This is a genomic window from Capnocytophaga gingivalis ATCC 33624 (assembly GCF_000174755.1).
In the GTDB taxonomy this organism is placed as follows: domain Bacteria; phylum Bacteroidota; class Bacteroidia; order Flavobacteriales; family Flavobacteriaceae; genus Capnocytophaga; species Capnocytophaga gingivalis.
Window position 1 is genome coordinate 56607 of sequence record NZ_ACLQ01000008.1, and the last position, 48394, is coordinate 105000.

The window sequence follows — 48394 nt, forward strand, 5'->3', positions numbered from 1 at the left end:
CCATTTGTACGACTAAGTTCTTCAGATCTGTATTGAAGGGAGCCTGACCACCATAATAATTAGTATAATTATTGATATTTCCTTGTCCTGACTTGACCCTTGCCTCAAGGCTTAATGAAGGTAGTATAGGTGCCTCCACCCCCACAAGCCCTGCCACATCGAAGGTTCTTGGGGAAGGTACCTTGCTATCCTTCTTTACCAATAGGTCAGTGGTCAGTCCTGCATCTAAGTATAAAAATTCGAGCAAACGAAAATGGATGATATATCCCATAGAAAGGTAGCCTAAGGAATAGCGTCCTCCATATTGTGCATTGTAAGAGTCTTTGTAGTGTGAACCTTGCCCCGAATACATCAACTCTAACTTTCCACTAATGTTTCTATCGGTACGCACTCCCAGCACTGCTCCTACATAGAAGCTCGATACATAGGAAAAATCATTCTGTTGATAGAGGAAACCTCTGGAAAAAGTTGAGAGCGAAAGCCCTGCCTTGGCTCCTATACGTACATTGCTCTCTTGTGCGGTAACAGTACTCAAGGGGAGCAATGATAAAAGAAATACAAAGATTCTCATGCTAATTGGCTTTTACAAGTGGCAAAGATAACGATATAATATCAATAATAAAAGTAGTTTATAAAAAATCTTTCCCGAAAAAGAAAAAAAGACAGATATTTCGTACTTTTGCACTAAAAAATATCTATGTAGCATGGAGACAAAACAACGTACACAATACCTCATCATTATCCTCATCTCCCTCTCTCACTGTCTAAACGACTTATTGCAGGGAGTACTTCCTTCTATCTATCCTGCTCTTCAGAGTAAGTTTGCCCTCTCTATGGCGCAGATAGGGCTGATCACTTTTTGCTACCAGATAGCGGCTTCTATCCTCCAACCTATAGTGGGGGCTTATACAGATAAGCATCCTAAGCCTTACGCACAGGTAGTAGGGATGGCCTTCAGTGCCTTGGGGATAGGGTTGCTCTCTTGGGTAGATAGCTATACCCTTGTATTGTGTTCGGTGGTCTTTGTGGGAATAGGTTCTTCTATCTTCCATCCTGAGGCTTCCCGTATCTCTTTCTTAGCCTCTGGGGGCAAGCGCTCTTTTGCGCAAGCAGTTTTCCAATTGGGCGGCAATGCAGGCGCAGCATTGGCTCCTCTGCTGGTGATATGGATTATTTTTTCTAAAAAAGTAGTCGAAGGAAAGCTTGTAGAGGAGAGCCACTTAGAACGCCTACTATGGTTTGTTCTCTTCCCTATGATTGCCATTGTCATACTATTCTTTATAGGCACTTGGCGTAAGAAACTTCTCAAGCAGGCACAAACCGTCAAAAAGAAAGAGATACCCCTACCCGACCTTACTCATGCACAGGTTCGCAATTCGATGATTATCCTCATGTTCTTGGTCTTTTCAAAGAATTTCTATACTTCAAGCATCAATAACTACTTACAGTTCTATACGATCAAGACTTTTGGTTTTAGTGATACTCAAGCACAGCTCTACCTCTTCTACTACTTAGGTGCCGCAGCAGCAGGTACGCTCATTGGCGGGTTCTTCGGGGATCGGGTAGGGCGTAAGTTCATTATTTGGTTCTCCATTTTGGGAGCTGCTCCTTTTGCTCTATGGCTTCCCTATGCTGATGCCCAGACTACGGCTATTCTAATAGTGCTTATTGGCTTTATCATCTCCTCGGCCTTTGCCTCTATCTTGGTCTATGCCCAAGAGCTTCTCCCTAAGAAAATAGGAATGATTTCAGGTGTTTTCTATGGATTCGCCTTCGGTATGGGCGCTTTAGGCTCGGCTGTATTAGGCAAACTTATTGATATGACAAGTATCACCTTTGTCTACAAGGTCTGTTCTTTTCTCCCTCTGATGGGCTTAATTGCCTATTTCCTCCCCAATCTCAAAAAAGTAAAAATGAGGGAGTAGACTTATTAAAAAAGGTAACAAGTAGAACTACTTGTTACCTTTTTTCTCTTCACTGCTTACTGCGCTAAACTAATATCCAAAGAGTTCTTCCAAAGTAAGTTTCTTGAACTCTCCTATCTTCTGGAGTTCTTCTTTGGAAAGTTTCTTTTCAGAAGCCAATATCACATAAGTATAAGGCTTTTTGGAGAGATATTTGTCATGGAAGGCCTTCACTTGGCTCATGGTAATCTTGTCCAAATTCTGATAGATTTCCTTTCTGATATCTTTGGTAAGTCCCAATTCTTTCGCATTGAGATAATTATAGATGATATCATCTTGGCTGATACGCTCTGTTTGGATATCTTTCTTCAATTGTGCCTTGGCTAAGTCTAAGTTGGCTGGTAGCTCTGGCATAGTTGTTAGAAGATCATCCATAGTGGATACAGCTTCTTTAAGCTTATCTGCTTGAGCTCCTACATAAGCCAACATATAGTATTTTTCATCTTTCTTTCTTGGGGTTCTATACATACCATAAGTACTATAAGCCAAAGCTTTGCTCTCACGAATGGTCTGGAATACCAAAGACCCCATACTGCCACCAAAATAGTTGTTGAATACTTTGATTACTGTACTTTCTGCTGGATTGTAAGGAACAGTATTGCGAATCCAGCGTGTCTCGGCTTGTACCATCTCATAATCGGTGAAGAGCACCTGATTCTTAGTTTGCTCTACTTGTTTGAATACCTTGGCAGGAGCTACTTTAGCAAAGGTGGCAGGCACTTTGTGTAGGGAAGATAGCTTAGAGGTAAGCTCTCCCATGGTAGCAGGTCCATAGTAGATAACTATTTGTTCTACATCATTGAGCTTCTTGAGCCTTTCGACAAGCTCTTGGGAGGTTGTAGAAGCTATCTCTGCGTTAGAAAGGGCGTGATTGTACTTGTTCTTAGGTCCATAGAGTGCATAGCTGGTAAGGGCTTGCATGATTTGGTTTCTATTGGCCTTGACATCTGAACGATATTTCTGGATTCTTGCCTTAAGGGCTTCAAGAGCTTGATCATCAGCCTTTAGGTTTTGTATCAGATTCTCATAGAGGGTCACTGCTGCTTCAAAGTTTTCTTGCAATCCTTCTATAGTAACAAAGGTGTATTCATCAGCAGTATGTACCCTGAAGCTGGAAGCGATTTTGTAGAATTCCTTAGATATTTGCTCTGCGGATTTCTTATCTGTTCCTAAGAATTGTATATACTGTGCTGCAAGTCCCATCTTTAGATCATTGAGGGTACCTATTTTGTAGCGGAAGTTCAATCGGTATAGCTGATTTTCTTTGTTTTGTACATAATATACCTCTGCCTTACCCAATTTGGATCTCTGTAGGTCTTTGTTGTAATCCAAGAATACAGGAGCCACAGGAGTACTTGGCATCTGGTTAATCATCTTAACAAAAGCAGATTGTTTATCCGCATTGGTCTCTACAGGTGTGATGGTAGGCTTTTCTATTTTTTCTATATCAGTGCGTTCTCCTTTGTGTTTTAGCACAGCTACATAGTTGTTACCAAAATATTTGTTGGCAAAATCCATGATATCTTTCTTAGTCACCTTCGAAAGGTCATTCACATAGGCGACTTGATCGCGCCAATTGAGTTTTCCAGTAAAGGCATCCATAAGCATATAAGCTCTATCCCCATAAGATTCTGTCTGTTGTATCTTGTGTTTTTTGATATTATTTACTATCGAAGGAATAAGATCATCATCGAAATTTCCTTTCTTGAGGTTTTCGATCTCGTTAAGTACCAATTTCTTAACATCCTCCAAAGACTGTCCTTGCGAAGGAGAAGCTGAGATATACAATAGTCCATGGTCTACCAATAGGTAAGAGTAAGCACTTGCTTTAAGAAGTTTCTGCTTCTTCACCAAGTTCAAGTCAATAAGTCCAGCCTTTCCATTAGTGAGAATAGAACCTACCAAGTTGGCCAAAGCTGCATCCTTGTCTTGGTTGCTAGGCAAGCGGAAAGCGATGGTTACACTCTCCGCATCAGGTCCTACTACCTCTTTGATCACAGGGGAGGTAATGGCATCCTCTGGAGCGAAGGTGTACTCAGGTACGGACTTTTCTTTCATATAAGAAAAAGCCTTATCGATCTTGGCGATAGCATGGTCTGGATTGAAATCTCCGGAAAGAATCACCGCCATGTTATTAGGCACATAGTAAGTATTGAAATACTTGCGTATCTCTATGAGAGAAGGATTTTTCAGGTGTTCTACTGTACCTATGGTAGTCTGTTGCCCATAGTTATGCTTTTTGAAAAGATTGGCAAGGAGTGTTTCCAGTACCAAACTGCCATCATTGTCCAGCGAACGGTTTTTTTCCTCATATACAGCCTCCAATTCGGTATGGAAGATTCGCAATACAGGGTTGCGGAAACGCTCCGCTTGTACGGCTATGTATTTGTCAAGGGCATTGGCAGGTACATCATCGGTATAGACTGTCTGCTCGAAGGAGGTAAAGGCGTTAGTTCCTTGGGCTCCCATGGCGGACATCATCTTGTCATATTCATTGGCTATAGCATACTTGCTGGCGATCCCAGAGACTCTGTCTATTTCCTTGTAGATTTCCTTACGCTGGGCAGGATCTTTGGTCTTATTGTACTTCTCATAGAGCGCATCTATCTTATCAAGCTCTACTTTCTCTTTTGCCCAATCTAAAGAACCATATTTGTCGGTACCTTTAAAAAGCAAATGTTCTAAGTAGTGAGCCAATCCTGTATTGGTCGCCGGATCGGTCTTGCTCCCTGCTCTCACAGCTACATAGCACTGTACACGTGGCTCCTTATTAGTAGGACTGAGAATGACCGTAAGGCCGTTCTTGAGGGTGTAAAAACGGGCATTGGTAGGGTCATTCGTTACATAACGATACGTATACCCTCCACTCTGAGCCTCTTTCCACTGATAGTCCTGTGCATTCCCTGTCAGTGAAGTGGCTATTGCCGAGATTCCTAAAAATAAATTTCTTTTCAACATACGTAAAAAATTTGGAGCAACAAAATTAATATTTTTTTTGCTATCTACCAAAAATAAATTCATCTTTTTACTTATTTATGATTTTTTTTCAATATTCCCTATATTTCAAAAGTTTATATTACAATATTTTTCATAAAAAATATTATAGTAATATCATTTACAAAAATAAAATCTCGATTCTTTCGTTTTAACGCAGGAAATTAATTTTTTTTAAGAGCACCTCAAAAGTTTTAAAGAGATTTAACTTTTAAATATCCTTTTCTATAGGGTTTTATTCCATAAGAAATCGTACCTTTGCGTCCACAAAAAATTTTAAAAAGAATTACGTATGAAAAAAATGGTACTTTTCTTGTTAGGCGGATTGGTGATGACCTCTTGTGTCTCCAACAAAAAGTTCCGCGCAGTACAAGAACAACTAAAAACAACTGAAGACTTGCTTAATACAGCTACTATAAAGCTCAATAGCTGCCTTAAGGACAAGGAACTACTTCAGTCTAAAAATGAAATGTTGGCCAAAAACAACGAAGGACTCATGACCAACCTTGGCAACATGACCATACTTACTCAAAAAGGAGCTGACAACTTGGAACGCTCTTTGGAAAGTCTCAAAGAAAAAGATCTTACTATCAAAAACTTACGAGATGCTGTTACCCGTCGTGACTCTATCAACTTAGCTCTTGTTCAGAGCCTTAAAGGAGTTTTGGGCAACTTGGACGATGAGGATATCACTGTACAAGTGGACAAAGGGGTGGTATATGTATCTATCTCCGACAAAATGCTCTTTAGCAGTGGTAGCTACAATGTAACTCCTCGCGCTCGTGAGGTACTTGGCAAGGTCGCTAAGGTAGTGAACAACAAGCCTGATTTCGAGTTCATGGTAGAAGGACATACTGATAATGTGCCTATCAAAAATACTTGTATCAAAGACAATTGGGACTTGAGCGTACTTAGAGCTACTGCCGTAGTGCGTATCCTTCAGAATGATTTCGGGGTAACTGCCAGCCGTATGACTGCTGCTGGTCGTGGAGAATATGTCCCTGTAACTTCCAATGCTTCTGCTGACGGACGTGCACTAAACCGCCGTACTCGTATCGTGGTACTTCCTAAGCTCGACCAGTTCTACAACATGATCGAACAGGGCATGAAAGACCCTAAAATCAACTAATTGACAAGATGATTTAAGTTATACTTCAACTATAAAAAGAGGTTACTCTCCCTTGAGTAACCTCTTTTTTAATGATTAATGATTAATGAGCAATAACAACTGCTCACTGTTCACTCCTCACTGCTTACTGTTCACTCCTCTTAGCTGTGAGTTCTACTATCTTTAGGATCACGTCTATGGCCTTGAATAAGCTCGGAACAGGTAGGTATTCATACTTACCATGGAAGTTCACTCCTCCAGCAAAGATATTAGGACAAGGCAAGCCCTTGAAGCTCAACTGCGCTCCATCGGTACCTCCACGAATGGCTTGGATCACTGGTGTCACCCCTGCATCCTTCATCGCTTGCTCTGCTATCTCTACTATATGCATTACAGGCTCTATCTTCTCACGCATGTTGTAGTACTGATCTTCTACTTCTAACTCAAAGACAGCATCTTTGTGCTTCTGTTGGAAGTCTTTCACGATTGTGCTTAATAGTTCCTTACGGGCATTGAACTTATTGCGATCATGGTCACGGATAATCAGGTTGATATACACATTCTCTACATCTCCTTTGATATTCATCACGTGGAAGAATCCTTCTCTACCTTCTGTACGTTCTGGGATTTCATTCTCTGGAAGTGCTTCTATAAGCTTACTGGCGAGAAGTACAGCATTGACCATACGCCCTTTGGCAGTTCCTGGGTGCACACTCTTTCCCTTGATATGAATCTTAGCCCCTGCAGCATTGAAGCTCTCATACTCAAGCTCTCCTATATGACTACCATCCATAGTATATGCCCACTGGGCACCAAATTTTGGCACATCAAACTTATGGGGTCCCTTCCCGATCTCCTCATCAGGAGTGAAGGCTATTCGGATTTTCCCATGCTTAATCTCAGGATGTGCCAAAAGATATTCCATAGCCGATACGATCTCTGCCACCCCTGCCTTGTCATCAGCTCCTAAGAGAGAAAGCCCATCGGTAGTGATGATTGTCTGGCCTATGTATTTCTTTAAGTCTGGGAAGTAAGAGGAGGAAAGTACTATGTTTTCTTTTGCATTGAGCACTATATCTCCCCCATCGTAGTTATGTACAAACTGTGGATTTACATTCGCTCCAGAGAAGTCTGGTGAGGTGTCATAGTGAGCAATAAAGCCTATAGTAGGCACTGTATGCGATACATTAGAAGGCAAGGTAGCCATGATATAGCCATACTGATCAACCTCTACTTCCGAAAGGCCTATCTCTTTGAGCTCTTCTACCAAAAGGTGTACAATGTCCCATTGTTTCTGGGTACTGGGGGTCTCTGTCCCCTCTGGATCCGATTGTGAATCAACCTTCACATAGCGGATAAAACGGTCTATAATTTTTTTCTCTTCCATAGGTAAAATTTAATAGAGTTCATTTTTACTTATTTTTCAAAAACCAAATGTTTTTTGCTTCTTTCATCTCACTGAATGGATTCCTAAAACAACCTTTTATTCTCTTTGAGAATTTGCCCCACATTGTGATTCGAAGTCATATCCTACTGGCAATTTCTTATCAAAATCAAGTTCTATAGGCTGATCAGGATCTTTAGTAATATCATACAATTTAGCTTCTCTGACATTGTATTTTATCCAAGCTAAGACCATTGTTTTGCTCTCTCCTTCTGTAGGAGTATACACTCCTGCATAGATAGCATCTTTCTCTACCCTATCTTGCACCACATAACAGTCAGAAGACTTCACTATCAGTGTGATATTAGAAGATTGTACTATTTGGGTAAGTAGCTCATCACATGATAGGTTATCTGACACCTCTTCTGAAGGATTTTCGTAAGAAGATGTATCTTCTCTCCATTGAGAAAGAGGAATAATCTCCCCTGAAATAGGCTCCATAATACGAATATCCTCTTCATTACTCTTATTCACATAGAGCGTATAATAAGTCTCATAACGAATTGGGGAATTATATCCTATTTGTAGCTCATAGAAGTATTTGTTATCTATCAAAAGGCTGTCTGAAAGAATAGATACCCCATGCTTCCCATCTGAGAATTTATCAATATATTCATTTATTTTTTGCGTCAAGGGCAATGAAAGCACCTTCTCTTCAGCCTCTTGCAAAGTTATTATTTTATCTCTTTGATGATGACAAGCTACAATAAGTAACACAAACCACAATCCTATTACATAGCTCCCATATTTAGCTTTTCTCATTATTATATTTTTCGCAAAGATACGTTTTTATTTAAATAAATACAATCTCTAAACGCATTTATTTTCAGAAATTGGATACAAGTGGCAGAATGTCTTCTTTTTAAAATTAATCAAATATTATTAAGAAATGAATCATTATTTTTCGTAACTTTGCCACTTATTAATTCCTTGAAGAAAAAAATGAGAAACTTTGTAGAAGAATTACGCTGGCGTGGCATGATTCAGGATATCATGCCTGAGACTGAACAACACTTATTAGAAGGGCTTCGCGCCGCTTATGTGGGAATAGACCCTACAGCGGACTCTCTCCATATAGGACACCTGGTGGGGGTGATGATGCTCCGCCACTTCCAAAACTGTGGTCACAAGCCTTATGCCTTAGTAGGCGGGGCTACAGGTATGATCGGAGACCCTTCTGGGAAATCTACAGAACGAAACTTACTCACTGAGGAGGCTTTAGCTCACAATATAGCGGGTATCAAAAAACAATTAGCCAAATTCCTTGATTTTGAAAGTACCGCTTCCAACCGTGCTGAATTGGTAAACAACTATGACTGGATGAAGGGATTTTCTTTCCTCTCCTTTATCCGTGATATCGGTAAGCATATTACTGTGAATTATATGATGGCTAAAGATTCCGTAAAAAAACGCTTTGACCCCAACGAGAATACCGAGGGTATGTCCTTTACTGAATTTTCTTACCAACTCCTACAAGGCTTCGATTTCCTTCACTTATACCAAGAAAAAGGGGTAACTCTCCAGATGGGGGGCTCTGACCAATGGGGAAATATTACCACGGGTACGGAGCTAATCCGCCGCAAGGCTTCAGGAAAGGCTTATGCCCTTACTTGCCCTCTGATCACCAAGGCCGATGGTACCAAGTTCGGTAAGTCAGAAGGGGGCAATGTATGGCTCGACCCTGAGAAAACGTCTCCTTACAAGTTCTACCAATACTGGATCAATACTTCCGATGCTGATGCCCAGCGCTATATCAAGATTTTCACCATGCTCCCTAAGGAGGAAATAGAGACTCTTACCGCCGAGCACCTCCAAGCACCTCACCTGAGAATCTTGCAAAACAAATTGGCTGAGGAACTTACCCTTTTGGTACATGGAAAAGAGGAATGGGAAAAAGCCGTACAGGCCTCTGGGATTCTCTTTGGCAACTCTACCTCCGAGGATCTCAAGAAGCTCGATGCAAAGACTTTCCTTGAGGTGTTCGATGGAGTACCTCAGGCCGAGATAGCTCTCGATGACCTTAAAAATGGCTTGGATATGATCGCTGCACTCTCTGCCAAAACAGGATTTATCAAAAGTAATTCCGAAGCCCGACGTGCACTGGGGGAAAACTCTATCTCGGTGAACAAAGAAAAAGTGACTGAAGGCTACTGCCTGAGCGAAAAGGACTTGCTCAACCAGCGCTTTATCCTTCTTCAGCGTGGTAAAAAGAATTATTTCCTTATCATCGTAAAATAAAACTAAAGTAAAAACACAAAAAATCATTCAATAGTAACCATGAAAGAAATAGAACGTGTGGCTCAGCTCTTAGCCGATATCAATTTTGTATTGATCACTGGAGGGGCAAATACACGTAGAGTTCTTAGGAATGTGAATCGAATCGCTGGGGCTCTAAACTATCGCTGTGACATCTTCTACTCTTTTTCGGCTATCATTCTTACTCTGTATAACAATACCACAGGAGAAAAGGAAACCGTCGTTAAGAGTATTCCTCACCATGGGGTCAATTTCAATGCGATTTCGGATATCAGTATTCTCTCTTGGCGTATCCTGGAGAAGAAGCTCCCTATCAATGTCATAGAGCGTGAAGTAGCTTATATCAAGGGAAAATCACACTACAATATGTACCTGATGTGGTTCTTCGTCTCCTTGGCAGGAGGTTCCTTGGCATACATCTTCGGCGGGGATCATCACAATAGCTATTTGGAATTTGGTATGTCCTTCTTGGCTACCCTATTGGGATTGGCTGGCAGAAGAATCTTACAGCTGAGAAAGTTCAATATTTTTATCTGTTGGGCTTGGGCGGCTTTTATCTCTGTCTCTGTAGTGAATGGATTCCGCCTATTAGGGGTCGAAGAATACAAAAATGCACTGGCTTCCTGTGTGTTATGGCTGATCCCTGGCGTGCCGCTGATCAATGGCTTTATTGATCTACTCACCGGCTATGTAGTCGCGGGTATAGCCAAGCTCGCTTATGCGATGATGCTTATCTTTATGATTTCTATCGGGTTTTATCTCTCTTTATTTATCTTTGGTTATGAACTTCTTTGATGCTTTCGCCCTACTGGCCGAACGTATTTTTTGGTCTATGTGGGTCTCTATTGGTTTTGCGCTTTTGTTCAACACACCACGCCGCGCACTGTGGGCAACAGCACTATTGGGGGCTATCGGATGGAGCACTAAGTTTTTGCTTATCAAAACCTTGATTCCTGATCAGGTGGTCATTGCCTCTTTTGTAGGAGCTTGTGTAGTGGGCTTCTTGGGAATGTACTTTGCCCATAGGGTACACACTCCTCCTATGGTCTTTACTATTCCGGCTGTAATCAATATGATTCCTGGGAAATCGGGATATGAATTCATGATGGGACTGATCAAGATTGTAACGATCACCCATGAGCATAACCAAACCTTGGAAACCATTTTTGAAACGATCAAGCTTGCCCTCCAGACAGGCTTTATCACCTTAGGCTTAGCCTTCGGGGTGATCGCTCCGGTACTCTTGTTCAACACTTACTCGGTCAAGGACAAAGACCTTAATAAGTTTATTGCAAGAAAAATCAAGCGTATCTATAAGCGAGAGAGAAAAACACCTCATTAAAGTCCACTGTGTCTAAGAATTTCATTATTGAAGGTAGCTAAGCTTGCCAAGGACTTATTCTCTGGAACAAACGATTGATAGTAAAGGAAGATATCTTCTTTGTCAACGACTTTTATATAACTCTCTAAGGGAGAACAAGTGATTTGAGATCCTCTTTTAGGAATCTTTCACTAAAAAAGAGACTTCTTAAGTCCTCAGGATGAAGTGACCAATAAGAGATATTTTCGAAAAAATATCCTAACAATATACAAAACTACTATCCTGTGATGAATTAATAGATAAAAACAGTCCTTCCTTATGTAAAAATATTTTTTCCTCGAAACTACCCTTTATTTCGCTTTTTTTTAGTAACTTTGTCGCAACTTTTATTTTTAATTTAATTATATACAAATCGTATCCCTATGGAATTACAAGGTCGTATAAAACTCATTACTCCCATTCAGGAATATGGAGCAAATGGGTTCCGTAAAAGAGAACTTATTATCGTAACTGAGGAACAATATCCGCAGACTATTTCCCTTGAGTTTACTCAAGGCAATTGCGAATTGCTCAATGGATACCAACCTGGACAAGTAGTCAAGGTTACTTTCGATGTGCGTGGCCGTGAATGGACAAACCCTCAGGGGGAAACAAAATACTTCAACTCCTTAGTTGCTTGGCGTATTGTTAATGTAGAAGCTCAAGCTCAAGCACCTGTTCAGGCTTCTACTCAGGCGACCCCTCCCCCACCACCTCCTGCCCAAGCACCTCAAGGAGGAACTACTTTTACCGCTCAACCCGCAGTAGCACCTTCTGGAAATGACTTGGAGGACGATGGACTACCTTTCTAAATCTTTACTAACAATTGATATTAAAAAAATAGAACGAATGAAAGTACTCGTTATCAACGGCGGTAGCTCTTCCTTTAAGTATCAGCTTATCGAGATGGATACCGAAACTGTATTGGCTAAGGGTCTTGCCGAACGTATCGGCTTAGAACAAGGTAAAATCTCTCACGAATATTGGGAAAATGGTCAAAAAAATAAGGTGAGCAAGGAAATGCACTTCGACAATCACGAAGTAGCTTTCAAGGAAATGGCCGCTTATCTTACCGATGAAAAAATTGGGGTGATCCACTCCATCAGTGAGGTAAAGTATATAGGACACAGGGTCGTTCACGGAGGAAAATTCACGGCTCCTGAGCGTGTAACTCCTCAGGTTATGGAGGAACTTCGCAAGATGATTCCTTTGGCTCCGCTGCATAACCCTGCAAGTATCATAGGAATCGAAGCGGCTCAAAAGATTTTCCCTAAGGAAACTGAAAACTTTGTGGTCTTCGATACGGCTTTCCACCAGACTATGCCCGAAAAGGCCTTCCGCTATGCCATCCCTAACCACTTCTATACCGAGGACAAAATCCGTCGCTATGGCTTCCATGGAATCAGCCATAAGTATGTGGACGAGCGTACCCGACGCCACTTCAACAACCCTCATCTGAAAAACATTACACTTCACTTAGGAAATGGGGCAAGTATGGCAGCTGTCGATGCTCAAGGACATTGTATCGATACTTCTATGGGATTCGGACCCAACGAAGGACTCCTTATGGGAAGCCGCTGTGGAGATATCGATAGTGCTGTAGTGTTCTTCTTAGGCAAAAAAGGACTCTCCAATGACGAGATTGCCGAAATCTTCAATCACGAAAGTGGTATGAAGGGAATCACTGGCAGCTCCGATGCCCGCGATGTCGAGGCTTTAGCTGAAAAAGGAGATCCTAATGGTATCCTCTGCTTGGATATGTATGCCTATCGTGTGAAAAAATATATTGGTGCTTATGCGGCTGCACTCAATGGGGTAGATACACTTATCTTTACTGCTGGATTAGGAGAAAATGCCTCTATCATTCGCCAGTTGGTTTGCGAAGATTTGGAATACTTAGGTGTGAAAATCGATGCTGAAAAGAACAAATCTCTTAATCACCCAAGTGATATCGTGGAAATTCAAGCCCCTGATAGTAAAGTGAAAATCGTTATCGTAGCTACCAATGAAGAAATTCAGATAGCTCGTGATGTATTGTCGCTTGTATAATTGTATAATCTTGTAATTTTTTATCTTATGAAAAAAATCCTTTTTACTTTTTCCCTACTCGTGTGCCTTCTTTTGGCCTCTTGTTCTGGAAATTCTCCTAAAGTAGTTGCTGAAAAATTCTTAAAAGCAATCAATAAAGCCGATTTCAAAGAGGCTAAAAAGTATTGTGATAAAGAAACTGCTGAGTTCATTGGGGTTTTGGAAGGATTCTCCAAAGGAGAAAAAGCAAAACCTGAAGATATCAAATCCTTTACCATTACCAAAGTAGAGGAAGATGGTGACAAGGCTAAGGTATACTACAAGTCCGAAGGTTCTGATAAGGAGGAATCTCTTGACCTAAAAAAAGTAGATGGCAAATGGCTTGTTTCTATCAACAAGGAACAGGGCAATAAAGAGCATGGTGCTCCTGGAGAAGAAGGCGATGACCACGCTCATCCGGATGATGCTGATATGGGTGATGAACCTCACGAACATGAGGGCGAGCCTGCTCAGGATTCCATCCCTGCTATGTAAAAAATTCTATTTTTAATTGATTTAAAATCCCAAAATGAATCGAAGAATACGCCTATTTTTCCTTTGTTTTGGGATTTTGTTTCTTTTCCTTTGGGGAGGATTTCGCCTTTTCTTCTGGGTGGATACCCTACAAGAGAAAAAACAGGTAACTCGCAATAGCTCTATTATACGCCTTACCCCCGAGCAGCTCGCTCTGCTTGAGGAAGGGGATATTATCTTACGCCGCGGCTATGGCTTCTTCAGCGATATTATCTCCCAAAAACTGAATGATTCTCTTTTTGATGTCACTCATTCGGCTATTCTCTATCGGGAAAACAACAAATGGCGGGTGATTCATTCACTCTCTTCGGACGTAAGCCCTATCGATGGCATGCAGTCCCAGTCTCTACACGATTTCCTAAGACACTCCATGCCTGAAAAGTTATTGGTGGTACGCCCCAAAAAGATTACTCCTGAGCAGGGAAAAGAGATTGTTAGCAGGGCTAAGTATTATCTTTCTCTAAAGATACCTTTTGATCATATCGGCACTATCGATGAGCCTTCCAAGCTCTATTGCAGTGAGCTTATCTACCAAATTCTCGACCATGACCTCCATCTTGTCTCCTTTCCTACTGAGTACAAAAAGAGAAAAGAGGCCTTCTATACCATGCGAACACTCTACGACCCTCAGTACTTCGAGATTATTATCAATACCTACCCAAAATAAAAAAGGCGCTCCTTGTGAAGTGCCTTTTTTCAATTTTAAAAATTAAATTTATGACTAAAAAACTTACTGTTATTTTAATCTTTGGAGTTCTATTTCCAAATTCTTTACATTGGATTCTGCATCGATGAGCTTAGACTTGCTCTTTAGCAGTTTGGTTCGCAACTTCAGTTCTTTCTCTGCAGAGAGGTTTCCTCTGGAAAGTTCTGTTTTTAGCTTCAGATCTTGCTTGTCATAATCTGCTTGCGCTTTGTTTTTCTTTATTTGAGCTTTAGCCAATTTATCTTGTACCTTTAGCTTCTTTGTTTCTCGTTTTTGAGCTGCTTTAGCATCTTTTTCTGCTTGTTTGAGCTGTTTTTCTTTGAGTTTCTGCTCTTTTTCTAATTGTTTTTGTTGCTTTTTCTGCAACTTTTCAGCTTCTTTCTGCTGTTTTTCGGCTTGTTTCTGTTGTCTCTCGGCTTCTTTTTGTTGTCTTTCCTTGAGTTTTAGTTCTCTTTCTGCTAATTTTCTATTAGCGGCTTCTTGTTTAATGGCAAACTCTTTTGCTTCCAAAGCTTCTTTTTGTGCTTCCAAGTTTGTCTTCATCTCATTTATTGCTTGTTCATTGCTGACATTAGTCTTTAGGGTGTCTATCACCTGTGCTGAAGCAAAAGAACTTGCAGTAATCAGTAGAATAAATGCTATTTTCTTCATAATTAATCTTTCTTATTTTAATTCGGTGCAAAGATATTTTTCTTTCCTCTCATTTCAAAATTTTAGTCCTTTTATTAAGAATAAAATATGTTTTTTAACAATATTTACACTCTTAATCGAAACAATAACTTAACTCCCCACCTAATCATTGATCCTCAATCGTTAATCATCGAGTATTGAAATTAACAGGTTTTTTGGCCTCTAATATCAAAAAAAAGTCTATTTTTGCACACTAAAATTATTATAATGGAAACTATTTTAATCAAGGCAGGACAGCTGGTACTGAGCTTATCTATCTTAGTGATACTGCATGAGTTAGGTCACTTTATTCCTGCCAAGTTATTCAAGACCAAGGTGGAGAAGTTTTTCTTGTTCTTCGATATCAAGTTTGCTCTATTCAAGAAAAAGATAGGCGAAACTGTTTATGGAATAGGTTGGCTTCCCTTAGGGGGATATGTCAAAATCGCGGGTATGATTGATGAAAGTATGGACAAGGAACAGATGGCACAGCCTGCCCAACCTTGGGAATTCCGTAGCAAACCTGCTTGGCAGCGCCTGATTATCATGATCGGAGGGGTTGTGGTAAACTTACTTTTAGGATTCTTCATCTATTCTATGATTTTCAGTGTATGGGGCAAGGATATCTTTACTTCTAAGGATGTCCCTCATGGATATGAGGTAAGCGAAACACTGAAATCTTATGGCTTCACCGATGGGGATATTCCTCTGAAAGTCAATGGAAAAGACTTGGAAAATACTTTTGCTATCAACAAAATGATTCTCACCCGCCATGTGGAGAATATCACTGTGCAAAAACCTGATGGACACGTGGTTACCATTGCTGTACCTGATAGCTTAGGCATGCAGATATTCCGCAATGACCGCTCACCTATTCCTTTCTACAAGCGCCGTACTACTGAGATTGATTCAGTTATGGCCGGGTCTGCCGCTCAAAAGGCAGGTCTTCTCAAGGGAGATCGTTTGGTAAGTATCAACGGACATCCAATCGAGTTCTTCGACCAAGTAAAAGGACATCTTACCGAAGGGGAAAACACTATTGAGGTGCTCAGAGCAGGACAGACACAAAGTGTCTCCATCACTCCTGACAAAGGTATCTTAGGGGTCTTTGCAGCCCACTTCTATGATACAGGAAGCACTCATAGGAGTTATTCTTTCTCTGAAGCTATCTCCGAAGGGGTGAGCTTTGGCTATTGGACGCTCAGGGACTACATCACTCAGTTCAAGTATATCTTTACCAAGAAGGGAGCTTCTCAAGTAGGCGGATTGGGATCCATGGCAGGACTTTTCTCTCCTCAGTGGGATTGGTTGCATTTCTGGGAAATCACAGCCTTGCTTTCCATTATCTTGGCTTTCATGAATATACTCCCTATTCCTGCTCTCGACGGAGGCCATATTGTCTTCCTTCTTTATGAAATGGTCACAGGCCGCAAGCCCAGCGAGAAAGTATTAGAATATGCCCAGATGGTAGGAATTATTATCGTTTTTGCTTTGCTTATCTATGCCAATGGAAATGATATCTATCGTTGGCTCACTGGCGGGAAATAATCCCTCAGCGAGAGGTTAAGAGAATAATCCCAAAGGAGGCTATCAGTAGCAGCCATAACAATAGTTCTTTGAGCCACACTCGGCGTATACGCTCTATAAGCACCATCAGCGAAAGTGCAGTAGGAAAGGTCAGATATACCATTCCTACTGCATTTTTATTAGGAAAAAGAATTATCCCTAAGAGCCCCACCAGTACCACTCCTACAAAAAATCTAGAGATGTAGCGCTTATAGGAACCCCAAAATATCCATGAAGTAAGGGTAAGATTCAGTATTATAATGGTATAGAGAGGAAGATAGGATGGGTGTACAAAGGCTTCATAGGAAAAGTCGGGGATAAAGTAATAACGTTCTACAAGTGCCGCTACTTTTCCCATAGGTAGGGCTATAGCTAAGGACAAAATACCCAATAGTACAAAAGTAACTAAGGGTATGAGCATGTTCCTCAGCCTTTTACTGGGGTAGATAAGGATATGTGCCCACAGCAAAAGTAGCCAAAGAAGGCTGGGAAGGAAAAAGTAACTCCCTACAAAAATAAGCACGGATGAGTTGAAGAAGATTTCCCTTCCATCGGTATTGTTCCTCAGGTATATAATCAGGGAAGAAAGTAGCAGTAAGCAGGTATTGGCAAGCATCACACTGCTATCTTGGTACACCTTAGGAAAGAAGAAAATCAAAAGCACCCACAAAAAGGGAACTAAGAGATTGCCCTCACTCAGCTGGTTCTTCCTTACCAAAAGGTTGATGGTGGAAAGATTCACCAGTAGGAGGAAGCTCATAAGTAAGGTTTCTAATAGGGTAGTAGGGCTTATCTCAAGGGAAAGTATCCCATAGCGACATAGTAACAATTGCAATACTCCCATACCATATATGGCAAAGAAGCGTGCAGTCTTGGTGGTATTGAGTAGGTTGTATAGCATTTAGTTCGATATCGTTAGCAAATCTCCTTGTACCACTACCTGATAGTTCAGCATAGGGTAGTTAGTATTTTTCTCTTTATCTGTGTCTGCTTTCTTCTGTGGATATCCGTTAAGTAGGTTGTACTTCACTCCTGTACATGGGCATAGCATAAAGAGGTTGTCACTCTCAAGGGTCATCTGACTACATTCGGCCAAGGCTTGGGAGGGACAGGCTCTGTCCCATGCTAAGAAATTGTTGCCTATATTGGCCACTACTATGCCTCTGAGCCCTACATTGTCTACCAATACAGCAGTTCCTGGGATTCTAAGACGGTTGTATTCTGCCAAGCGAAGATTGATAGTTCGGGAGAACTTAGCCTCTTGCAGGTAGGGATTGCGCTGACGATCTTCTTTCCTACAACTTACCAAAAGAAAGGTGAGGAGCAGAAGTATTGGGAGTATTTTCCTTTGCATAGTATTTATTTCCAATGGGTTGTTTCCATAATACGTCGTATATCTCTCTTGAGATAGAGTGCCGCCGGATAGATCGAGTCATAGTTGGGGCGTACCTTGAAGTAGATAGACCCTGTGATAAAGTGATTCACACTATCGGTAATATAGAACTGAGATTGGGAGGCTGCATTGCCATCTACCTCGTAGAACATACCGTATACCTTGTCTTTTTCGTTCAAATAGGGTTGTTCTACTATATTTGTTGCCTTGATCGTATGTTCGTAGGTGAAGTTCTGGGCATCCTTGAGCAGTTTGGTAAGGTTGTCCTTCACTGGCTTATAGGTGATATATATGGTGGCTTTCATCTGGGGATAGTCCAGATTCATACTGCACCCTTTCTGAAGATTGAGGAAGGAAAGATGGTTCTTCTCAAAAGAAAAAGGACAAGACTCTTTTATAGTGTCATAAGTAGGTTCAGGGTACTCCAAGCGAAGAAAGGCTTTTGGCTTAGGCTGTATATCGCCTGAACAACTTATCACAAGTAGCAATACACTGCTTATCAGTATCCTATATATCATCTGATGGTAACTTTTAGTTGTTTGATTCGCTTTTTATCTATATCTTCTATGGTGAAAATATAATGTTTGTATGGGATTTCTTGCTTTTTCTCAGGAAAAGATTCTATCAGTTCCAGTAGGAATCCAGCTATGGTCTCACTCTCTCCTCTGACCTTCTCAAAGTCTTCTTGATCAGTCTCTTCTACCGAAAGCACTCTATAGAAGTCTTTCAAAGAGGTCTTCCCATCAAAGAGGAAATTGCGATCGTCTATCTTGGTATAGAAGGTATCTTCCATATCGTACTCATCACTGATCTCTCCTACAATTTCTTCTATGATATCCTCAAGTGTCACAACTCCTAAGGTTCCTCCATACTCATCTACCACTATAGCTAAGTGGATTTTTCGCTGCTGAAACTCAGTCAATAGGTCATCCAATTTCTTATTCTCTGGCACAAAGAAGGCTTTTCTCTTGATTTTTCGCCAATCGAAATCCTCTTCATCCAGATACGGTAGTAAGTCCTTAGCGTAGATAATTCCCGTGATTTTATCTATATTTTCTTGATATACTGGCACTCGTGAATATCCATTCTCTTGGATAAAGGTCAGTACCTCTCTGTAGGTCATTGATTCTTCTATCGCTGAAATATCTATACGTGGGTGCATCACCGCTCGTATATCGGTATTCCCAAAGGAAACAATCCCTGAGAGTATTTTATGCTCCTCTTGGGTGGTGTCCTCCTGTGAGGTAAGTTCTAAGGCCTGTGAGAGTTGCCCTACCGAAATGGAGGAACTCTTATGTAAGCGATTATTGACAAAGGTAGTGAATAAGGTCATGATACCACTGATGGGGGTGAAGAGGGTATCCAAGACTTTGATGATAGGGGCTACCTTACGAGCAAAAATCCTATTGTTGCGATTGGCATAGATCTTAGGCAAAATCTCACCACATAGCAGTATGACAAAGGTAAGTATCCCTACCTCGAAGATGGCTCTGACCCATTCGTTCATCCCTCCAAAGAGAAATTCTCCCAAGGGAGCAAAGACAAGTACTATAGATATATTTACTAAGTTATTCGCTATCAGTATAGTAGCCAGCAGCTTTTGGGGTTTTCTCAGCAGCTGCACTATGGTCTTTTGCCCCTTTTCCTCTTCTTCTTCCAGTTCTGTATTGGACAAGGAGAAAAGTGCTGTCTCTGACCCTGATATAAGGGCAGAACAGCCTAATAAAAAGATAAATATAAATGCCCTAATGATCAAATCTGCTGTGGGCGAAGCTAATAATTGACTTATCGACGAGTCTGTATCCAAAATAATGAATTTAGTTATACAATAAGGACTTCCCTTGTCCTCTTATTTTTAGAAGGGAGCGCCTCCTGTCTCCGTAGGAGCTGCCTCTGCTGCTGCAGTAGGCTCTGCCTGAGCTGCCGTGGCTGTAGTTGTAATAGGAGTGGCTTGTCCTTCTGTACTTCTCTTGGGAGAGAGAAAGTTAATATCCAAAGCTACTACCTCGGTAACATAACGGGTGACACCATCCTGCCCTTGGTACTGGCGGGTACGCAAGCGCCCTTCTACATAGAGTAGATCGCCCTTCTTGGCATATTTCTCCACACGCTCGGCCATCTTATTATAGAATACTACATTGTGCCATTGGGTATTCTCTACCTTTGCTTGAGTGGTTTTATCCGTATAGGATTCATCCGTAGCCAAGGATACCTGACCTGTACATGAATCTTTGTCAAAATAGGTAAGTTTTACATCACTGCCCAACCTGCCTATTAGCATTACTTTATTAAGTGTTCCGTTCATATCCTATATTTTTCTTCAAAGATACGTTTTATTTTTCAAATCTTCTCTTTTTTTAAGAATTTTATCAGTAGCGCTGGCATAGGATAGTGTACAAGTTCTCTTATAGGAAGACCGTCCGACAATACTTCTGCTACCTCTACCTCCCAAAAACAGGTGTGTAAGTGCTGATGTGTGAGCTTGTGTAGAAACTCTGTGGCATATTTCTTTATATATGTCGTGTGAGGGTATTGTGCTCTTATGGTTTCTATCACTTGAGCCTCTGTTGTATTCTCTTTTACTTCTATAAGGGGAAACTCATAGAGTCCTTGCCATATATCTTTCGCCTCCCGCTTGTGCAGCTGGGTATTGCCTTGGGAATCTTTTAGGACACAATAGTGAAAATACCTATGAATAGGTTTTATCTTGGCTATCTTTACCGGTCGCTGTGTTACTTTCTTTCTATGATAGGCCAAGCACTTGGCACTAAGAATACAGCTCTCACAATCAGGAGATTGGGGCTTGCATTGTAGGGCTCCAAAGTCCATAATGGCTTGATTGTACTCTCCTGCTCGCTCTTTGTCCAGAAGCTCTTGCGCGAGTTCTTTAAAATATTTTGCTCCTTCAGTGGTATTGATAGGAGTATCTATATCGAATATTCGGCTGAGTACTCTATACACATTACCATCTACCACGGCCTTGGGCTCATTATAGCATATAGAGGCTATAGCGCTTGCTGTATACTCTCCTACTCCCTTGAGCTTGAGTAGGGTTTCATAGGTGCTGGGAAAGACTCCTTGTAGCTCTTCTGTTATATACTGGGCTGCACGCTGTAGGTTCTTGGCTCTGGAATAGTATCCCAAGCCCTGCCATACCTTTAGCACTTGAGCTTCAGGGGCCTGAGCAAGGGCTTCTACGGTGGGGAACTGCTCCACAAACCTTTGGTAGTAGGGCAATCCCTGAGCTACTCGGGTCTGTTGTAGTATGACTTCCGACAGCCATATGTAATAGGGGTTACCTGCCCCTCTCCAGGGCAGCTCTCGCTTATGGGCAGCATACCAGGTGAGCAGAAGCACTGCTATTTCTGTTGTTTGTTCTTTCATCAAGGGGAACTATACCTCTGCTATGATGTCTATCCCTCCTTTGACTTTCTGACCAAGGGTAACCTTGATTTTCGCCGATAGAGGTAGGTAGATGTCTACTCGGGAGCCAAACTTGATAAAACCAGCATCTTCCCCTTGTACTGCTTGATCTCCTTCTTTGGCATAGTTGACTATACGCTTAGCCAAAGCGCCTGCTATCTGTCGATAGAGTACCTTACCGAATTGGGTATTTTCTACCACTACTGTAGTGCGCTCGTTCTCCTCAGAGGCTTTAGGGTGCCATGCTACTAAGTATTTCCCAGGATGATACTTACTATAGACTACCTCTCCACTCATCGGATAGCGGGTTACATGTACATTCAGGGGCGACATGAATACGGAAACCATCCTACGCTTGTCCTTGAAGTATTCATTCTCTTCTACTTCTTCTATCACTACCACCTTCCCATCTACCGAGGAGATGATATGGTTAGGATTGATAGGTGTCTCTCGCTTAGGATTCCTGAAAAATTGTAAAATTAGTATATAGAAGGCTAAGACAACCAGCATTAGTGTTACCCTAAGCCACTCTATTGTGACAAACTGATCTATAAGTATAAGGAATAAAGCCACCATAGCTGTACTCCCAAAGATAATTTTTACACCTTCTTTGTGTGGTTTATAAAACATTTTATTTTAAGGGTTTAAGGATTTTGGAATTTAAGGATTTGAGAGTTGAAGGGGTAAAAGGGTAAAGATCCCTCACTGGTCACACACTCGCTTCACCACATACCCAAGCTCATTCACTTGGCTAGATTCTTCACTCTTCATTCTTCAGTCTAATAAGGTGCCACGACAAATGCAGCTGGATAGGTATTCTTTACTTTGGTTAGCGCTTTTTCCGCTTCCAAGCGGGTGCGAAATAGCCCCATACGAACTTTGTAGTTCGGAGTTTCAAATACTAAGAAACTTGGATAGGGAAACTTAGAGGTAGCACGTTTCACATGTTCATTCGCCTCTGTTACATTTCCGTTATACACCTGTATCTGATAGGTCTTCTCCTGGCGGCTGAACTCTTTTTTCACCTCCATAAGATCTTTGATTTGCTGACTCTGATTGATCTTTAGCTGTTGGGCAACTCCTTGGAAACTACCCAAAAATCCTCCCATTAAAAATAGTAAATAAAGCTTTTTCATCTTCTCTAAATATTTAGGGGCAAATATACAACTTTTTTATGGAATAGTGGTTTTTATCAAATATTTTTGTTTTTAACAGCTTTTCTCCTCTTCTTTTAAAAAAATATTTGGTAGTTTATTTTTTATGTTTATCTTTGCCCCCATAAAAATACATCTTACATTAGATAGACTTTCCTCTACCCCAAAGGGCATTTGCTCTTTGGGATTTTTATTGCTGCCCCCTCTTTCTTCCTACTAAAAAATCATTTCAAAAAGAAATTGTTTTATTCGCAAATTATCCTTACTTTTGCCCTATCTTAGTAAAGCACATGAACAATACCAAATACATCTTCGTAACTGGGGGCGTAACCTCTTCCTTAGGCAAGGGGATCATCGCTGCTTCTCTGGCCAAACTCTTACAAGCTAAAGGCTATAGAGTAACTATTCAAAAGTTGGATCCTTATATCAATATTGACCCTGGCACACTCAATCCTTACGAACATGGGGAGTGTTATGTCACTGAAGATGGCGCCGAAACGGATCTTGACTTAGGCCATTACGAACGTTTCCTCAATGTCTTCACCTCTCAGGCTAACAATGTGACCACTGGTCGTATCTACCAAAGTGTCATCGAAAAGGAACGCCGTGGGGAGTTCCTTGGCAAAACAGTGCAAGTGATCCCTCATATTACCAACGAAATCAAGGACCGTATACAACTTCTTGGTAAGAGTGGCCAATATGATATTGTCATCACTGAAATAGGAGGAACTGTAGGGGATATCGAATCGCTCCCGTATATCGAGGCTGTACGCCAACTCCAGTGGGAACTGGGGGATAACAATGCGATTGTAGTTCACCTGACCCTCGTACCTTATCTCGCTGCCGCTGGAGAGCTCAAGACCAAGCCTACTCAGCACAGTGTCAAAACACTCATGGAGAGTGGTCTGAAAGCCGATGTCCTAGTGTGCCGTACCGATAGGGACTTACCAGACGATCTCAGACAAAAGCTCGCCCTATTCTGCAATGTGAAAAAGGAGGCCGTCATCCAGTCTATTGATGTACCTACAATCTATGATGTCCCTAATCTTATGCTTTTAGAAGGGCTTGATAAGGTGGTTCTCAAAAAGTTAGCCCTCCCTGATACTCAAGCTCCTGAGCTGACCCAATGGAATACTTTCCTCCAACGACATAAGAATCCAAAACACAGGGTGCGTATAGGGCTCGTAGGCAAGTATGTGGAACTGCCCGATGCTTATAAGTCTATCTTGGAGGCTTTTATCCATGCAGGGGCTGAGAATGAGGTCAAGGTAGAAGTGATCATGATTCACTCTGAATATCTGGACGAAACCAACTTGGTTGATAAGCTCAGCACTCTTGATGGGGTCTTGGTAGCTCCTGGTTTTGGCGAACGTGGACTCGAAGGGAAGATCAAGGCTATCCAGTATGTCCGTGAGCACAATATTCCTTTCTTAGGGATTTGCTTGGGTATGCAGATGGCAGTTATTGAGTTTGCACGCCATGTGGCAGGCTTCGAGAATGCACATACAGCCGAGGTCAATCCCAAGGCTATCTACAAGGTTATCGACCTGATGGAGGCACAAAAACACATCACCCAGAAGGGGGGCACCATGCGCCTTGGGGCTTGGGATTGTGAGCTCTTGGAGGGCAGCCGTGTATATGAGGCTTACAAAAGTAAACACATCAGTGAGCGCCACCGCCATCGTTATGAGTTCAATAGCGAATACCGCAAGCCCTTGGAAGAAGCTGGACTGCTCTGCTCTGGTACCAATCCTGAGACAGGCTTAGTGGAAGTAGTCGAAGTACCTACACATCGCTGGTTTGTAGGGGTACAGTACCATCCTGAATACAAGAGTACTGTCGCTCACCCTCATCCGCTCTTTGTAGCCTTTGTACAAGCAGCTTTACAATACAAATTAGAAAAATAGTTTGATACCCAAACAGAAATCTTTAGTCAATCAAAAATGGTTCGCAAAAAATTGACATGAGCCTAAGGGCAAAGTCAGCGGGATGGTGCGGCTGAGTATGTGAGGGATTCGCCCTTCAAAATCACCCTCCTCTTTCTTAAGATATGGGATTGACTATAAATATTGTACACAAGAAAAAATAATCATTTATAGTAAAAGAAGTTTTTCTATAACAATTTTATTTTGTACCTTTGCCAAATTATAAATATACAAATTTCAGAAAATTAATTTATGGAAGAAAAACGCAATAATACTTTTTCTCTTATTGGATTCGCGCTGATGTTTGTTGTACTGATATACTACATGTACAACCAGAAACCACCTCAGCAAACTACCGAATCGACAAATAACACTACCCAACAGTCCTCCTCTCAGCAGGTGGCTACTCCTGCATCCACTACCCTACCTACCGATTCCTTAGGGCTAAGTAAGTATAAGGAGACTCTTGGGGCTTTTGGCTTCTCTGCCGCGCTCCCTTCTGCCAAAGAAGGAGCCTTTACCGAAATCGAGAACAATCTTATCAAGCTTCAGGTAAGCAACAAAGGGGGACAGATTACCAATCTTTTAGTCAAAAATCAGAAAACTTACAATGGTAAACCTGTTGAACTGATCAAGGATGGGAATGCTTCATTCTCTCTAAAGTTTACCACCAATGATAATCGTACACTGGAGACTAAGGATCTCTTCTTCTCTCCTACTCTCTCTGGAAACACGCTTTCCATGAAGCTACACGTATCTGATAATCAATATTTAGAATACGTATACACCCTCCGTCCCGATGAGTATATGGTGGATTTCTCTATTCGTAGTGTAGGGCTCTCTCAGGTATTCAATACTGGAGTTACTCCTGAGCTCTTGTGGAAGCTCAAGGCTCGCCGTATGGAAAAGAGTGTAACCTATGAGGACAGATATGTACAGGCAGTAGTGCAGTATGAGGACAATCGCGATGATAAGCTTAGTGCAGGGGGAGAAGATTCTGAGGAGTTCAAGAGTATCAAATGGGTCGATTTCAAACAACACCTCTTCAGCTCTTTCCTGATCTCCGATAAGCCTTTGGCCTCTGGAAAGATTTCTTCCAAAAACTTAGCAACTTCTGAAGGAGACAATGTACAAGCTACCAAGGCTTTCGCTGCGGAGTTCCCCATTGCTTTTACCTCTGGAGAGCTCAGCGAATCACTTCACTTCTTCTACGGACCTTCTGATTATCATATCTTTAAAAAATATGACAAAGAGTATGGACTTACCAAGGCTATTCCTTTAGGATGGGGTATTTTTGGCTGGATCAACAAATGGTTCGTAATTCCTGTCTTTGACCTGCTCTCCTCCTTTATGGCTGTTGGAGTAGCAATCATCGTGCTAACTATTATCGTGCGTATCCTCCTCTCTCCTATTCAGTATAAGTCCTATCTCTCTCAAGCTAAAATGAAAGTACTTCGCCCTGAGATTGAGGAAATTAATAACAAATACAAGGGATCTGAGAATGCTATGAAGCGCCAACAGGAGACCATGGCACTCTACAGCAAGGCGGGTGTCAATCCTCTCAGTGGCTGTATTCCTGCTCTACTCCAGATGCCGGTCTTTTTCGCACTCTTTAGCTTTTTCCCTACAGCTTTCATGCTCCGACAAAAATCTTTTATGTGGGCTGAAGACCTCTCCTCTTACGATGCTGTGGCTCAGCTACCTTTTTCTATTCCTTTCTATGGAAATCACGTGAGCTTGTTCCCTATATTAGCTTCTGTGACTATGCTAATCTACATGCTCATGACTACAGGACAAATGCAGCAAACCAAGCAGGAGGGTATGCCGGATATGAGGTTCATGATGTACCTCTCTCCTATTATGATGTTGTTCTTCTTCAATAATTATGCCAGCGGCTTGAGCTTGTATTACTTTATATCCAACCTCATTACCATATTTATTATGTTGGCAATCAAGTATTGGATTATCGATGAAAAACGCATCCATGCCAAGATTCAGGAGAACAAACAAAAACCGCGTAAGGAAAGCAAGTTCCAGCGCAAAATGCGAGAGATGATGGAACAGGCCGAAGCTCAACGCAATGCTCAAAATAAAAAGAAATAACCCTTAAGGTCAGCTGTCAGTTCCCACTGACGACTGACCTTTTTGCTATATCTCTTAGAACGAATAACAACCATTTTTAAATAGCAACGATATGAATATTATCTTAGACGTACATGCAAGACAAATCCTCGATTCAAGAGGTAATCCTACCATCGAGGTAGATGTAATCACCGATAGCGGTGCTCGTGGCCGTGCTGCAGTACCTTCTGGCGCTTCCACTGGCGAATATGAAGCCGTAGAACTTCGTGATGGAGGCAAAGAGTATTTAGGTAAAGGAGTCCTCAAAGCTGTAGAAAATGTCAATGACATCATCGCTGAGGAAATTATTGGTATGAATGTTTTCGACCAAAATCTCATCGACAAGGTGCTCATTGAGCTCGATGGCACTCCCAACAAATCTCGCTTGGGTGCCAATGCGATCCTTGGGGTATCTCTTGCCGTAGCCAAAGCGGCCGCTGAGTCTTTAGGGCTTCCTCTCTATCGCTATGTCGGCGGGGTAAGTGCCAATACGCTCCCTGTCCCTATGATGAATATTATCAACGGGGGCTCTCACTCCGATGCGCCTATCGCTTTCCAAGAATTCATGATTATGCCTATCAAAGCAGAATCTTTCTCTCAAGCACTACAGATGGGCTCTGAAATCTTCCACAACCTCAAAAAAGTTCTCCACGATCGCGGACTTAGCACTGCTGTGGGGGACGAAGGAGGATTCGCTCCTACCTTCGAAGGTACTGAAGATGCCATCGAAACCATCAAAAAAGCTGTAGAAAAAGCTGGATACAAGTTTGGTGAAGAGGTGAAAATCGCTCTTGACTGCGCTTCCTCTGAGTTCTACGACAATGGAGTATATGACTATACCAAGTTCGAAGGGGCTAAGGGTAAAAAACGTACCTCTGCTGAGCAGGTGGCTTACCTTACCGAATTGGTCAACAAGTATCCTATTATTTCCATCGAAGATGGTATGGACGAAAATGACTGGGACGGTTGGAAACTCCTTACCGAAGCCATTGGCGATCGTGTACAGCTCGTAGGGGATGACCTCTTCGTAACCAATGTAGAACGTTTGGAAAGAGGTATCGCTCAGGGAGTAGCCAACTCTATCCTTATCAAGGTTAACCAGATAGGTACCCTTACTGAAACCATCGCCGCTGTGGATATGGCACACCGTGCTGGATATACCTCTATTATGTCTCACCGCTCTGGCGAAACTGAAGACAACACCATTGCTGACCTCGCTGTAGCGCTCAATACACGCCAGATCAAAACAGGTTCGGCTTCTCGTTCTGACCGTATGGCCAAGTACAACCAACTGCTCCGCATCGAGGAAGAATTGGATGAAGTAGCCTACTACCCTCAGGAAAAAGCCTTCCGTGTAAAAAATTAATCTTACTTACATCGCTAAGAAAATAAGTATATTTTTTTAGTCTGTTCAAAATTTTTCAGCAAAAACTTTTTCAAAGTCTTGTTCTTTGGAAAAGTTTTTGTATATTTGCGCGTCACTGACCTCTGTTCTCTGTTCACCGTTCACTGACCTCTGTTCACTGACCTCTATTACCTAAAAAGACATGAAATTAGATATTTTAGCATTTGGAGCACATCCCGACGATGTAGAACTCGGCTGTGCAGGCACTCTCGCCAAAGAAATTAGTTTAGGAAAAACTGTTGGTATTATCGACCTTACCCAAGGGGAACTTGGTACTCGTGGTAGTGCCGAACTCCGCCGCCAAGAAGCTCAGGAGGCCGCTCGCCTACTTGAGGTCAAAGTGCGCGAAAACCTATGCTTCGCCGATGGTTTCTTTGTCAATGACAAAGAGCACCAGATAGAGGTGATTAAGAAAATCCGAAAGTACCGCCCCGAAATTGTCATCTGTAACCCTTTCGATGATAGGCATATCGACCACGGCAAGGGAGGAAAGCTCGTCAGTGATGCTTGTTTCCTCAGTGGCTTGCGCCGTATCGAAACCACCGATGAGGACGGTTCTCCTCAACAGGCTTGGCGCCCTAAGGTGGTCTATCACTATATCCAATGGAAGGACTTACGCCCCGATTTCGTGGTCGATATCACTGGCTTCTTAGGCAAAAAGTTAGAGGCTGTCCTCGCTTATCGTTCTCAATTCTTGGACGAGGATACCAAGGAACCACAAACTCTTATCAATAGCCAAAACTTCCGCGATAGCATCACCTACCGCGCTCAGGATTTGGGCAGACTTATCAATAAGGAATACGCCGAAGGCTTCAATGTCGAACGCTATATCGCTGTCAAAAACCTCAGTGACCTTATATAATCTCCCTCATTATTTATTGTTTATTTACTCATGATAGACAATGGTAAGTCTCAAATATATCATTATTATAGGACTCATTCCCTACTTAATAAGTTTCTTCATAATAAAGAAATTTGCAAATAAGCACCGTTGGGAGTATTTTCTTATATTAGGTTGGTTCCTTTTACAGAGTATATCCTCTTTAGATCTCTATTTTATACATGAAAATTTTGGGATGGATGGTATTACTCAGTTTAGTGACTTTGAAATTTATATAGTATATAGCTTTAAGATTCTATTTTTAGAACCCATTCACCATATTTTATTTTTAGTAGCTTTGGGGTCACTTGCCATAAAACATTTTAAGAGACTTAGTGATTAACTTTTCTAAGGAGCTTCTGTTATATCAAATTCGTGATAGATAATGACTAACTGAATGAATATAAATAAAAACATTTATAATTTATTGCCTATTATTGTTTTCCTATACCTGCTTCGGACAAGTGCTTACAAGGGCATCTCCTTACTTCCTCACGGGGAGGTGAAGTCCGTGCGCACTACGATTGATTATAGAGAAATTTCTTATTACTAATTTTTATGAAGCTTATCTACTTATTCTTATTCATAGGTTCCCTCGCTTGGGGGCAGAATGAAAGACGCCAACAAGTCTATCAGCTACAGGGCAATGTAAAATCCCTGACAATCACTCAGAGCAAACTCGAAAAAGCTGCTGAGGCGCTTTTGTTTGATCCCTTAGATGATGACCAGTTCCTCCTCTTTGACAAAAAGGGACGTATCACCGAATTGGATACTTATTTCCGGGGAAGACAGCCTAAAACAATTCAAACATGGACTTATGATGACAAAAATCATGTCTCCAAGGAAGTCCTTGAGCTTGTCCCTGAAAAACTTACTCAAACCACTTCCTATACCTATGATGATAAGCAGAAAAAAGCCTCTGCTACCATTACCTCTACGGGTTTTCCTAACAAAAAATCTAAAATGGTAATATCTTTAGGCGACAATCTCCTTCCCTCTGAGATCTTAGCGTACAATTTCGAAGGAAAATTGGAAGGAAAAAGAGTGCTCAAACATTCCAAAAATGGATTCCTCGCTCAGTCTCTTTCTTATGATGATAAAAACAAACTTGTTCATAGCATTTCCTATGAGTATGATGATAAAAATAGATTCACAAAGATAGACAATAGGGTGAATAGGACTTATGAATTACATTTCTCTACCAAATACTTATATGAAAAGGGGCTTTTCCCTACCAAATATATAGTTACATCAGGCAAAGAACCTTCTCAAACTTTTACGCTCAAGTACAAGCTCGACAGCAAAGGCAATTGGATCGAAAAAACGTATTTCCTTGATGGAGAAGCTGCCGCAACTATCGAAAGAGAAATTACTTACTACTAAAAGTGATCTCTATGAATCATTTATTTATTATTTTTTTCTTTCTTTGTACCTTATCATGGGGACAAGAAGATGTTCGCCTTTCCTGTCAGGTAAAAGGTAATGTAAAATCTATTGATATTACTAAAGAGGAATCTGATGAGATTGAAGGAGATTTCTTGGTCGATTCTTTTGACTATAATATGTCTATCATCTTGGACAAAAAAGGACGAGTCATCAAGCTCACTTCCTATAGTGAAAAGGGGAAGCCCTCCGATATCAAAGAAACTACCTATGATAATAAAAATAGAGTTGTTAAAGAAACTGTGCTTTTCCTCCCCGAAAAAATAACCCGAAAAATCTCTTATTCCTATAATGACAAGGAAAAAAAAGGTACTGCTATTGCCCATTCTTCCCACAAGAGTGATAGACGAACTAGAAGAGAGATAACCCTCAACGACGAAGGGCTCCCCATTAGAGTAATCTTTTTTGACTCCGATGGAGAGGCCTTCAAAGAAATTTCTTATGAGTATAACAAAAACCAGAAACTTGCTAAATCTACTATATACGAAGACGGTGAACTCGAACGACAGGTCTCCTATAAGTATGACGACAAAGGGAGAATCATAGAAGCGAAGCATTATTATATCGCTTTTCCCAAGGGAGATATTACTTACAAATATGTCTATAAAGACGAGATTTACCCTATAGAACACACTGCCATCATAGGAGATGATGATCCCGAAACACTTACATTTAAGTACAAGTTCGACAGCAAAGGCAACTGGATCGAAAAAACGTATTTCCTTGACGAAGAAGCTGTGGCTATTATCAAAAGAAAAATAACTTATTACTAAAATACTGCATGATGAAGTCCTTATATCTTTTTCTAATTACATTATACTCCTTTTCTTCCTTCGCACAGGATGACAATATGCTTCCCTACTTACGATTAAAGGGAAAAATCGAATCTGTACGTATCATTCCTTATGAAATAAAAGAAAATGAGGACAAATCGATTGAAAAAAATACCAGCATTGGTTTTCTATATGACAAAAATACTTTTATAAGATTCAACAAAGCTGGTAAAGTAATCGAAAAAATAGATTATAATAATAAAAATGAAGTCACAAGACACAGAAAACTCTCTTATGATAACAAAAATAGATGTACAAACGAAAAAATATATAACGACAAAGGCGAAATGACTCAAGAAATCTTTATCACGTATGATGATAAGAAGAACGAAAGCCGAGAAACCGACCATCGTCGTACTACCATTTGTCAATTGGACGATCACGATAACCCCGTTAACTGTATGACCTATAACAACGAAGGAAAACTAATCGAAAAGTGTTGGACAACTTATGATAAGGATAATAAAGTGTTAGAAAAGGTGTATAGAACGCCTGACAATGAAAAAAAATATGTCTTTCACAACGAATATAATGCTGATGGCTATCATACAAAAATTACAAAGGATGACTATGTAGATTTCGTAGACAATATGAAGGTGATTTATTTCTATAAAGACGAAAAATTACCTTACCAACAGTCTATGTCCGCCAATGGAACCCTTCCCGCTTATTCTGAGCTTTCCTATCAGTATGATAAAAAAGGAAATTGGATACAAAAAGAAGTACGTTACAATGGCAAATTAGTATTTTTAGTAGAAGCACAAATCAACTATTTCAATTAAAAAAAATCTTATTCTGTCATTTGAAACTATTAATCATTGAACATTAATTATTAATCATTAAAAAATTGATCATTTATCACAACCCTCATTGCAGCAAAAGTCGAGAATGCTTGGCTTTCTTAAAAGAAGAAGATGAACAACCTATTGAGATCATTGACTATCTCAAAAATCCTCCTTCTGTAGCTCAGATAAAAGAATTATTACACAAATTAGGCATCCCACCTATCGATTTGGTGCGCAAGAAAGAAGTTATTTGGAAAGAAGTAGGCAGTGATTCCCTCACTGATACACAAATCATCGAGCTACTGCACCAATATCCTAAGCTCATAGAGCGTCCTATCCTCATCCAAGGGGATAAGGCCATCATAGCTCGCCCCCTAAGTGTGGCGCAAGAATGGCTCAAACTACAGAAAAAATAATAAAAATCATTCTTTTAATTAATTTCATATGAAGAGAATTTTTCTTGTAGCTTCCCTTTTATGGGCTGGCTACACTGCCTCCGCTCAGGTTTATGTATCTGTCACTGGAGGATACGCCTGGGGAGTGCCCTCTACCAAAATAGGCGAGGAAAGTATCAACGGCAAGGAAAGTGTACGCTTTGGTACTTTTGGAGAAGGAATCAATAGCCAACTGAGAGTCGGCTATTTTTTCAACAAAACTTGGGGAATCGATATCAGCGCTGGGTATCTCTATGGGGAAGACCAACTCGTAAAGCGTGAGATAAGCCAAAAGAACATTGCCAATACCCCTCTTACTGCCACTATCGATGGAGAGGTAAAGGGGCGTGGACGTGCCTTCGGGGCGGCTCTTTCGGTAATCTACAACTTTACAGACAACTTCTACGGACGTTTTGGAGTCCTTACCAAAATTGGCGGAAAGACTGAGGCCATTGCCCACTCCTACACCACTACCAATCAGGACATCCCTGTTGCTGCTCTGGCTCGCCTGGGACTTTCTCTCCCTGGACTCTCTGGACTACCTACCTCTGCTGTGATCAAGCAAGGTGCTACCATTGAGACTTCTTACACTGAAGATTACAAAGGGAAAATGCCTTTTGGTACTATCGCCGCTTTCGGGTATAAGTACAATGTGACTGAAAAGCTCGCTATCTTTGCCGAATTGGAATATATGAATATCGCTGTAAAGCGTGACTATTCTGAGCTGAGAGAGTTTAACCAAACCCTCAAAGCTACTATCAGTGTAGCTGGACAAAACAGAAATGTAGAGGTACCACTCAAGTCCTTGGACGGATTCTCCAACGGATCTTACAACGATGTACTCCGCGGTCAGGTATACCACCAACGCACCGACTATGTCGAAGAAGCTACCAAGGAAGAACTTGCCAACAATTCCGCTAAAAAACTTACTGAAAAAGCCTCTTATTCTTCTTTAGGAGTCAATTTTGGTGTAAAAATTTCTTTCTAATCATAAAGGGGCGAATGGTATTCGCCCCTTTTTATCTCCTTGCTCTTATTTCTTACGCCATTTCCGCTCTATCGCTTGGTAGTCTATATGGATTGCAGGAGGCTGCATCTCCAATTCGTTTGAGGAAAAGGCTCTTAGTAGAATATCTTCTATCCAAAAATCTTCTTCTACTTCCTCCGGATTATAGGTACTCTTGAGGGACAAATCATAAAACCAAGCAGTATTATTATACCAAAAAGCACGCCACCCACTCCTGAGATTCTTCACCAAGTTGTACGCCGACTCTCCTGTCTGCCTATAGATAAGCTTGATAAGTATCCGTCCCTGCGAACGGGAAAGTTTCTTTAGCTCTTCGGTAAAGCGCGCCTCAGCATCTTCCTGTACTCGCTTGGTATATTTCTTCCGCTGGCGGTTGTTCGGCAGCGAATCCAATACTTTCTCTATTCGGTAGAGCTTATCTGCTGCCAACTTAGCATAGGGGTACACTCGCTTGACTCTGTAGCGCAATAGCTCATATTTCTTCCGATCTTCTTCATTCCTGAACACAGGCTGACTCCCAAAGAAAAGCACTTCCTCCAGATCATACACCGTCTCTGTTGGAGCTATACTATCCCTCTTAGCGATTGTGTCTTGTTGTTGCCCCCACACCACAGGCAGTGGCAAGGAAAACAGTAGTAAAAAAAAACGCTTTCGCATATCTTTTTCTTTAGTTATGCAAAAATACAACTTTTATCACACTTCTTCTTTTATAAAAATGTTAAATTCCAATAGTACATTTCTTACAGTGTGTTGGTGCGAACTTGTAGCTCCGACGCTGGCGAGAATTTGCAGCCCGTACCGCTCCAACTCGAGTTTGTACCCCTCCCCTACCAGTGTGTTTCTTGCCGTTCATCCTTCCTGAACATCTTTTTTTATAATTATTTGATTTTTAAATATTTAAAAAACATTCTTTTATTTAAAAAATCCCAACTCATTTATATTCAAAAAATTGTTGATATTTATTTTGTTTTTTTGTATTTTTGCAAAAATTTCCAAGCCTGTGGATATAGCGCCCAATATAAGTTATGTGCTTATGACCCAAGAGGGAACTTATTTGGTAGAATACTTGATTGGTGAAGTTGTCTTTACTTCAAGTATTAGCCGCGCTATGATCTTTTCCGATGTGAATATCGCTCTGAAATTCAAAACTTTACTATATGACCGCTTCAAAATTAAGGTGAGTGTGAATACTTATATTTACTGACATGCCTTTCCCTAAAGTGGTTCTTTTTCAAGAGAGTACGGCTTGCTTTAAATCGTTTCCAAATGTTCTATCAAAATACCAACAAAGAGCCTAAAAAAAATACAGATGCGGGGGTGCTCCTCCTCAGAATTGTCATAGGGGGTATTCTCCTCTTCCATGGATTCTCTAAGCTCCATGATATCAGCTTTGTAGAAATACAGCTAACCAACAATGGGTTACCTACCATCTGGGCGTATGGCACCTATCTGGGAGAACTCTTAGCGCCCATTTTGGTAATTCTGGGCTACAGAACTCGCTTCTTCTCTATGCTTATTGCTATCAATTGCCTTACGGCTATCTTCTTGGTACACCGTAGCGAGGCCTTCGTAATCGATCCTTCTACGGGAGCTTGGGCTATTGAGAACCTTGCCCTCTTCATTGGGGGGGCTATTACGCTTTGCCTCACTGGTGGCGGAAAGTACGCCCTCTCTTACAAAAGTAGCTGGGACTAAGTCTCTAACTACTATTTTTTTTATTATTTTATATTTTTTTGTCCTCCGAACCTATCATCATGAATTACGCTGCTGCGCTCTCCGATCCTATCTTTCATCTTATCTCCCAAATCGCCCACGAAAACAACCAAGAGTGTTTTGTCGTTGGGGGCTTCGTCAGGGATCTACTCCTTAGTCGTGGTCAGGCCAAGGATATTGATATTGTTACCTTAGGCAGTGGTATCTCTCTGGCTGAAAAAGTCGCCGCAGAGCTTCCTAACAATCCTAAAATCTCAGTCTTCAAGAATTTCGGTACTGCTATGATCAAGACTGAGAATATCGATATCGAATTTGTCGGAGCTCGCAAGGAAAGCTATCGAGAGGACTCGCGTAAACCTATCGTTGAGGATGGTTCTCTCTCGGATGACCAAAACCGTCGTGACTTCACTATCAATGCCTTGGCGCTCTCTCTCTCTAAGGACTCTTTTGGGGAGCTTATAGACCCTTTCCATGGGGTCGATGATCTACAAAACGGCCTTATTCGCACACCTTTAGAGCCTAATGTAACTTACTCCGATGACCCCTTGCGTATGCTTAGGGCTATTCGTTTTGCGACTCAACTGAATTTTGTCATTGAGGAAAAATCCCTACAAGCTATTGCGGATAACAAGGAGCGCCTTAAGATTATCTCCAACGAGCGTATCGCGGAGGAACTCAACAAAATCCTTGCCTCCCCTACTCCTTCTGTAGGCTTTAAGCTCCTTTTCCAGACGGGCTTACTCTCCCTAATCCTTCCCGAATTGGTTGCCCTACAAGGGGTCGACGAAAAGGAGGGACAGCGACATAAGGACAACTTTTGGCATACGCTGGAGGTGGTGGACAATATCTCCAAACATACTGATGACCTTTGGCTTCGCTGGGCTGCCCTTTTGCATGACATAGGCAAAGCGCCTACCAAGCGATTTGATAAGAAAATAGGATGGACTTTCCACGGACATGAGTTCCTCGGAGGGAAAATGGTAGTAAAGATATTCCAGCGCTTGCGCCTCCCTCAGAATGAAAAGATGAAGTTCGTCCAAAAAATGGTCACTATGAGCTCCCGCCCTATCATTATAGCACAGGATATCGTCACGGATTCGGCAGTAAGGCGCTTGCTCTTCGATGCTGGCGACGACTTCGAGGCACTGATGACCCTTTGTGAGGCGGATATCACTACCAAAAACCCTCAACGATACAAAAAATACCATCAGAACTTCCAAATCGTCCGCCAAAAGGTGGTAGAAGTGGAAGAAAAAGACCATATCCGCAACTTCCAACCACCTATCTCTGGAGAGGATATCATGAGGCTCTTTGGGTTAAGTCCCTCCCGCGAGGTAGGACAGCTCAAGGAAGCGATCAAAGAAGCGATACTTGAGGGAATTATCAGCAATTCCTATGACGATGCCTATCCTTTTATGATTGAAAAAGCTAAAAAGATGGGGCTCTCTTTAGTCGCTGATGCGAACTCGTAACACACATACTATAATAGATAGCTCATCCCTAAATGTATCACATAGAAATGAAAGAAAGTATAAAAATAAGTATCTTATCTGTAATTATAGGAGCTATTCAGATGATATTATTTTTGCCTGATGGCTATTCTTGTATCGATGGAAAAAGTGATATCATTACAGCTATTTTTTATGATATGTCTATCCAATTCTGTATAGTTCTTATCTATAGCCTAATTTTCAAGCCTCTTGAATCATCTATCGCCAAGTATATATTGCTCTTGATCGTTTTAGTTTTTTGGCTATATGTCAATAGGATTGAGTTTTTACACAGGGAGGCTTGTTGGTCTACCTTTTTGAAAGAGGAGATTAACCCTGTGGTAATATATGACTCTATCATCCCCTGCAGTATCTGCATTTTCGCTTTTTATATAGGGTTGAATTATTTTCAGAAAAAGAAAAAACAGAAAACAACCCCCTTTGATAAGAAAACAAACAACCCCTTGACTCATCTAAGTATCATTATCAGCTTTTTACTCATAAGCTGTAATGACTCAAAAAGAGATTTTGAGGTACTTCACACCGAGAAAGTAGCCGACACTTATCGATATAACCCCGATGGTTTTATAAAAAACAATTACGGGAAGTTGCTTATCAAAACCATTTCGCGCTATGATAAGGAAGGAAAATTAAAAGAGATTTCTTGGAATAGGGCAAATGGCTTTTTAAGATATACATTATCAGAACTTAAAGAAGATCCAGCCCTATTAAATAGCTTTGATATTGATACTATGTATTCTGCAGAAAAATACATTGGTTATATAAAAGAGAAAAAGAACGATACTATTTTCTATCTGTCAGGCGATAAAGTTGTGATCTACTATCCAATAAAATGATACTGGTCTCTCCACTGTACATTCCTTGTAGCTTATGCTTTCTTCTGCCCTGAAATTAGCAGAATTGTCTGAATCCCAATACTGGCATAAATCGTATAATAACACCATCAAAACTGTGAGAACCTAATAGAAGTATATGCTCAAGAATAATCCCTATAGCAGAGAGGGCGAAATAGTGGCTATTCCACTATTTTTAGCAGATTCGCCAAAAGCAAAGCCCCAAAAAGAAGATCACAACAAACAATTTGCTTTTGCAAGAGCCATTTGTGAAGAAGCAGGAAAGGTACTCATTGAAGTATTCAAACAAACAGGAAGTCTTGATACGCCTATGGAGGTTATTGTTAATTCTGGAATCCTAATGAAGCCATTACATTGATACAAAGCGGAAAGTCTATCAAAGAAGGGGACTATCTGCTTTTAGACACCCCTCCTTTCAATACTCTTACAGCGCCTGAAGGCTTGGCAGGATTTTACGTAAGTGATGTTACTTGGAATAAAACCAAAGAGGATGAAGAGGAAGAAGAACCTGAAGAAGATACAGATGATGAAGTAACCATTTTATCTTTAATACCTATCAAAAAGACAAAGAAAGGCTTTACCCCTCTCGACAAGGAGAAAGCCAGAAATGCAGTCTGGGCTAAGCTAACGCTGAATGTATAAGAGGTAATGTATCAGATGTGTTGTTAAAATTTCAATAGCTTACTAATCACCATAATACAAAAGAACTACCCTACTATTTTTCTTAACCCACCATAGAGATAAGTGTTTTTCAAACCTATAATACGCTCTAAATAGTGCGAAGGGAATTATAAATTCTGAATTGGGCACAAGCTGCAAGCTTGCGCCAGCAGGGGGATTCTTTAGGAGTAGATGTAAATAAAACGTTAGGTTCAAATAGTCCCTTTCCTAATGAAAATATAGTAGACACCACACATATGAAAGATATTAAAAAGAAAAAACATCACTAAATACATAAAAAAATGGACAAGTACACTAATTCTTTTAATATTAAAGTATTTTTAAATAGTAGAATTATTAAGGCAGATATAGAGGTAAGGGAAGAAAAAGAATATAATCCTATCATTAAGGATTTGATTTCAGGGAGAGAATGTCATTTAGAAGGCTTATTCAAAATTTTTCTTATGAAATATAAAGATCAAGAAGGCACTATATTATATAGTAAATCAGATCGTTTAAGTGATGCTTTTTATAAAATTTGTAACAAGGCTGATACACATAAAATTAAAATGCTTATTAAAGGTTGCACTTTAGGTTATTTTATGATCCCTAAATTACAGAACACTATAAAGGCAATAAATTTAAAAATTGGAGAACGAATTAATACAGAAAATAAAATTGTTTGTATTTTTGACATAGAAGAAAATATTAATAATATTGCCCCCTTTAGCCAAATATTAGAGTATTATAAAAAATGGTTACTCTCTATTAAAGGATTACCCTATTGAGTAAATATCAACCACATTGGTTGTCATATTAAACACACGAGTTTTGATTATGATGCAGTAGATAGTGGCGCGAGCTGGCACAGCGACAGTATGTCAGTATAAAAACCCCTGACCGCAAAGGGTATACCTATAGCGAGGGCGGGCGGCTTTTAGAGTGTCCTGATTGGAAGTACGTTTACGACCTTGAAGGGCAACTAATAGAGAAAATATCCAAGAAGCAACAGCTCAAGCGTTTTAGTCTGATAGTCGAAGAAGATGAGAAGCCTGCAACCTTGCGGTGGTTTTACTCGTGGAATGCCAATGGAAGTTTAAAGAGTGTCGCCAATAACGACAGGGTACATTTTGCCTTTGAGTATGATGCCTTGGGCAGACGTACGGCAAAGATAAACCTCAGCAGCAAGCGCATCAAGCGTTTTCTATGGGATGGGAATGTACCACTCCACGAATGGGAGTATGACCTAAGCGAGCGACCTAATCTCAGTAGAGATAAGGACAATTTGTTAGTTTATGACAAGGAAGAGCCTGTAACTGATAATCTTATCACTTGGGTGTTTGATGAGAACTCCTTTGTGCCTGCGGCTAAACTTGTAGGTGATAAATCATATTCTATCCTTACCGACCACTTAGGAACACCGTATGAGGCGTATGATGAAAATGGAGAAAAGGTGTGGGCACGAGAATTAGATCTTTATGGGAATGCTATTGCTGGTGATAGCTCGTTTATTCCTTTCTTATACCAAGGACAGTATTATGATGAGGAGATTGGGTTAGCTTATAATAGGTTTAGGTATTACTCGCCTGAGAGCGGTACATATATTAGTCAAGACCCGATAAGGCTGGCAGGGAATAATCCTAATTTCTATGGGTATACCTTTGATAGTAATACTGAGGTGGATGTTTTGGGGTTAAGTTGTTTAAGAGCAAAGTATGATTCTGATGTTAAACAGCTAAAAGAAATAGGAGAATTTTTTTTAGCAAAAGGATTTAGTGAAGAGGCTGTTGCAAGGTATTTACATAATAAACGAAGGGCATTAGGGATCTATTATAAGAATTGTACTCCTGAAGAATTGAGAGAACTTATATATTATAGAAATTCATTAAAATATGGAGATAGATTGGGACCTACCTATGATTTTCTAAGAAAATCAGGAAAAACAAATTTGGAAATAATAGAAAGTGCATCAAGAACAGCTGGTGAAGATCTCGAAAAACTTTTTGAAACAATATCAAAAGATTTGCCTGCTTCTGGGAAAATTTCTCTTAGCACAATGGGCTTTATATAAATATTATATTTATGGAGTTAATATTATTAAACTATGAGAACAAACAAACAGTAATATTTTATAATATTATAGATAATGTATATGGAAAAATTTCTTCAAATATGAGAAGGATAGGATTTTATGATATTTGGGAAGATATCCTTTTTGGGGTAGTAGTATTAAATTTGACTATTTGGGTTTTTATAGAGACAAAAATGGTTAAATTAGATGACATTTGTAACATTAAGAATGAGATTATTAATCAAAGGACATTTTTACTCATTGAAACAACATCAGGGAATAGTTATACAATCTCTACAACTTTAGATCTGGAGGCTGATTATGTATTAGAGTCTGATTATTATGTAGATGGAACAGAATATAATCTTGGATTATATATTGAGAAATTAAAATTGAAAAAGGATACTAAAGAATTATTTATAAAAAATGTCTCAGAAAATGGTTTGATAATATCATAAACTAAGGGTAATATTAAACCCGTTTATGCTCTCCCATTCTTATTTCTATACTGCCTCTATGTGCTATTTTGGACTTGAGGCGTATGATGAAGAGGGGGAAAAGGTATGGGCGCGAGAGTTAGATCTTTATGGAAATGCTATTGCTGGTGATAGCTCGTTTATTCCTTTCTTATACCAAGGACAGTATTATGATGAAGAGATTGGGTTAGCTTATAACCGTTTCCGTTATTACTCACCTGAAAGCGGTACTTATATTAGCCAAGACCCGATAAGGTTGGCTGGGAATAATCCTAATTTCTATGGGTATACTTTTGATTGTAATACAGAGGTGGATGTTTGGGGGTTGGATAAATTCCTAATGAAATTTATAAAGAGTTTCGTTCTGATTTAAAAAAAAAATAGAAAAGATGGGTATATACAAAACAGATCTACAAAAGCAAAAGATAAAACAAACTTAAGAGATTTAGACAGACCTTTTCATGGAAATCATCCGCAATATAATGATTATTTTAAAGAAGGGAAACATAAGAATAAGAATAAACATTAATAGTAAAAGTATACATTATGAAGTTTTATAATATAGATATTAACTTAGATCCTAAAATAACAGGAAGAAGAAATGGGAGTTTTGCAGTTGAAATAAGGAAAAACTCATTTGAAAAAGATGAACATAAAGAATATTTCAACAGCTTTTTTGATAGCAACAGTAACGATATAAAAAGGGTTCGCATAGAAACATTCCAACAATTTGATCTAAAAAATTGTCCAAATGTCATCTATTTCCCTATGACTAAAAGTATTAAGAAATTAGATTTTATGTATTACGCTCCTTATGAATTAGGAATTGATTTCTTAGTAAGCAAAAAAATTGTGGATATTATATCTGCATATAAATTACCTATTCACAATAAAATTCCTGTAAAGATTGATACTTTTGATGGTAACTATTTCCTAATAGGTTTCCCTGTATGGAGTTCCAAAGTTCTTGATTTTCAAAAAAGTACATTTTATTATCAAGATAGAGATGTATTCTCTTTTTCAAATTATGAAGATTATGAGAATTTTGACTCTGAATATGGAGATACAACAAAAATAGATTTGTATCTAAGGAACAAAATAGAATATGATATAATTTCTATAGATGAAGCTATTTTTTTTAGTGAAAAGATTGTTGAAGAATTAAAAGAGAATAATGCAACTGGGTATAGAATCGTTGATGGAATTTTAAATATATGATACTTACCTAACATAGAATTAGCGAATGATTTTCATCCGATATTTAGGGCGGGATTGGGAAGCGGTTATCAGCAGTGGGGAGAACCTGCATCCCCCGCTGGCGCGAGCTTGTAGCTCGTGCCTACTATAATAAGAACTTGTAGCTTAGGTAATGTATCAGATGTGTTGTTAAAAATTCAATAACCTACTAATCAACGCAATACAAAAGAACTGCCCCACTATTTTTCTTTATACACCATAGGGATAAGCGTTTTTCAAACCTATAAAGCGCTCTAAATAGTGCGAGGGGAATTGGCAAATTATGAATTTTGAATTCTGAATTGGGCACAAGCTGCAAGCTTGCGCTAGCAGGGGGGCAAACCATATCCCTATAATAGAATAATTATGACAGACATAGAAAAGCAATACTTGAAATTAGTAGCGTTATACAAAACTGATAAAAATTCAGCTATAAACGGAATGATTGATATATTTCAAGAGGTATCTGAAAGTTATGAGCATGAAATATATCATTCTATTATGGAGTGGATAGGCTTAAGAGGGAATGAAAATACTTTAAATCATATAGAACATATAGATCTCAGCCTATATGAAGAGGAAAATGTACAAATATTAAATAGATTGAAGGCTAAAATAAAGGAAAGATTAGATAATATTCCTAATGATGCGAGTTGTTAATGTGTTTTGTATATGCTCTTCACCCCCTCAACCTGACAAGTAGTGCAATGTAAAAAGACAAAGCCTAATTGATAAGGGCACGAGTGGCTAACTCATATCTGTAAGTTTTTATAAAAATCAAAAAATGATAAAAGAAATATTAATCATAGGATTAGGGAGTTTTGTAGGGGGAGCTTTGCGCTATGTACTTTCGGTAGCCTTTAGTAAGGTAGGGCGTGAGTGGGCATTCCCCATAGGTATTATGGTAGTGAATGTGTTAGGTTGTTTTCTGATAGGGCTACTGTATAGCTACTTCAAGCATAAAGCTACTACAGCCTCTGTATTGCCTTTATTACTGATGACAGGCGTTTTGGGAGGATTTACCACCTTTTCTACTTTCTCTCTTGAAACCATACAGTTATTACAACAAAACGAATATCTAAAAACAATTCTTTACGTAGTAGGCAGTGTAGGACTGGGACTAACAGCATGCTTTTGGGGAATGAGACAATTTTAGACTATAGGCAGTAAATAGCCTCTGATAATAAGAAGAGGAATATCTCGTTTTTATAGTTGCCATTACCCTACAACTCACTGCAAAAGGGAAAACATTCCTCGAAGATGAGTATTAGTTATTTGTGATTATTTTCGTATTTTTGCACTAAATTTCAGCGACTATGCAAGAAGACTTATTAGAACAGGCCAATGCCATTGGGAAAAATACCTTATTGGAGAACTTTGAGATTTCCTTTATTGAGGTAGGCAAGGATTACCTTATTGCGCAGATGCCTGTTACTGAGAAAAATTGCCAGATCAATGGTATCCTACACGGCGGTGCCTCTGCAGCCTTAGCCGAAACGGTGGGGAGTATGGCCTCGGTACTCTTGGCCAATCCAGACAAACAATTGGTCTTAGGTACCGATATCACAATGAATCACATCCGCCCTGCTGCTCTGGGGAAAACAGTTTTTGCCAAGGCTACCCTAATCCATAAGGGAAGTACCCTACAACATTGGGATATCAAAATCACTGATGAGGATAACAAACTCATTTCCTACGGCAAGCACACAACTATAATTGTAAAGAAAAGATGATACTTTCTCCTGAAGATTTCTTACAAAAAGCTAAAGAAGTAGCTGCTGAAGGTCTACCTTTTGTATTGTTCAAATATCCCAACGATACTCAAATCCATCTTATTTCTCAAAATGATAAGAATCTATACAAGGTAAAAGACTTTACCGAGAAAGGGTTTGTCATACACCCTTTCGTGGGGATAGAGTCTTTTCTACTAAGGCAAGACAATCTTTTTTCTACGGCTTTTGTCGGTGAAGAAAAAAAGGATACCCTCCCCTCTCCTATCCTCTCCCCCTCAGCAAGAGTGGAGTATCAGACATTATTTGGCAAAGCCCTAAAGGCTATTGACAAAGGAGAATTGACAAAGGTGGTGCTCTCCCGAAGAATTGCCTACACCAAAGCTCCAAAGCCTCTTCTCACTTACTTTCAAGACCTCGTACAGGCTTATCCTACGGCTTTTTGCTATGCTTTTTCTCATCCTAAAATAGGCAAATGGGTAGCGGCAACCCCTGAGACATTGGTCAAAATAGAAGATAACCAGCTTCGCACTATGTCGCTAGCGGGTACCAAACCCTTTGTCGAAGGAGAAAAACCTTTATGGACTGAGAAAGAGTATAGAGAACAACAAGTAGTCACCGATACTATTATCAAGGTACTATCCCCTTATACAACCGATTTATCTACTGGAAAAATTCACGAGGTACGCGCCGGTAGGCTCTGGCATCTCTGTACAGAAATCATGGCTAAAATAGCCCCTCATACAAAAATAAAACAAATTGTAAACAATCTGCACCCTACCCCTGCTGTATGTGGCTTCCCTACGGAAAAGGCGCGTCAGTTTCTTTTAGAAAATGAAGGATACCCAAGGGAGTTCTATGCGGGATATTGTGGCCTTGTGGATTTCAAACATAAAAATTCCTTAGACCTATTTGTCAATCTTCGGTGTACCCAGCTTACAGACAAAGAGGTATTTGTATATGTAGGAGGTGGGGTAAATAGTGGCTCCCAAGAGGAGAGCGAATGGCAGGAAACCGAAAACAAAGCACAAACGATGCTACGTATCTTACAATAAGCTAACGTGAAGATTTGGGCAATCGCACAAACTGAGAGACAAATTCGGGCAAACCTGTATCAGCAAGCCGCTCATTATAATCATAATAGCTAATCACACAAGCAATCGCCTGCCCTCTGACCTCTGTGGCTATATAATAGACAAAGAGTTTGTAATCCTTATGATGACTCTTTAGGATAGGATGTTGATAGTGTTCGTTATAGATAATTTCTGTAGCGCGTGTTTCCTTCCCTTCGAAGAAGAGAGTGATATCCCGCTCCATCAGAAGGCTCATTGTATGATTTTCTGGCACAGGAATCATCATCGCCCATCTCTTCTGTAGGGTAATAGCCTGCTGTGCCTCGGCTAAGGTGGGATGCAAGCTCCAATTCATTTCCCCTTTGGTGGGGCAACGTACAATATTGACCCCTGTCCAATAACATTCGTCCATCAGGGGTACTTTTCTTCCAAGAAAATCAAAGGAACGCCCTCCCATATAGTTTTCTTTAGGAACTTTCCTATCCAATACCAGCTGGAGCATCTCTGTATCAATCTCCTCAGAGGGCGTCTCGGAGACTGAACTAATCGTAGCGATCAGTAATACATCTTTCCCATCCATTTTCATTCCAAGAAAGTAAATCATTGTATTTTGCCAATGATTTTCTCCATTCTTTTGATAATAAGTAAGGTAATAATGAGGTATTTTTAGCTTAGGATTCTGCTTGGGAATAGTATCTGAGAAGTGATTTTGCTTGGCAAAATTCACCATATTCTGCTTGGTTACAAGTACATCAAAAGACTCTTCGAAGCCCTGTAACTTCAGCTTATACTTGCCCATAACATAGGCAGGATCTCCCTCCATAGGATTATAGTACAAGCGCTTTTGTGCATCCTTGGTTTGTGCTGCTAAAGAAAGTGATAACAAAAATAAAAGGTAAAAATAGGTTTTCATATAAAAGCCATGTATAATTATCAAGTATAAATCAAAAATCAGTACCAAATGTTCCCTCTCCATAAAGGAGAAACCAGTCTAAGTCTTCTACTGTTTTGTATTCCTCAGGGAGTGATGGGAGGCGCGTACCCTTTTTTATATCATCCCTGTAATATGAAAAGTCAGTTGAGATATGCATTTTGATAAAAGTACGTCCTTTAGTAGTAGGATAGGGATAAATATACTCCAAAGTATCTAAGTGCTCTCCTCTCCAACGATATTTATAAAGTCCTGTCCAACCAGGGTGTCCATATTGTACCCCTCTGATGAGTTTTTCTTGAGGATAGAACGTAGGATTTGTCAAGTCTATATGGCTTGTTACTACCTCCTTTTTAGCAGCTGGAGACAAATAGATATCATAATTATTTGCTCTACAACAGCCTGATAATTTGTAACTCTTCACCAAAAAATCCTTAGTTCCATCCCCATTGACATCAAAAATCGTATCCGTAGGAGAATAATAATCCTTCCCGAACATTTTATGTTCTATAGCCTGATTTCCCAATTTATAGATATCTATATGCTCCCATCCTTGCATATTTGTATTAATAATAGCATAATACGCCTCATCCTCAAAGTATTTCTTAATCCGTACAGTAACACTGAGGTAGCACGTATCACTGTCCTCTATCACATAGGAAAAATCTAAATCTTTCCCCTTAAATCGTTTTTCGATCTCAAGGAGCGCCTCCTTTTTAGTTTTCTCAAGGAAAAGACTATCAGCAAGCTGTTCCTCAAAGTAAGACCTCTCAAAAGTGTCTTTTTTGCTCTTTTGCAATTCCTGACTATTGTCCTCCTGAGACTTTTCGACAGTAGAATTACAAGCAACAAGAACAACAAGTAAGAATACCAGAAGAATTAGAGATGATAAATGATTCATAATTACATTGATTAGTTCAGTATTCAGTGGTTAATGATCAATGATTGATGTTTAATGATTAATAATCAATGATTAATAGAAAAAAACCGAACTATTCTTATGAATAATTCGGTTTTTGATAAGAAGGCGGCGACATACTCTCCCACAAAATGCAGTACCATCTGCGCTAAAAGGTTTAACTTCTCTGTTCGGAATGGTAAGAGGTGAGACCTTTCGCTATAACCACCTTAAGTCTTTAGTTAATAGTGAAGAACGAAAAGTGAATAGTCCCTCACTACACTTATATTTTTAGTGAATAATGAATCTTTCATCCTTCACTTAATTGACTACATTGGATAAGACACCAAATAAATGATTTATGAGTAATGCTTTCGCATTAAAAAAGAATGTTTGTACAATAAGTCTTCGGGTTATTAGTATTACTCGGCTTTGATGTTACCACCTTTACACCTGTAACCTATCAACGTGGTCATCTCCCACGACCCTCAAAAGAAATCTCATCTTGTGGTGGGTTTCGTACTTATATGCTTTCAGCACTTATCCCTTCCTAACATAGCTACTGAGCTGTACCCTTAGGCAGAATAACTCATACACCAGCGGTTAGTCCAACTCGGTCCTCTCGTACTAGAGTCAGCTCCACGCAAATTTCTAACGCCCACAGTAGATAGAGACCGAACTGTCTCACGACGTTCTGAACCCAGCTCGCGTGCCACTTTAATGGGCGAACAGCCCAACCCTTGGGACCTTCTCCAGCCCCAGGATGTGACGAGCCGACATCGAGGTGCCAAACCCCCCCGTCGATGTGAGCTCTTGGGGGAGATCAGCCTGTTATCCCCGGCGTACCTTTTATCCTTTGAGCGATGGCCCTTCCATACGGAACCACCGGATCACTATGCTCTACTTTCGTACCTGATCGACTTGTAGGTCTCTCAGTCAAGCTCCCTTTTGCCATTGCACTCTACGCACGGTTACCAAGCGTGCTGAGGGAACCTTTAGAAGCCTCCGTTACTCTTTTGGAGGCGACCACCCCAGTCAAACTACCCTCCACGAATTGTCCTCTCCCTACAGGAGAGTTAGGCCTCAGATAAGCAAAGGGTGGTATTTCAACAACGACTCCTGAAGCACCGGAATGCCCCATTCATAGTCTCCCACCTATCCTACGCATCACTTATCCAAGGTCAATACGAAGATGTAGTAAAGGTGCACAGGGTCTTTTCGTCCCACTGCGGGTAATCGGCATCTTCACCGATACTACAATTTCACCGAGCTCATGGCCGAGACAGTGTCCAAATCGTTACACCATTCGTGCAGGTCGGAACTTACCCGACAAGGAATTTCGCTACCTTAGGACCGTATAGTTACGGTCCGCCGTTTACTGGGGCTTCAATTCAGACCTTCGCTTACGCTAAGCCCTCCTCTTAACCTTCCAGCACCGGGCAGGTGTCAGACCCTATACCTCATCTTTCGATTTTGCAGAGTCCTGTGTTTTTGATAAACAGTCGCTTGGACCTTTTCACTGCGGCCTATCTTACGATAGGCGACCTTTCTCCCGAAGTTACAGGTCTATTTTGCCTAGTTCCTTAGCCATGAATCTCTCGAGCGCCTTAGAATTCTCTTCCCAATCACCTGTGTCGGTTTACGGTACGGGTAGTATCTCTCGCTTTTCTTGGAAACGTTGTCTACGCATTATCACCTCGACCGTAGCCTAAGTGTACTATCAAAGCCATAACAGCTCCTTCAACGCAAC

General features: G+C 40.4%; 49 protein-coding genes and 2 rRNA genes (2 of these 51 only partly in view). 33 read left to right on the forward strand and 18 right to left on the reverse strand.

Annotated elements, in window-relative coordinates; all coding sequences use genetic code 11:
• Window positions 1-571: the 5' portion of an outer membrane beta-barrel protein gene (locus CAPGI0001_RS02375; RefSeq protein ID WP_002666197.1), read on the reverse strand. The gene continues 20 nt to the left of window position 1, outside the view; only the first 571 of its 591 coding nucleotides appear in the window; the start codon lies at window positions 569-571; its stop codon lies off the left edge, out of view.
• 133 nt (window positions 572-704) lie between these two features.
• Between CAPGI0001_RS02375 and CAPGI0001_RS02380 the strand changes: the two genes are divergently transcribed.
• Window positions 705-1925, forward strand: a complete 1221-nt coding sequence (locus CAPGI0001_RS02380) for an MFS transporter (RefSeq protein WP_002666381.1) — start codon at window positions 705-707, stop codon at window positions 1923-1925.
• A 69-nt stretch (window positions 1926-1994) separates the two neighbouring features.
• Here CAPGI0001_RS02380 and CAPGI0001_RS02385 read toward each other — a convergent pair whose 3' ends face one another.
• On the reverse strand, window positions 1995-4922 hold the full coding sequence (locus tag CAPGI0001_RS02385; RefSeq protein ID WP_002666216.1) for a M16 family metallopeptidase: 2928 nt from the start codon (window positions 4920-4922) through the stop codon (window positions 1995-1997).
• A 328-nt stretch (window positions 4923-5250) separates the two neighbouring features.
• Between CAPGI0001_RS02385 and CAPGI0001_RS02390 the strand changes: the two genes are divergently transcribed.
• Entirely contained in the window at window positions 5251-6087 is an 837-nt protein-coding gene (locus CAPGI0001_RS02390) for an OmpA/MotB family protein (protein WP_002666219.1), read from the forward strand.
• 124 nt (window positions 6088-6211) lie between these two features.
• Here the strand turns inward: CAPGI0001_RS02390 and pepT are convergent, their stop codons facing one another.
• Window positions 6212-7453 (reverse strand): peptidase T, encoded by a 1242-nt coding sequence (gene pepT / locus CAPGI0001_RS02395; RefSeq protein ID WP_002666327.1) that lies wholly within the window; start codon window positions 7451-7453, stop codon window positions 6212-6214.
• Between the two features lie 96 nt (window positions 7454-7549).
• Window positions 7550-8272, reverse strand: coding sequence for a hypothetical protein (locus CAPGI0001_RS12580; protein WP_002666336.1), 723 nt, complete (start codon window positions 8270-8272; stop codon window positions 7550-7552).
• Window positions 8273-8452: 180 nt separating this feature from the next.
• Here CAPGI0001_RS12580 and tyrS point away from each other — a divergent pair, with 180 nt between their 5' ends.
• The 7 genes from tyrS to CAPGI0001_RS02440 all read left to right on the forward strand — a co-directional run bounded on the left by tyrS (window position 8453) and on the right by CAPGI0001_RS02440 (window position 14394).
• Complete coding sequence (tyrS, locus tag CAPGI0001_RS02410; RefSeq protein ID WP_002666199.1) at window positions 8453-9748, forward strand: tyrosine--tRNA ligase; 1296 nt, start codon at window positions 8453-8455, stop codon at window positions 9746-9748.
• Between the two features lie 39 nt (window positions 9749-9787).
• Window positions 9788-10561 carry a threonine/serine exporter family protein gene (locus CAPGI0001_RS02415; RefSeq protein ID WP_002666251.1) on the forward strand — a complete coding sequence of 258 codons (774 nt, stop codon included), beginning with the start codon at window positions 9788-9790 and terminating at the stop codon, window positions 10559-10561.
• Window positions 10548-11108, forward strand: a complete 561-nt coding sequence (locus tag CAPGI0001_RS02420) for a threonine/serine exporter family protein (RefSeq protein ID WP_002666320.1) — start codon at window positions 10548-10550, stop codon at window positions 11106-11108. The genes CAPGI0001_RS02415 and CAPGI0001_RS02420 overlap by 14 nt, the downstream gene beginning before the upstream one ends.
• Before the next feature lie 401 nt (window positions 11109-11509).
• The gene (locus CAPGI0001_RS02425) at window positions 11510-11938 is read left to right on the forward strand and encodes a DUF3127 domain-containing protein (protein ID WP_002666184.1); all 429 of its coding nucleotides are present in this window, start codon (window positions 11510-11512) and stop codon (window positions 11936-11938) included.
• Between the two features lie 37 nt (window positions 11939-11975).
• A complete protein-coding gene (locus CAPGI0001_RS02430; protein ID WP_002666337.1) occupies window positions 11976-13175 on the forward strand; it encodes an acetate/propionate family kinase in 1200 nt (399 codons plus the stop codon).
• Between the two features lie 27 nt (window positions 13176-13202).
• Window positions 13203-13688, forward strand: a complete 486-nt coding sequence (locus CAPGI0001_RS02435; protein ID WP_002666204.1) for a nuclear transport factor 2 family protein — start codon at window positions 13203-13205, stop codon at window positions 13686-13688.
• Window positions 13689-13722: 34 nt separating this feature from the next.
• Window positions 13723-14394, forward strand: a complete 672-nt coding sequence (locus CAPGI0001_RS02440) for a YiiX/YebB-like N1pC/P60 family cysteine hydrolase (RefSeq protein ID WP_002666190.1) — start codon at window positions 13723-13725, stop codon at window positions 14392-14394.
• Window positions 14395-14463: 69 nt separating this feature from the next.
• Here the strand turns inward: CAPGI0001_RS02440 and CAPGI0001_RS02445 are convergent, their stop codons facing one another.
• Window positions 14464-15084 (reverse strand): hypothetical protein, encoded by a 621-nt coding sequence (locus CAPGI0001_RS02445; protein WP_002666340.1) that lies wholly within the window; start codon window positions 15082-15084, stop codon window positions 14464-14466.
• A gap of 246 nt (window positions 15085-15330) precedes the next feature.
• On the opposite strand from CAPGI0001_RS02445, the gene rseP reads away from it, so the two are divergent.
• Window positions 15331-16650 (forward strand): RIP metalloprotease RseP, encoded by a 1320-nt coding sequence (gene rseP, locus CAPGI0001_RS02450; protein WP_002666196.1) that lies wholly within the window; start codon window positions 15331-15333, stop codon window positions 16648-16650.
• Between the two features lie 4 nt (window positions 16651-16654).
• Here the strand turns inward: rseP and CAPGI0001_RS02455 are convergent, their stop codons facing one another.
• The 8 genes from CAPGI0001_RS02455 to CAPGI0001_RS02490 all read right to left on the reverse strand — a co-directional run bounded on the left by CAPGI0001_RS02455 (window position 16655) and on the right by CAPGI0001_RS02490 (window position 22620).
• A complete protein-coding gene (locus CAPGI0001_RS02455) occupies window positions 16655-17569 on the reverse strand; it encodes a DUF6427 family protein (protein WP_002666228.1) in 915 nt (304 codons plus the stop codon).
• Entirely contained in the window at window positions 17570-18022 is a 453-nt protein-coding gene (locus tag CAPGI0001_RS02460; RefSeq protein WP_002666202.1) for a hypothetical protein, read from the reverse strand.
• Window positions 18023-18027: 5 nt separating this feature from the next.
• A complete protein-coding gene (gldD, locus tag CAPGI0001_RS02465) occupies window positions 18028-18579 on the reverse strand; it encodes a gliding motility lipoprotein GldD (RefSeq protein ID WP_002666214.1) in 552 nt (183 codons plus the stop codon).
• Window positions 18576-19868 (reverse strand): gliding motility-associated protein GldE, encoded by a 1293-nt coding sequence (gene gldE / locus CAPGI0001_RS02470; RefSeq protein ID WP_002666170.1) that lies wholly within the window; start codon window positions 19866-19868, stop codon window positions 18576-18578. Before gldE ends, gldD begins: the two co-directional genes overlap by 4 nt.
• 48 nt (window positions 19869-19916) lie before the next feature.
• A complete protein-coding gene (locus CAPGI0001_RS02475; protein ID WP_002666329.1) occupies window positions 19917-20366 on the reverse strand; it encodes a single-stranded DNA-binding protein in 450 nt (149 codons plus the stop codon).
• Window positions 20367-20401: 35 nt separating this feature from the next.
• A complete protein-coding gene (gene mutY / locus CAPGI0001_RS02480; RefSeq protein WP_002666326.1) occupies window positions 20402-21445 on the reverse strand; it encodes an A/G-specific adenine glycosylase in 1044 nt (347 codons plus the stop codon).
• Between the two features lie 9 nt (window positions 21446-21454).
• Window positions 21455-22114, reverse strand: coding sequence for a phosphatidylserine decarboxylase family protein (locus CAPGI0001_RS02485; protein WP_002666217.1), 660 nt, complete (start codon window positions 22112-22114; stop codon window positions 21455-21457).
• A gap of 149 nt (window positions 22115-22263) precedes the next feature.
• Window positions 22264-22620, reverse strand: a complete 357-nt coding sequence (locus tag CAPGI0001_RS02490) for an SPOR domain-containing protein (protein ID WP_002666241.1) — start codon at window positions 22618-22620, stop codon at window positions 22264-22266.
• Between the two features lie 308 nt (window positions 22621-22928).
• On the opposite strand from CAPGI0001_RS02490, the gene pyrG reads away from it, so the two are divergent.
• From pyrG to CAPGI0001_RS02540, 9 genes are all read left to right on the forward strand, one after another.
• Complete coding sequence (pyrG, locus tag CAPGI0001_RS02495) at window positions 22929-24545, forward strand: CTP synthase (RefSeq protein WP_002666263.1); 1617 nt, start codon at window positions 22929-22931, stop codon at window positions 24543-24545.
• Window positions 24546-24815: 270 nt separating this feature from the next.
• Window positions 24816-26666, forward strand: a complete 1851-nt coding sequence (gene yidC / locus CAPGI0001_RS02500) for a membrane protein insertase YidC (protein ID WP_002666302.1) — start codon at window positions 24816-24818, stop codon at window positions 26664-26666.
• A 91-nt stretch (window positions 26667-26757) separates the two neighbouring features.
• Window positions 26758-28050: a phosphopyruvate hydratase gene (eno, locus tag CAPGI0001_RS02505; protein ID WP_002666314.1), complete on the forward strand. Its 1293-nt coding sequence runs from the start codon at window positions 26758-26760 to the stop codon at window positions 28048-28050.
• Between the two features lie 181 nt (window positions 28051-28231).
• Window positions 28232-28951 (forward strand): bacillithiol biosynthesis deacetylase BshB1, encoded by a 720-nt coding sequence (bshB1, locus tag CAPGI0001_RS02510; RefSeq protein WP_002666234.1) that lies wholly within the window; start codon window positions 28232-28234, stop codon window positions 28949-28951.
• 576 nt (window positions 28952-29527) lie between these two features.
• The gene (locus CAPGI0001_RS02520; protein WP_002666347.1) at window positions 29528-30352 is read left to right on the forward strand and encodes a hypothetical protein; all 825 of its coding nucleotides are present in this window, start codon (window positions 29528-29530) and stop codon (window positions 30350-30352) included.
• Window positions 30353-30363: 11 nt separating this feature from the next.
• Window positions 30364-31185 (forward strand): hypothetical protein, encoded by an 822-nt coding sequence (locus CAPGI0001_RS02525; protein WP_002666371.1) that lies wholly within the window; start codon window positions 30364-30366, stop codon window positions 31183-31185.
• A gap of 11 nt (window positions 31186-31196) precedes the next feature.
• Complete coding sequence (locus tag CAPGI0001_RS02530; RefSeq protein WP_248601288.1) at window positions 31197-32027, forward strand: hypothetical protein; 831 nt, start codon at window positions 31197-31199, stop codon at window positions 32025-32027.
• Window positions 32028-32092: 65 nt separating this feature from the next.
• Complete coding sequence (gene arsC, locus CAPGI0001_RS02535) at window positions 32093-32446, forward strand: arsenate reductase (glutaredoxin) (protein WP_002666272.1); 354 nt, start codon at window positions 32093-32095, stop codon at window positions 32444-32446.
• Between the two features lie 28 nt (window positions 32447-32474).
• Window positions 32475-33452: a hypothetical protein gene (locus tag CAPGI0001_RS02540; RefSeq protein WP_002666369.1), complete on the forward strand. Its 978-nt coding sequence runs from the start codon at window positions 32475-32477 to the stop codon at window positions 33450-33452.
• Window positions 33453-33497: 45 nt separating this feature from the next.
• On the opposite strand, the gene CAPGI0001_RS02545 is transcribed toward CAPGI0001_RS02540, so the two are convergent.
• Entirely contained in the window at window positions 33498-34148 is a 651-nt protein-coding gene (locus CAPGI0001_RS02545) for a DUF4294 domain-containing protein (RefSeq protein WP_002666187.1), read from the reverse strand.
• A 609-nt stretch (window positions 34149-34757) separates the two neighbouring features.
• On the opposite strand from CAPGI0001_RS02545, the gene CAPGI0001_RS02555 reads away from it, so the two are divergent.
• From CAPGI0001_RS02555 to CAPGI0001_RS02620, 14 genes are all read left to right on the forward strand, one after another.
• Window positions 34758-35186 carry a DoxX family protein gene (locus CAPGI0001_RS02555; protein ID WP_002666183.1) on the forward strand — a complete coding sequence of 143 codons (429 nt, stop codon included), beginning with the start codon at window positions 34758-34760 and terminating at the stop codon, window positions 35184-35186.
• 59 nt (window positions 35187-35245) lie between these two features.
• Complete coding sequence (locus tag CAPGI0001_RS02560; protein ID WP_002666268.1) at window positions 35246-36676, forward strand: CCA tRNA nucleotidyltransferase; 1431 nt, start codon at window positions 35246-35248, stop codon at window positions 36674-36676.
• A 47-nt stretch (window positions 36677-36723) separates the two neighbouring features.
• Window positions 36724-37551 carry a hypothetical protein gene (locus CAPGI0001_RS02565; RefSeq protein WP_040359405.1) on the forward strand — a complete coding sequence of 276 codons (828 nt, stop codon included), beginning with the start codon at window positions 36724-36726 and terminating at the stop codon, window positions 37549-37551.
• Between the two features lie 136 nt (window positions 37552-37687).
• Window positions 37688-37927, forward strand: a complete 240-nt coding sequence (locus tag CAPGI0001_RS02570; RefSeq protein WP_002666362.1) for an Imm26 family immunity protein — start codon at window positions 37688-37690, stop codon at window positions 37925-37927.
• The gene (locus tag CAPGI0001_RS02575) at window positions 37924-38211 is read left to right on the forward strand and encodes a hypothetical protein (RefSeq protein WP_002666304.1); all 288 of its coding nucleotides are present in this window, start codon (window positions 37924-37926) and stop codon (window positions 38209-38211) included. The genes CAPGI0001_RS02570 and CAPGI0001_RS02575 overlap by 4 nt, the downstream gene beginning before the upstream one ends.
• Before the next feature lie 320 nt (window positions 38212-38531).
• Window positions 38532-39017 carry a hypothetical protein gene (locus CAPGI0001_RS02580; protein ID WP_002666174.1) on the forward strand — a complete coding sequence of 162 codons (486 nt, stop codon included), beginning with the start codon at window positions 38532-38534 and terminating at the stop codon, window positions 39015-39017.
• Window positions 39018-39115: 98 nt separating this feature from the next.
• Complete coding sequence (locus CAPGI0001_RS13300) at window positions 39116-40300, forward strand: RHS repeat domain-containing protein (RefSeq protein ID WP_487042717.1); 1185 nt, start codon at window positions 39116-39118, stop codon at window positions 40298-40300.
• Window positions 40301-40311: 11 nt separating this feature from the next.
• Entirely contained in the window at window positions 40312-40758 is a 447-nt protein-coding gene (locus CAPGI0001_RS02590) for a hypothetical protein (RefSeq protein WP_002666205.1), read from the forward strand.
• Window positions 40759-40783: 25 nt separating this feature from the next.
• The gene (locus CAPGI0001_RS13425; RefSeq protein ID WP_002666335.1) at window positions 40784-41149 is read left to right on the forward strand and encodes an RHS repeat domain-containing protein; all 366 of its coding nucleotides are present in this window, start codon (window positions 40784-40786) and stop codon (window positions 41147-41149) included.
• Window positions 41150-41322: 173 nt separating this feature from the next.
• On the forward strand, window positions 41323-41994 hold the full coding sequence (locus CAPGI0001_RS02600; protein ID WP_002666338.1) for a hypothetical protein: 672 nt from the start codon (window positions 41323-41325) through the stop codon (window positions 41992-41994).
• Window positions 41995-42378: 384 nt separating this feature from the next.
• Window positions 42379-42672: a J domain-containing protein gene (locus tag CAPGI0001_RS02605; protein ID WP_040359408.1), complete on the forward strand. Its 294-nt coding sequence runs from the start codon at window positions 42379-42381 to the stop codon at window positions 42670-42672.
• Between the two features lie 124 nt (window positions 42673-42796).
• On the forward strand, window positions 42797-43168 hold the full coding sequence (crcB, locus tag CAPGI0001_RS02610; RefSeq protein ID WP_002666356.1) for a fluoride efflux transporter CrcB: 372 nt from the start codon (window positions 42797-42799) through the stop codon (window positions 43166-43168).
• Window positions 43169-43328: 160 nt separating this feature from the next.
• Window positions 43329-43745, forward strand: a complete 417-nt coding sequence (locus CAPGI0001_RS02615) for a PaaI family thioesterase (RefSeq protein ID WP_002666210.1) — start codon at window positions 43329-43331, stop codon at window positions 43743-43745.
• A complete protein-coding gene (locus tag CAPGI0001_RS02620; protein ID WP_002666206.1) occupies window positions 43742-44797 on the forward strand; it encodes an isochorismate synthase in 1056 nt (351 codons plus the stop codon). Before CAPGI0001_RS02615 ends, CAPGI0001_RS02620 begins: the two co-directional genes overlap by 4 nt.
• Before the next feature lies 1 nt (window position 44798).
• Here CAPGI0001_RS02620 and CAPGI0001_RS02625 read toward each other — a convergent pair whose 3' ends face one another.
• From CAPGI0001_RS02625 to CAPGI0001_RS02640, 4 genes are all read right to left on the reverse strand, one after another.
• Window positions 44799-45728, reverse strand: coding sequence for a hypothetical protein (locus tag CAPGI0001_RS02625; protein WP_002666169.1), 930 nt, complete (start codon window positions 45726-45728; stop codon window positions 44799-44801).
• 31 nt (window positions 45729-45759) lie between these two features.
• Window positions 45760-46647: a hypothetical protein gene (locus CAPGI0001_RS02630; protein WP_081451910.1), complete on the reverse strand. Its 888-nt coding sequence runs from the start codon at window positions 46645-46647 to the stop codon at window positions 45760-45762.
• 121 nt (window positions 46648-46768) lie between these two features.
• Window positions 46769-46877 (reverse strand): 5S ribosomal RNA (gene rrf / locus CAPGI0001_RS02635).
• 163 nt (window positions 46878-47040) lie between these two features.
• Window positions 47041-48394: ribosomal RNA gene (locus tag CAPGI0001_RS02640) — 23S ribosomal RNA — on the reverse strand (it continues 1479 nt past the right edge of the window).

Coding starts and splice junctions, on each gene's coding strand:
- CAPGI0001_RS02525 (WP_002666371.1), top strand. CDS start 30,364: ATGAATCATTTATTTATTATTTTTTTCTTTCTTTGTACCTTATCATGG.
- CAPGI0001_RS02385 (WP_002666216.1), bottom strand. CDS start 4,922: ATGTTGAAAAGAAATTTATTTTTAGGAATCTCGGCAATAGCCACTTCA.
- CAPGI0001_RS02435 (WP_002666204.1), top strand. CDS start 13,203: ATGAAAAAAATCCTTTTTACTTTTTCCCTACTCGTGTGCCTTCTTTTG.
- CAPGI0001_RS02445 (WP_002666340.1), bottom strand. CDS start 15,084: ATGAAGAAAATAGCATTTATTCTACTGATTACTGCAAGTTCTTTTGCT.
- CAPGI0001_RS02565 (WP_040359405.1), top strand. CDS start 36,724: ATGAAAGAAAGTATAAAAATAAGTATCTTATCTGTAATTATAGGAGCT.
- CAPGI0001_RS02630 (WP_081451910.1), bottom strand. CDS start 46,647: ATGAATCATTTATCATCTCTAATTCTTCTGGTATTCTTACTTGTTGTT.
- tyrS (WP_002666199.1), top strand. CDS start 8,453: ATGAGAAACTTTGTAGAAGAATTACGCTGGCGTGGCATGATTCAGGAT.
- CAPGI0001_RS02425 (WP_002666184.1), top strand. CDS start 11,510: ATGGAATTACAAGGTCGTATAAAACTCATTACTCCCATTCAGGAATAT.
- mutY (WP_002666326.1), bottom strand. CDS start 21,445: ATGAAAGAACAAACAACAGAAATAGCAGTGCTTCTGCTCACCTGGTAT.
- eno (WP_002666314.1), top strand. CDS start 26,758: ATGAATATTATCTTAGACGTACATGCAAGACAAATCCTCGATTCAAGA.
- CAPGI0001_RS02475 (WP_002666329.1), bottom strand. CDS start 20,366: ATGAACGGAACACTTAATAAAGTAATGCTAATAGGCAGGTTGGGCAGT.
- CAPGI0001_RS02415 (WP_002666251.1), top strand. CDS start 9,788: ATGAAAGAAATAGAACGTGTGGCTCAGCTCTTAGCCGATATCAATTTT.
- CAPGI0001_RS02485 (WP_002666217.1), bottom strand. CDS start 22,114: ATGTTTTATAAACCACACAAAGAAGGTGTAAAAATTATCTTTGGGAGT.
- CAPGI0001_RS02440 (WP_002666190.1), top strand. CDS start 13,723: ATGAATCGAAGAATACGCCTATTTTTCCTTTGTTTTGGGATTTTGTTT.
- pepT (WP_002666327.1), bottom strand. CDS start 7,453: ATGGAAGAGAAAAAAATTATAGACCGTTTTATCCGCTATGTGAAGGTT.
- CAPGI0001_RS02520 (WP_002666347.1), top strand. CDS start 29,528: ATGAAGCTTATCTACTTATTCTTATTCATAGGTTCCCTCGCTTGGGGG.
- CAPGI0001_RS02460 (WP_002666202.1), bottom strand. CDS start 18,022: ATGCAAAGGAAAATACTCCCAATACTTCTGCTCCTCACCTTTCTTTTG.
- CAPGI0001_RS02560 (WP_002666268.1), top strand. CDS start 35,246: ATGAATTACGCTGCTGCGCTCTCCGATCCTATCTTTCATCTTATCTCC.
- CAPGI0001_RS02420 (WP_002666320.1), top strand. CDS start 10,548: ATGAACTTCTTTGATGCTTTCGCCCTACTGGCCGAACGTATTTTTTGG.
- CAPGI0001_RS02540 (WP_002666369.1), top strand. CDS start 32,475: ATGAAGAGAATTTTTCTTGTAGCTTCCCTTTTATGGGCTGGCTACACT.
- CAPGI0001_RS02570 (WP_002666362.1), top strand. CDS start 37,688: ATGCTCAAGAATAATCCCTATAGCAGAGAGGGCGAAATAGTGGCTATT.
- gldD (WP_002666214.1), bottom strand. CDS start 18,579: ATGATATATAGGATACTGATAAGCAGTGTATTGCTACTTGTGATAAGT.
- CAPGI0001_RS02615 (WP_002666210.1), top strand. CDS start 43,329: ATGCAAGAAGACTTATTAGAACAGGCCAATGCCATTGGGAAAAATACC.
- pyrG (WP_002666263.1), top strand. CDS start 22,929: ATGAACAATACCAAATACATCTTCGTAACTGGGGGCGTAACCTCTTCC.
- CAPGI0001_RS02625 (WP_002666169.1), bottom strand. CDS start 45,728: ATGAAAACCTATTTTTACCTTTTATTTTTGTTATCACTTTCTTTAGCA.
- CAPGI0001_RS02580 (WP_002666174.1), top strand. CDS start 38,532: ATGGACAAGTACACTAATTCTTTTAATATTAAAGTATTTTTAAATAGT.
- CAPGI0001_RS02545 (WP_002666187.1), bottom strand. CDS start 34,148: ATGCGAAAGCGTTTTTTTTTACTACTGTTTTCCTTGCCACTGCCTGTG.
- CAPGI0001_RS02555 (WP_002666183.1), top strand. CDS start 34,758: ATGTTCTATCAAAATACCAACAAAGAGCCTAAAAAAAATACAGATGCG.
- CAPGI0001_RS02605 (WP_040359408.1), top strand. CDS start 42,379: ATGACAGACATAGAAAAGCAATACTTGAAATTAGTAGCGTTATACAAA.
- CAPGI0001_RS02530 (WP_248601288.1), top strand. CDS start 31,197: ATGAAGTCCTTATATCTTTTTCTAATTACATTATACTCCTTTTCTTCC.
- crcB (WP_002666356.1), top strand. CDS start 42,797: ATGATAAAAGAAATATTAATCATAGGATTAGGGAGTTTTGTAGGGGGA.
- CAPGI0001_RS02600 (WP_002666338.1), top strand. CDS start 41,323: ATGAAGTTTTATAATATAGATATTAACTTAGATCCTAAAATAACAGGA.
- yidC (WP_002666302.1), top strand. CDS start 24,816: ATGGAAGAAAAACGCAATAATACTTTTTCTCTTATTGGATTCGCGCTG.
- CAPGI0001_RS02490 (WP_002666241.1), bottom strand. CDS start 22,620: ATGAAAAAGCTTTATTTACTATTTTTAATGGGAGGATTTTTGGGTAGT.
- bshB1 (WP_002666234.1), top strand. CDS start 28,232: ATGAAATTAGATATTTTAGCATTTGGAGCACATCCCGACGATGTAGAA.
- CAPGI0001_RS13425 (WP_002666335.1), top strand. CDS start 40,784: ATGCTCTCCCATTCTTATTTCTATACTGCCTCTATGTGCTATTTTGGA.
- CAPGI0001_RS12580 (WP_002666336.1), bottom strand. CDS start 8,272: ATGAGAAAAGCTAAATATGGGAGCTATGTAATAGGATTGTGGTTTGTG.
- CAPGI0001_RS02380 (WP_002666381.1), top strand. CDS start 705: ATGGAGACAAAACAACGTACACAATACCTCATCATTATCCTCATCTCC.
- CAPGI0001_RS02620 (WP_002666206.1), top strand. CDS start 43,742: ATGATACTTTCTCCTGAAGATTTCTTACAAAAAGCTAAAGAAGTAGCT.
- rseP (WP_002666196.1), top strand. CDS start 15,331: ATGGAAACTATTTTAATCAAGGCAGGACAGCTGGTACTGAGCTTATCT.
- CAPGI0001_RS02430 (WP_002666337.1), top strand. CDS start 11,976: ATGAAAGTACTCGTTATCAACGGCGGTAGCTCTTCCTTTAAGTATCAG.
- CAPGI0001_RS02455 (WP_002666228.1), bottom strand. CDS start 17,569: ATGCTATACAACCTACTCAATACCACCAAGACTGCACGCTTCTTTGCC.
- CAPGI0001_RS02590 (WP_002666205.1), top strand. CDS start 40,312: ATGGAGTTAATATTATTAAACTATGAGAACAAACAAACAGTAATATTT.
- CAPGI0001_RS02390 (WP_002666219.1), top strand. CDS start 5,251: ATGAAAAAAATGGTACTTTTCTTGTTAGGCGGATTGGTGATGACCTCT.